Here is a 57,671-nt window from a genome sequence, read left to right on the forward strand (position 1 = left end):
ATGATAGCAAAGTAAGTGATCACCATGCGATAATTCCAACAGAAGGCTATGTGAACTTCTCAGCTTTCACAGATAAAGAACGTAAGATCTATGATTTAGTAGTAAAGCGTTTCCTTGCAGTTTTATTACCTGCATTTGAATATGAACAATTAACACTACATGCAACGATTGGTGATGAAAAATTTGTTGCTCGTGGCAAAACGATTGTTAATGCTGGTTGGAAAGAAGTATATGAAAACCGTTTTGATGAAGAGGAAGCAACAGATGACTTAAAAGAACAAATTCTTCCTCGTATCGAAAAAGGGCATACATTAAAAACAAAATTAATTGCTCAAACATCAGGGCAAACTAAGCCACCTGCACGCTTTAACGAAGCAACTTTACTATCGGCAATGGAAAACCCGACAAAGTACATGGAAACAAGAGACAAACAGCTTGTAGACACGTTAAAATCGACTGGTGGACTAGGCACTGTTGCAACTCGTGCAGATATTATTGATAAATTATTTAATTCATTCCTAATCGAAAAGCGTGGAGGGAAAGAAATCTATATTACATCTAAAGGTCGTCAGCTTTTAGATTTAGTACCTGAAGATTTAAAATCTCCTGCTTTAACAGCTGAATGGGAAAAGAAACTGGAACAAATTGCAAGTGGTAAATTGAAGAAGGAAGTTTTCATTTCAGAAATGAAGAATTATACAAAGGAAATTGTATCTGAAATTAAAGGCAGCGATAAAAAATATAAGCACCATAATATCTCAACTAAGTCTTGTCCAGACTGTGGTAAGCCAATGCTTGAGGTAAACGGTAAAAAAGGCAAAATGCTTGTCTGCCAGGATCGCGAATGTGGTCACCGTAAAAACGTATCCCGTATAACAAATGCACGATGTCCACAATGTAAGAAGAAACTAGAACTTCGTGGTGAAGGTAATGGTCAAATTTTTACATGTAAATGTGGCTATCGTGAAAAGCTTTCTACTTTCCAAGAACGCCGCAAGAAAGAATCGAATGGTAAAGTAGATAAACGTACTGTTCAGAAGTACTTAAAGCAGCAACAGAAGCAGGAAGAGCCTCTTAATAATGCACTTGCTGAAGCATTAAAAGGTTTGAAGTTCGATTAACATAATACATTATTAAATGATAAAGGGTTGTTCTAAACGCTATAAAAGCTTTAGAACAACCCTTTATTAGTAGATAACTTATAGATAGAAAGGTAATAATAAGTGTAGAATTTAGAAAACACAATAAAGTGCCAGGTCTAGTAAGGACTGAGATGCTTGGCACTCTGAGTTTCCTTTTTGCTTACTTTTCCTCTTCAACTCGATTTTTGAAGGCTTCCTGTGTGACGATTAGTTCTTCATCCCCGATTGCATCTTTTGAGTGACGCTCAACAAGTGTATTTTTGGGAAATTCCCCAGGATGATTTTTTCTTTTGTGATTAAAATGTTCACCACGTCCCATTAGATCTCCACACTCCTTTCGTTTCTGTATTTTTTGTCCATTGAACAAAAATTATGTAAATATACGATGCGGAATCATAGAGAAATGAAAATTTAGTGATGTATCGATCTTTTAGCGGATAAAGAATACATATATAATGGAAATAAGAAAGAACGAAATGGGGGGAGTTTGGTGGATGTATTTTCACTAATTGCAGAAGAAAAGATAAAAAGATCCTATGAAGAAGGAGAATTTAATAATCTACCTGGCTTTGGTCAACCTCTTCCTCAAGACGAGCTCTCTTCCGTGCCTCAGGAATTAAGAATGGCCTATAAAATTTTAAAAAATGCGGGATATATTGGAGAGGATAGTCGATTGCAGAATGAAATGATGACCATTGAGAAATTGATAAAAAAATGTGAGGATCCTAAAGAAAAGGACATGCTTGTAAAAAAAATGAATGAAAAAATGCTTAGATTTCATCGAGTGATGGACAAAAGAAAAGACAGGACTCATGCATCTATTTTTAAAAGCTACACTGAAAAAATAAATCGTAAATTTATATAAACTATTAAATTATTGGAAATCAAAAGTAAACAAATATGAAATTAGTCCTAAATAAAAGCAGATAAATGTCGATATAATAGTAAGAGAATGAAAGAAAAAGTGATTCGTATACTCATATAATAGGTGATGAATCAATGATTGATTTTGAATGAGATAGGTGAGCATAATGGATAAAACATCATTGTTTGGGGTTATTCTTGGCTGTATTGCAGTAGGAGTTGGTATGGTTTTTAAAGGTGTACAAATAAGTGTCTTAGTTAACCCTGCTGCTATATTAATCATTTTCGTTGGAACTATTGCAGCTGTAACGATTGCATTTCCAACTAGTGAAATTAAAAGAGTTCCAAAGCTTTTTGGTGTTCTGTTTAAAGAGAAAAAATTAATTGATCCAAATGACATGATTCGATTGTTTTCCGAATGGGCGCAAATAGCACGAAAAGAAGGACTGCTTGCCTTAGAAGCGAAAACAAATGAAATAGAAGATCCATTTTTAAAAAATGGTCTTTCTCTTTCTGTAGATGGGCAGAGTGCAGATTACATAAGAGATGTGTTAACAGAAGAAGTGGAAGCAATGGAGGAGAGACATTTATCAGGTGCTCTTATCTTTACACAAGCAGGAACGTATGCACCGACACTAGGTGTTTTAGGGGCAGTAATTGGGCTCATTGCAGCGTTAGGTCATATGGATGATCCGGAAGGCCTTGGTCATGCAATTAGTGCTGCATTTGTCGCAACGATGATGGGGATATTTACTGGATATGTCCTTTGGCATCCCTTTGCAAACAAATTAAAAAGAAAATCGAAGCAAGAGGCAAAGCTGAAATATATGATGATTGAAGGAATCCTTTCAATTCTTGAGGGAGAGGCTCCCAGGGTGATAGAACAAAAGCTTGCTTCATACTTATCTTCAAGTGAACGTCAAAAGCTATTTGAAGAAAGTGAAGTGTATGTGAATGAGTAGACGAAAAAAAAAACATGATGAAGAGCATATTGATGAATCATGGCTCATTCCTTATGCGGATTTGTTAACGCTTCTTCTAGCGCTTTTTATTGTGTTATATGCGATTAGTTCAGTGGATGCAAAAAAATTTCAGGCCCTTTCTCGAGCATTAAATGAAGAATTTCAAGGTGGAACTAGTATTTTTGACTTTCCAAGTCCAATGAGTGAACGTGAAATGGAAAATTTAGATAAAAAAAGTATAGAGGTTAAAACCTCTGAAAACGCTGAGGAAGATCAAAAAAAACTGGCAGAGGAGTTAAGGAAAAAGCTAGATCAGGAAGAATTGGCAGCCATCCAACAAAAGGTTAATACATATATAATGGAAAAACAATTATCCGACAGGCTTGAAACATCTCTAAGTGGAGAAGGGCTGTTAGTTTCCATAAGAGACAATGTACTATTTCATTCGGGTAGTGCAACCATCCTACCAGAAGATTACAAAATTGTTGGAGAAATTTCAGATCTGTTAGTCATGGATCCCCCTAGAAATATTATTATTAGTGGACATACAGATAATGTCCCGATTCAAAATTCAAATTTCGGATCAAATTGGGAATTAAGTGTGATGCGCTCGATAAATTTCATGAAAATCCTTTTACAAAACAAACAATTAGATCCACAGATGTTTAGTGCCAAGGGGTTTGGAGAATTTCAACCTGTTGCAAGTAATGAAACGGTCGAAGGAAAAGCACGAAATCGACGAGTTGAAATTTTAATTACTCCTAGAAGTAGCAGTCAAAATCAATAAAAAAATGAGGAATTAATTTCCTTTTCATTTATGGAAATAGGTTTTATGAAGAAAAGAAGAATTGTTTCCTAAACAAGGTTGAAAAAGTTTCGACCAAAGGCGACAATTCTTATTGGAATTTAAAATAAGAACATAAAGAAATGATAGGAAAAAAGATATGTATTTTGCTAAACACTGATTTAGCAAATCATTAAAAAGGCTCTTTAATCAGAAAAATATTGTAATAAAGTCCTTTAGAACTAGAATGGATATCGGACTGAAATAAAATCAGTTTGTTAGTGCTTACAATCGAGTGTCGAATAATAGCTAAAAATTTATAACACAAAATTGGTGAAATTGATTATAATGTAGACAATTCTTCAAAAAATGTTCCTTATAAGGAACAAAATTTTCACGTATCTATTGAGCCTGCAAATATGAGGGCTAAGTACGAATCCTATTCGGGGGGAGAAAAGTGGTTAAAACTAAAAATTTATTAGATGGACTTGATGAGGAATGGATCCAATTAATTATTGAAGCCAAAAAAATAGGAATTGAAAAGGAAGAAATACGTCATTTCCTAAATAAAGATTTTGGCAAGTTTTTAGTTACGAACCGCTAAGATGGATACTGTGAATTAGGTAAAGTATTTCTCTAAAAAGAGAAATACTTTATTTTTGTTATTTTGGCTTTGAAAAAAAAGCTATAATTGCGCTTATGAATGAAAATAACTGTCGATAGACGGCTTACTCATTATTTTTTTGATCAATTCTCCACTTATTAAATTCTAAAAACTCACGAAATTGATTTTTAGAAACACCTGAATCCATTGCTTGCTTCACGATATTAATCCATTCAGAATCTAATTCCATTTGATCTGTTTGCTCAATAATCAAACTATCAACAGGGACTTTTAAGACCGTAGCAATTTTTTCGATAAATTGTATAGAAGGATTCGTTTGCAAGTTTCGTTCTAAAGAACTTAAATAAGATTTTGCAACTCCAGCTTGTTCAGCCAATTCGGATAATGACATTTTTTTTTCAAGTCGGAATTTTTTTACACGATCGCCAATCATTTATCGTCACTCTCCTTATTAATATATAATCCGAATACTAATATGTATAAGGAGTTCAATATTAAGAACGATTTGTTCATTGGTTTTCTATTATCATACCATAAACATAAATGAAAAAAACGAATAAATATTTATTTGAATCGTAATTTGCAATCAATTTTTTGATATTTCGTTGAAGCAGCGTTAAGATTAAATGCATAATAAATATATATAACTTTGGTTAGGAAAAATGGAAGGCAGGTATCAGAATGATTGTATTGAAGTCAAAACGGGAAGTTGAAATGATGAAAAAAGCAGGAGAAGTACTTGCTGCTTGTCATAAAGAATTAGCAAAATTGATTAAACCGGGAATAACTACATGGGAAATCAATCAATTTGTAGAAGAATTTCTAAAACAGCATGGAGCAACTCCTGAGCAAAAGGGCTATAAAAACTATCAATATGCTACTTGCGCAAGTATTAATGACGAAATTTGCCATGGATTCCCTCGAAAAGAACCATTAGTGGATGGAGATATTGTAACCATTGATATGGTTGTCAATCTTAATGGAGCACTTGCTGATTCTGCATGGACATTTGAAGTAGGAGAGGTAGAGGATAACGCAAAAAAATTAGTAGAGATCACAAAAAAAGCTCTATATATTGGAATTGAGCAAGCTAAGATTGGAAATAGAATCGGAGATATCGGGCATGCAATACAACAATATGTTGAAGGAGAAGGATTTTCTGTTGTCCGTGATTTTATAGGTCACGGGATTGGTTCAGTCATCCATGAGAAACCAGATATTCCACACTTCGGGTTTCCAGGTAAAGGTCCGCGTATTAAGGAAGGGATGGTATTTACGATTGAGCCAATGGTAAATGCAGGAGTCTATCAAATGAAAATGGATGACAATGGGTGGACTGCTCGTACAATAGATGGGAAAAATTCTGCCCAATTTGAACATACTATTGCGATTACGAAAGAGGGTCCTTGTATTTTAACTGAACAAGTGTGATAAAGGCGTAGATGACTGTTTAATTGATATTTTTTATTTATCAATTAAACAGTCAAAAATCTAGCTAACCTTAATTGATCATTATTTTTCAGAGCATTATTGCTTTCTTAAACTGCCAAGCTCTTCAACAATTGCTTGCATTTCATTTGGGCTAAATGAATTTTTTTTCATGACAAGCTCATAAATATCTTTTAGTTCTTCATACATATTTTCATCAAAATGAGAAGGTTTGATTGCTCCGAGGTTTAGCACTTTTAATTTATCTTTTATTTTTTCAATCATAAATTCAACATTTTCAGTAGATTTTTCTTTTAAATTCATTGAAAGCATCCTTTCTATGTTAAAAAAATGTCCATAATTATCTTCAATCTTTTCATGTCTAATCGGAAAAGTCAACTGTAATAAGCTTAATAAAAAAGGGGGAGTAGGAAATGATTCATGTATTATTTGTTTGTTTAGGAAATATATGTCGTTCTCCAATGGCGGAGGCTATGTTTCGAGATTTAGTAAAGAGGGAAGGCTTAGAAAATGAAATTGCTGTGGACTCGTGTGGTACTGGAGATTGGCATACGGGAAATCGTCCACACCATGGCACTCTTACCATATTAAAGAAATATAAGATTAATGATAAGGGATTGGTAGCAAGACAAATTAAGCTAGATGATTTTGAAAAATTTGATTATATTGTCGCGATGGATTCAAGTAATGTTGTAAACATTCAGAGGTTAAAAGGAAATCAAGATAAAGAGAGAATTGTTAGATTACTGGATTTAGTTGAAGAGGTAACAAATAAAGATGTTCCAGATCCTTATTATAGTGGAAATTTCGAAGAAGTATATGAATTGATTAATCAAGGCTGCCAAGCTTTATTAGCAAAAATTCGTTTGCAAAATCAGCTTTAGTCAATGATGAATAAATACTAATATTTATCATATAGATCAGGTGATGTACACTCTTCACCTGATTAAACTTTCATAACGCTATAAATAAAGTGAACTGTAAAGTTGATGTTTACAGGAAAAATTTCGGTTAAGGATGGCAATAGATATGAGCAGGTCTTTCTTCAATGTAACAAAAAATATTTGGCTAAGAATTCATCGGCATGATATTTTTGGTCTAGCTGCTCAGCTTGCCTATTTTTTTCTCCTTTCATTATTTCCTTTACTTATATTTCTTATCACTCTGCTTCCATATCTCCCTCTTTCAGTTCAGGATATTCTTAACTTCATTGCATTTTATGCTCCTGAGGATACGATGAAGTTTATTGAAACGAATATCAATCAATTATTAAATCGAAATGATAAGCTTCTTTCCTTCGGAATTATTGCCACAATTTGGTCAGCATCAAATGGAATTAATGCCATTATTATTTCATTTAATAAAGCATATGAAGTAAAAGAAACTAGGTCTTTTATTTTAGCTAGAGGAATGTCTATTTTTTTAACATTTGCCATGATTATTGTTTTTGTAGTAGCTTTACTGCTGCCTGTATTTGGAAAAGAATTAGGGATGATGCTTTTTTCTTTTTTTAATTTATCAGACCAATTTTTAGCTATGTGGGGCGCTATTCGTTGGTTCTTTAGTGCCATCATCTTGTTCATTGTATTTATCGGCTTATATTGGTTTGCTCCTAATATTAAAATGAAGTGTATGAGTGCCGTTCCAGGAGCTATTTTTGCAACGGTTGGCTGGATATTAGCATCTTTCGCTTTTGCTAAGTATGTAAATAATTTTGGAAACTATTCTTACACCTATGGAAGCATTGGTGCTGTAATCGTATTAATGATCTGGTTTTATATTACAGGCATAATAATTATGATTGGCGGAGAAATCAACGCCTATTATAGTAAAGAAAAGGATCCAACCTGTTAAAAGTCTTCCTTTAATTTCCCTTTGTAAAAGAAGCTTCATTAACAAATAACTAAATAAGGGAACAATAAAAAAATAAGATGGAGGATTTTATGACAAAAAAAACGAAGAAAGATGGGACAACAAAACAAAAAGGAAAGAGCACTCCAAAGCATAAAACATCCGGTTCAGCAAATGGACAAAATGGATATCACTAAATAAAATAAAATTTAAATGACAAAAAGAGGATCGTGTACATCCTCTTTTTGTTCGTAAAACATTTTTTATGATCTTAACAATCTTAGGCTATTTAAGATAACTAAAATTGTACTTCCTTCATGACCGATTACTCCATATGGGAGATCCACTACTTGTAAAAAGTTAGAGATAATCAGAAGCATAATAACAGTTATTGAGAAAATGACATTTTGTTTTACGATTTTATTCATTCGTTTTGATAATAGTATAGCTTCGGCAATTCGTGGTAAATCATTTTTCATAAGAACAATATCAGCTGTTTCAAGGGCTACGTCAGTTCCTTCTCCCATAGCGATACCGACATTCGCTGTAGCAAGAGCAGGGGCGTCATTTATTCCATCTCCTACCATTGCTACTGTTCCGTATTTCTCTTTTAACTCTTTAAGAACAGAGGCTTTGCTTTCTGGAAGACAGTCAGAAATATGCTCGTGTACATGACTTTCCTTTGCAATCGCTTTTGCTGTTTTTTCACTATCGCCAGTTAGCATTATCGTATATAGTCCTAAATTTTTTAATTGTTCAATCGCAAGCTTTGTTTCTTCCCTTACAATGTCTTTAAGAGCAACAAGAGCGATCAATTCATCGTTCCTTTGAACAAATACAATCGTTTTTCCTGCTTCTGCCAACTCTTTAGCAATTCCATTTTCAAAGCTCTCTGCTTCGTCTGTTCCGACAAAACCTGCTTTACCGATTTTCCACTGTTCTCCATCCAAAGTCGCTTTTACTCCCCATCCAGCGACATCCTCAATAAATTCAGGATGTTGTATTGCTCCATTAAAATATGCCTTAGCATATTGAACAATAGCAAGTGCAAGAGGATGATTAGAATGACTTTCGATTGATGCTGTTTTTAACAATACTTCCTCTTTATCAAGATCCTTTCTAACGATAACATCCGTTACCTCAGGCTTTCCTTTTGTCAAAGTCCCTGTTTTATCAAAGGCAATCGCCTTCACATGATTTAAATTTTCTAAATGAACGCCTCCTTTAAAAAGAATGCCATGTCTCGCTCCATTTGAGATGGCTGAAAGAGTAGCTGGCATAATGGAAGCGACTAATGCACAAGGTGACGCTACAACTAATAAGATCATGGCTCTATAAAAGGTTTCATTCCAGCTCCAGTTAAGGAGAAAATAAGGTAAAAACATCATTAACAACACAACGGATAAAACGATTTTGACATACGTGCCTTCAAAGCGTTCGATAAACAGCTGAGAGGGAGATTTTTCACTTTGGGCAGATTGAACAAGCTGAATGATTTTTTGAAACAGGGTCTCACTCGCAGGTTTTGTAATTTCTACTTTAATCGATCCATTTAAGTTAACAGTACCTGCAAAAACATAATCCTCTTTTTGTTTGGAAACAGGGATGGACTCACCTGTAATAGCGGCTTCATCAATGGTCGTTTGACCTTGTGCAATTTTTCCATCAGAAGGGATCCGTTCTCCTGGTTTAATCAAAATATAATCTCCAATTTCTAAATTAGAAACATGTACAAACTCTTCTTGACCATTTTGAACTCTTAAGGCTTCCTCAGGTTGAAGGTCCATTAAGGAAGAAATTTCTCGGTGACTTTTATTCATTGTGTATGTCTCAAGAGCACCGCTTACAGCAAAAATGAATATTAACATAGCCCCCTCAGTCCAATAGCCAATAATGGCAGAACCTATTGCTGCAAAAATCATTAGCATTTCTACATTTAATTCTTTATTGTGAATCGTTTCTTCAATTCCTTCTTTCGCTTTTGCGTAACCCCCAATAAGGAAAGCAAGAATATAATATACAACCGATGAACTGGAGTTAGATTGGTCTAATAACCATCCTATTAAAATAAAGATCCCACTTAGTCCCGCTGCAATTAACTCTAAATGTGGTTTTAATAGTTGAAAAAAATTTACTTGAATCAATACTTTCTTTTTCAGGTATGCTTTTGCTTCTGTTACCATATTGAACGCCTCCTAGTTTTCTTTTCTACATTTAAATGTTATTGAGAAGAATAATCACAATCATTACCCCTAAAAAACACGAAAGCTGCCACCAAAATTGGTGACAGCAAAACTTTTTAGCATGGAAGGAGGAGCTTTATTAGTCCTACAACAAAGCTAATTAATTTAAGCATAAACTATAAAATTTATATATAGATTCATCCTACCATATAAATTATGTGTCGAAAATAAAATTGCTCTTGTTTTTTAAAGTTTTTATTAAAAGATGGCAATGAAGTGTTATTTTAGCAGTAAATAGTGTAATCTCAATATATAAGTAAAATTGAAGGGGAAGACATCATGGACTTTATTATGAAGGATATTGGTTTTTACACTCATTTTCCTTATGGTAAGCTTGACATTGCAGGGGACGAAGAATATGGTTTTCGACCGTATCAATTAATGGTTTCTTCTATCGCCGTTTGCAGTGGAGGAGTATTAAGGAACGTTCTGGAAAAAATGCGCCTAGAAATTGAGGACATACATATTCATGCAGATGTGAAAAGAATCGAAGAGGAGGCGAACCGCTTAGAAAAAATCCATCTACATTTTCAAATTAAGGGATTACATTTAGAGGAGAAAAAAATAGAAAAAGCCCTTCAATTGGCACAGAAAAATTGTCCAATGGTGCAATCAGTTAAAGGTAGCATCATCATTGAAGAGAGCTTTGAGTTAATTTAGTATGATTTGTACAAGGATAAAGTTGACTAGTTTTGGAAAAATAACGGTATGAAATTTTTCTTATCATATATTGAAAGGAATAATGTGGATGACAAATAAAATTTTTTTGCTGGCGACCTTTATCGGTGTTCCTTTATCCGTAATCGGTTCGCTTTTGCATTGGTCAAGTATTTTAATGTTCGTTATTTATTGTTTAACCATCGTTGCCCTGTCAAGCTTTATGGGAAGAGCAACGGAAAGTCTTGCGATTGTTACTGGCCCGAGAATCGGTGGGCTATTAAATGCAACATTTGGGAATGCAGTTGAACTTATTATTGCCATTTTTGCTTTAAGAGAAGGGCTAATTGGTGTTGTTCTTGCTTCATTAACGGGCTCTGTCCTTGGAAATTTACTTCTTGTTGCCGGGCTCTCCTTTTTTATGGGGGGGTTAAAATATAAGCGTCAGCATTTTAATGTATTTGACGCAAGACATAATTCGGGCTTACTGATGTTCGCTGTTATTGTTGCATTTGTTATTCCAGAAGTTTTTGCTGTTTCCATGAATGAAACGAAAACATTAACCTTAAGTGTTGGAATATCCATTATTTTAATTATTCTTTACTTAGCTGCCCTCTTTTTCAAGCTCGTTACTCATCGAGGAGTTTACCAGCATAAAAATGATGTTGGGTCTCATCATGAAGAAGAACCAGAATGGGGTAGAAATAAGGCGATTGGTATTCTTGCTTTAGCAACACTTGCTGTAGCTTATGTATCGGAGAATTTAGTACATACTTTTCATATCGTAGCAGAATCATTTGGATGGACTGAGTTATTTATTGGGGTCATTATTGTAGCCATTGTTGGAAATGCGGCTGAGCATGCTTCAGCGATTATTATGGCCTTTAAAAATAAAATGGATATTGCCGTAGAAATTGCGGTTGGCTCTACTCTCCAAATTGCGATGTTTGTTGCACCAATCCTTGTTTTAGTTTCTTTATTCTTTCCAACATCAATGCCATTAGTTTTTACATTGCCGGAATTAATTTCAATGGCAACAGCTGTATTATTAATGATTGTCATATCGAATGATGGGGAAACAAATTGGTTTGAAGGAGCAACACTGTTGGCTGCCTATATCATAATGGGAATCGGATTCTATTTACTTTAATCAAAAAAACGACTCAAGCTACATAAGCTGAGTCGTTTTTTATTGTCTATTTCCGCGCATAACGCTCGGTTCGTAAGCCATAATACGCAAGTTAATCAGGTTTCCTAAGTGCCCCATACTATGTCTATCGCGACCATCAAGACGCTTGCACTTTTCTTCATATGATGAAAAATAAAAACGCAGAATACCCATTCTTTAATCTTGTCGCAATTTTCATTTATATAATGATTTTTGCGAAAATGATCGTAATGGGCAATCTGCGCTGATATTAGATACACATAGTAAATTTAAAATAATTTTCGACACGAAGATTTAATCTACTCGCTTTGATGGACTTTATCACCAACCTTTTTTGTACGATTTGTTAAATGCTGATAAGATAACGATTGATGAACTAAATGTATAAAAAGTCTCACCCTCCTTGATAGAATGATAAAGCGAATGGATCATTTCCCCTCCTTCTTTTGATCTACCTTAATTATAAATTAAAAACTGATATTTGTAAATATTCAAATTATTAAAAAATATTTTGACGGTAAATGCTTAAAATCTTATCTAAATATAGATGAAAAATGGATAATATGAGCGAACTCCGAAAAAAATAAAAGAAGAATCGAGTTGGTATACTTGAAAGGAGTTTAACATCATGAAGAAAAAAATATCTCTCATTATCCTTGCAATGTTTGTCATGCTATCTATTTTTTCGCCTGTTTACGCGGAACGAAAGAAGGAAGAGCCAAAGATTCCTTCCGTAACCATTCCTAACTCTGTATTAAATATTACAAAGGAAAATACGTATCCGAATCCTTCTCAGGATATGCCTACTTTACAACCAAGTGAACTGGCGCAAAAGTTAATTGACTCTTCAAAAATTAAAATTGAAAATCCTGACCTTATTCGAATGCTAAATGAAACGACTGTAAATAGCACTCCTTTTGCGATAGGATATCGTGCTTTTATTTATTTAGGACAATGGCCATTAAATTATGAATCCAAAGAGACTTCGGCAAATTGGGAATTTCAAAAAATAAATACAAATTATTATGATAATAGAGGCGGGAAAGCTCCGTATCAAATCCATTATGTTCAAGAAACTCAAAAGGTCGTAAAAGGAGGATTAACGGCAAAAGTGCCAAGTGCAGATGATGTCAAAAAAATGATGCTTTTAAAAGGGATGGAAAAATCAGGATTACCATTAGCTTTCGAAACAATCGTTGGAGGTGGAACGAAAAAGGACCAGTTGTATAATATCCCTACCAAGCGTCTTGGCTATTTGTACGGATACGCTCCTGCTGTAAATGAAAAAGGAAAAGTAACATATGGTGAGGTATACCTTATGCTAAAAGGAAGGAAAAAGATGATTATCATAAAAAATGTTACTTCACAAGGGATTGGGGCATGGATTCCTGTTCAAGACCACATTTCTTTTCGATTTTCCGCAAGTGAAGCGCCTCGGTAAAACGAAAAGCATAAGGTACCTGCTTATCGGCTTATGACATCGAGCCGATGGCGCCTGGAGCTAGACAAAACGAAAAGGGGCCGATTAAGAACGCCACGTTCTGTGACAACATCGGCACTCGTACATCCTGTACGTCGGAAGCGCCTTGAATAGACCTGAAGAAAAATGTTCTAATGGTTCAAAAAGTGTATTTTACTTTTAGAGACATTAGGTTATTTTTCACAAGGCTAGGCACAGTAGCTAGATAGACAATAATAAGAGGAGAGAGAATTTTGGGATTCTGTCTCCTCTTATTTTTACTATTAAATAGAAGCTTTTCTCTCAAGAAAATTGAGTGTGTGATAATAGCTGTTTTTAACAAGGACATTCGGGCCGAGACAACGAACACTAGGACAATGACAGCTTAAAGATTTTGCAAGTTCTGTTTGCGTCCATTTTTGATAAATATCCTCTAATTGATCATACTGAATATTTCCAAATGGTGGAGTGTCTCCAAAATCAGTAACGATTACGTCTCCTGTAAAAATATTAACGTTAAGACGAGAGCGGCCATCGGGGTCATTTCTTACGGTTACATTTTTAGCTGAATATAGTTTTTCTAAAAGCTGTCGATCTTCATTTAGATCACTACAAGCATAAAACGGAAGTGTTCCAAAAAGCATCCATGTCGATTCATCACGGATTTTAAGCAAATGATGGATGGCTGATCGTATTTCTTCTAAGGACAAAACCTCTAGTTGAGAAGCAAAATCTGAAGGGTACATTGGATGAATCTCATGACGCTGACACTTCATTTCATGAACAATTTGGTTATGAATCTTTTCTAAATAGGGTAATGTTCGTTTATTAAGCATTGTTTCTGCTGAAACCATCACACCGGCATCAACAAGAGCTCTGCTATTTTCAACCATTCTTTGAAAAAGAATTCGCCTTTGCTGGGAGGTTGGCTTTCTTTCCATCATCGCAAAGCCGCCTTCTATAAAGTCTTCTTCTGTTCCCCAGTTGTGAGAAATATGAAGAACATCTAAGTAAGGTACAATTGCTTCATATCTGTTTAAATCGAGTGTTAAATTTGAATTGATTTGTGTACGAACGCCTCGATTATGGGCATATTTTAGTAATGGAACGACATAGTTTTCGACAGATTTTTTGGAGAGCATCGGTTCTCCGCCTGTTATGCTAATCGATCTTAGCTGCTTGATCTCATCTAATTTTTTAAGCAATAAATCAATAGGAAGTGCATTTGGATCCTTAGGCTGTAAGGTATAGCCAACTGCACAGTGCTCACATCTCATATTACAAAGGGTGGTTGTTGTAAATTCTATATTTGATAAAGTAGGCTTGCCATGTTGTTCGATATCTAAGTAAGCCTCCCACGGATCAAAGCTCGGTGTTATTTTTTTTTGTTGTTCGGATATCATCTTTTTTCTCCTCGCTTATTTACTGTTGCCATTATTTATCTATTAAATGCTTCTGTCAATGCTTTTTGCTATATTTGTAGGCTTTCGACTTTTTTTATAAATGGAGGCTAGCTCCAGGCACTTTTGCTTCTGTTCTGTAATTTCGCCTTATGTTTGTTGTTGCTAATCGGACTTCTTACCCTCATCTTAGATTATAACGAAAGTTTTACAAATAGACTGAAACTATTTGCGATTTCACAAAATTTTCGGTAGGATGAAGACGTATGTGAAAGGAGAGATCCATATGGGAAATCCAATACAAGAAAAAAATGTACAAGTGTCTTTTTTAAAGCAACGTCTAAATATGTTTCTTGATGTGTTAGATGCAATTGATCCAGAGGACACAGATCTTGAGGATATAGATCGATTAATTGAAATCATTGATGAGCTCGAATCAAAATGTCGAGAATTTAACCATCGTGACTAAAGGAGCCAAAAGGCTCTTTTCTATTGTATATTGAGGTTTCGCCGATAAATAGGGGATTTCGGAGATAAAAACAAATTTTCGCAGATAAATAGCAGGAATTCGCTGATAAATGATATCCAACTCAAAAAGAAGTTCATTATTAGCAGAGCAAACATCATACACGAAGTTTTTTACCAAAGCTGTATGTATCTGAATTAAATTCACAGGAATTCTTTGCTTCATGTAACCGATTGCATCCTTTTTCTTTCCAGTAAAAGATGATGCGAAGTATAATAAATGATAGATAGCAAAGTGAACGAAAGAGAGGGGAAGAAGAAATGAATATCGATACTTTTCGAGAAAGTATGTACCAATTAATTGTAGAAACATCGACTAAGCTTCCTAAGGATGTTCGCCGAGCAATTAAAAAAGCAAAAGAAAAAGAAAACGCAGGTACAAGATCAGCCATGAGCTTAGCAACCATAGCGACAAATATTAAAATGGCCGATGAAAATGTGTCTCCTATATGCCAAGATACAGGTTTACCTACATTTAAGATTAAGGTTCCGGTTGGGGTTAATCAAATCGTCATGAAAAAGGCGATCAAAGAGGCTATCGCTAAAGCAACGAAGGAAGGAAAGCTACGACCGAACTCCGTAGATTCTCTTACAGGAGAAAATAGCGGGGATAATCTAGGAGAAGGTACACCTGTTATCAAGTTTGATCAATGGGAAAAGGATTATGTAGATGTTCGCCTTATATTAAAAGGGGGCGGATGTGAAAATAAAAATATTCAATATAGCTTGCCTTGTGAATTAGATGGCTTAGGCCGAGCTGGAAGAGATCTAGATGGGATTCGTAAGTGTATCTTGCATTCTGTTTATCAGGCGCAAGGACAGGGCTGTAGTGCAGGCTTTATTGGAGTAGGCATAGGTGGAGATCGAACTTCAGGATATGAATTAGCGAAAGCACAGCTTTTTCGTTCTTCAGAGGATGTGAATCCGAATGAAAAACTAAGAATGCTTGAGGATTACATTATCGAAAATGCCAATAAGCTCGGAATCGGTACAATGGGCTTTGGTGGAGAAGCAACCCTTCTTGGCTGTAAAATTGGTGTAATGAATCGAATTCCAGCTAGTTTTTTCGTTTCCGTTGCGTATAATTGCTGGGCTTACCGCCGTTTAGGTGTTTATATTCATCCAACTACTGGAGAAATTAGCGAATGGCTATATCAAGAGGGAGAGCTTGTTGATTTAACGAATACAGATGAAGAAAAACAAGTTGCGGCTGCAAAAGAGGAACAAGCTATTGTTCAATTACAGGCTCCTATTACAGAAGAGAAAATTCGAAAGCTTAAGGTCGGAGATGTTGTGCAGATTAATGGGATAATGTATACAGGTCGAGATGCTATTCATAAGCATTTATCAGAAAATGAAGCACCAGTTGACTTGAATGGACAAATCATCTATCATTGCGGACCAGTTATGCTTAAGGATGAAAAGGGTGAATGGCATGTGAAGGCCGCTGGACCAACCACTAGTATCCGTGAAGAACCTTATCAAGGAGATATTATGAAAAAATTCGGGATTCGAGTGGTAATGGGGAAAGGCGGAATGGGACCTAAAACGCTTGAAGCATTAAAAGAGCATGGTGGTGTGTATTTAAATGCCATTGGTGGTGCAGCACAATACTACGCAGACTGTATTAAGTCGGTTGAAGGCGTTGATTTGATACAGTTTGGAATTCCAGAGGCGATGTGGCATTTAAAGGTAGAGGGCTTTACAGCTGTGGTAACGATGGATTCTCATGGAAAAAGTCTTCATCAGGATGTAGATCAATCTTCCTTAGAAAAATTAGCACAATTTAAAGAGAAGGTATTTTAAACATGGAAGAGTGACTAAATGAAAAAGTCACTCTTTCATTTTTTCTGGAAAAAATTCAATTTACTTTCTAGGCTATAATGCTCATCAGCGTTCTTCCCTGAAATCATAAAATGGCGAGGGACTGGAACGTTAAAGGTATCCATTTCTACAATATATTTTGGCCGACGTTTTGATTCCTTATAGATTTTCCCAATGTATTCTCCAACCAATCCAATTGCAATTAACTGTAATCCTCCTATCAACCAAACGGATGTGATCAGAGAAGTCCATCCAGTTTTTGTTTCTCCTAAGTATTTTAATCCAATAAAATACGCACCAAAAAGTAAACTGATCAAAAAGGAGAGGCATCCGATCATTAAGACAAATCGAATGGGTGTGATGGAAAAAGAAGTTATTCCATCAAAAGCGAATGCGAGCATTTTTTTTAATGGATACTTAGTTTCACCTGCCAGTCGTTCTTTCCGATCATAATATACACTTGTTGATGGGAAACCGATAAGAGGGACAATCCCTCTTAAAAACATATTTACTTCTTCAAAACGTTCAAGCTCCTGAAGAGCTCGTTTACTCATGAGCCGAAAATCAGCATGATTATAGATAATATGAACGCCCATTTTTTTCATTGCTTTATAAAATAGCTGAGCTGAGCTTCGTTTAAAAAAAGTGTCTGATTGACGTTGTTGCCTCACACCGTAAACAATTTCGTATCCTTCTTTAAATTTTTGAATAAATTTTCGTATAACTTGAATATCATCTTGAAGGTCGGCATCAATGGATACAACACAATCAGAAGCATCTTTAACAGTAAATAAGCCTGCTAATAATGCTTTCTGATGTCCTACATTCCGTGAAAGCTTTAATCCTTTGATTTGCTCATTTATTAAACTTTCCTGATAGATAATCGACCAAGTGTTGTCTTTACTTCCATCATCAACAAAAAGAATTTTACTTTTATTTGAGACAATCTGATTTGAAATAAGGCTTCTTAAATACGTATCTATTTGTGAAATGGTATTAGGTAAAATTTCTTCTTCATTAAAACATGGAATGACAATTGAAAGTATAGGTTCGTTCATGGTTGTCCTCCAGTAGCTAAGATATAAAAGCATCCAGATGCACTTTAGAAATTTGAATTCTTACAAAGCATATGTCTACTAGGATCGTGTTTTATATAAATAAATTTTCCATACAGAAGATTTTGACATAAATATTTTTTCCAATTTTAGCTTATTTTCAGCGGCATTTTCAATCGGGATAGCAGAAAAAATATATTTTCCTCCCATCCTTTTAAAAGGGTCCAGATTCAATTCAAGATTTTTTAACCTTTTCTTAGAGTTTTTCTTAAACATATAATGCTTCCCAAGCTCATCTGTAAATACATAACAGCGTCCCCCCCATTCATCAAAATAGGTCCGAATGGTTTTATTTTTGGCTAATTCCTTTTCAATTATTTTTCGAAACTCATATTTATAGCTTAAAGGATAAAAATTGTTGTAAGTATCCAGTGTGTAAAATCCATTATATTGGGCAATAGCTGGATGGATCCCAATACTAATGACTCGGTAATTTTCCTGCGGCTCTCCTATGTACTTTTTAATTTCATTAAATTGTTCTTTTGCATAAAATTGTTTAACAGTGGGCTGATTATGAAAAATGATTTCCTCGTTAAATAGAAAAACGATTGCAACTTGAGCTAAAACAAAATAAAATGCACTTTTTTTCCAACTAATACCTTGAAGATAAATAATCTTTAAAGATAGTGCAAACAAAAGATAAATAATAAGAGGCCGTAAAAAATGGTATCTGGCAAAATTAAATGTATCCAAAAAATGAAAACGTTCTGTTAACGGAAGCCAGCCTTTATAAAACCAAAAAGCATACCAGGCTGATAAAGCTAAGTTTAGCCCAAATAAAAAGATAAACACTTTCTCTTGTTTCCACAGCTTTTTAGAAAAAACAAAGTACAAAGCTATGAACATGGCGGGTAATATAACAAATGTGTGGACTGTCATAACATGGTGATGGCCGAAAATAAAGTTTTTCAATGTTAGACGAAGGCATCTCCAAACAGGTAATCTGGCATGAAAGTATTCATCCCTACTATTAGGCTCATCATCAAAAAGAAGCGAAAAAACGAGCCGATATTCAACGATTAAAAAAATCAATATCATATAAACAATTGAAAGAAAAAAGCGAAGGTTCCATCCTTTTCCCCTGATAAGATCCATTAGCCAGAAAATTCCCATTGCACTTAAAAAAAAGAAAAAACCTAAGACAATACTCGAATAAAATGGCAAAAGGGTTAAGGTTAAATAGTTTGTCCATGAATTCTCACCGTTCCGAATATTAAGAAATGCCCATAAGGCTAAAGGCATTCCAAGCGTACTAAGCATTCCAGAGGGCCAAAAGGGCGTAAGGGCGAACGAAAGGGCAGTTCCAATCCGAATGATAGCCAAATTAGAATGTGGTAAAAAGTGCTTTTTTAAAAGAAGATACATTCCAAGAAATGCAACTATACGTGTAATAAATTGACTAAGTGCATATGCGATCATCGTTGGAAATAAAGCATGAAGCCATACAATTAGGCTAAATTCAGTTCCGAAAGCATTTCGGGGTAATCCGTTAATGATTTGAGGAATAACTGCATCAATAGGACTAATAATTTTTCCGCTTTCTGTCAACACCTTATACCAGGCAAGGTTTGAGTCTAAATTATCGTGAACACGAATGTGAGCATTTTCGCCTAAAATAAAAAGAGGAGATACACATAATACAATGACAAGAAAAGCAAAGATCAAAAGCCTTTGCTCCTTTTTTTTATTTACCAACAACACTCTCTACACCTCAAAAACCTAATTTTTATTAAGGTTTGCAATAACAAACCATCCTATTCTCTTTGATTAAAATGAATGTTTCTTTTGTGTATGACAAACGATAAGAAAAAATGAATGTAAGGAGGGAGAAAAATGAAAAGGAGCTTTATCCAAGGCATGATCGCCATTTTACTTGCTTTAACTTGGTCTATTTCTGTTTATGCTCAAGTTTCAAACGCCCCAATTCATTGGGGGTTTAAAAAAAATTCGAACGAGGTTCCTCCAGAAGCTGGGGAGCCATTAGACAACATGCTTGAAAAATACGGCTCGTATTATATTGGAGATCCAAAGAAGAAGGACATTTATTTAACCTTTGATAACGGGTATGAAAATGGATATACGGCGAAAATATTAGATGTCTTAAAAAAAGAAAAAATACCTGCTACCTTCTTTGTAACAGGACATTATTTAAAAAGTGAACCCGGACTCGTTAAAAGAATGGTGAAAGAAGGACATATTATTGGAAATCACTCCTGGCATCATCCAGATTTAACTCAAGTAAGCAGGGAGCGATTGAAAGAAGAGCTGAAGAAGGTAAAAATGGAAACAGAAAAATTGACAGGACAAAAAACAATGAACTATTTGCGTCCTCCGAGAGGCATTTTTAGTGAGCGCACATTAAAATTAGCAAACGAAGAAGGATATACGACAGTTTTTTGGTCCCTTGCCTTTGTTGATTGGAAAACGGATCAGCAAAAGGGATGGAAATATGCTTATGATAATATGATCAAGCAAATACATCCTGGAGCAATTCTGCTTCTTCATACCGTATCAAAGGATAACGCGGATGCCCTTGAGAAGGCGATTATTGATTTGAAGAAAAAGGGGTACAAATTTAAAAGCTTAGATGAGTTAGAAATGAAAAAAACGATGATTTTCGATCTATATTTATATAGGTGAACACCCGCAGATTCATTCGGGTGTTCACAGAAATAGCTAATGGGCCATTTTTTTCAGCTTCTTTTTTAAAGGCTGAACCTTTCCATAAGTCCCGATTCTCCATATCCATTCCAGCGGACCAAATTGGTATGTAGATAGCCACCTCTTACTTAAAAACATTTGCAGCGAATAAAAAGCAAAACAATAAATTGCCGACTGCCATAAAGTAATTTCAGCAGTATTATCAAATAAAAGAGCGAATAAGATTGTTGTCACAATGGTTTGGCTTAAATAATTAGTTAAAGCCATTCGACCTACGAATCCAACTGGAGACAAGAAAACTTGCCATCTTTCTTTTTCAAGCAATAGTATTAAAGAAGTTACATAAAAGATCGACAATGTTTTCCCGCTTGTCATCACATAAAGATAACTCACTCCTGGACTATAGCTTTCTGGAGTAAAATGGATAAGAAGCATAATCCAGCTTGGGATCGTAAAAAGAAAAGCGATCACCTGAAACATGCGGATGTTTTTTCTTAATTCCTTCACACGCTGAAAAAGATTAATTTTTCCTACATACAAGCCTAGTAAAAATAAACCTAGAATTTCAGGAAGGTAAAAAACATTAGAAGCGATATGGTAGATCAAAAAGAATTGGATTCTTTCAGAAACATGATCCAACCAGCCATCAAAATAATTAAACGCTGGGACATCTGAGCTGACAGTTACTGGTACGAACGATTCTAATATGGTAAATAGCTCAGATAGCACTAGCAGCACAATAGACCAAATCAAAATCGTTTTTGGGCTTCGTCTATAAAAAAGGAGCAGCCAAAATCCTGTAAAGGCATATGTATTTAAAATATCACCATTCCAAAACAAGACGATATGTATCAGTGCAAATAAAAGTAAAACGACTAATCGCCGTGAGAACAATTGGTACATTTTTGATCCTCTTTGCTCCGCACGACTCATAAAAATCCAAAATCCTAATCCAAATAAAAAGGAAAAAATAACATAAAACTTCGTTTGCACAAATAGATCGAAAAATAGCCTCACATAAGCATCGAATCCGTTGTAGCTTCGTTCTTCTAATAATAATTCAATTCCAAGCATAGAGGGAATATTAACAAGAAAGATTCCCAAAATAGCAAAGCCGCGCAGCACATCAATCGATTTAATTCGCTGCTCTTTACTAACAGATAAGCTCATACATACACTCCTTTTGTATATTTAAAAGTAAGAAAATATGAAGGTAGACTAGTGAATAAATCCAGATGATTACCTTTTTCTTAATTTCCATTATATAAGATATTTGGATCATACAGGTAAAATAAATTACATGCTCCTTTTTACAAAATTTCTTCCTTAAATGCTATAATGACGAAAAAAGTGTAGAACGGATGGTAGAAATGAAGACAATTGAAGTGCCAGGACCGTATCATTTTGATCTTGTTCTAGATCGACTTTCATTGGATCCACTTCATGCAGTTGATAAGAAGCTAAGATCGATAAAGGTTCCTTTAATAATAAAAAGTAATCCAATCGTTGCAGAAGTAACGGGGATTGGTACAATAAAGGAGCCGCAGTTTACAATAGCAGGTGTCGAAGAAAAATACGAAGAAATAGCCATGAAAAGAATCAAAGAAATTTTTCATTGGGAAAAATCGCTTGAGGAGATCCATCAGCATTTTCAAAAGACTACATTAAAGCAGTTATTTGATGCGCATTATGGAACACCGATCGTCCTTGATTTCGCTCCTTATCACTGCTTGTTAAAATGCATTGTTCATCAACAACTAAACCTTGCATTTGCTCATACATTAACGAAAAGATTTGTCACGACTTTTGGCTTTGAAAAAGACGGTGTTTGGTTTTACCCATCACCAGAAAAAGTATCATCTTTACAGGTAGAAGAGCTTCGTGAATTGCAATTTAGCACGAGAAAAGCAGAATATGTAATAGGTATTGCTAGTGAAATAGCAGAGGGCAAATTAGATTTAGACAGCTTAAGAGAAAAAACAGATGAAGAGATCATGGAAGAATTAATCAAACTAAGAGGTGTTGGTCCATGGACAGTTCAGAACTTTTTATTGTTTGGACTTGGCCGAGCAAATCTTTTTCCAACAAAAGATATTGGCTTGCAAAATGCATTGAAAAAATATTTCGGGCTAAATGAAAAGCCATCCCAAACGGAAATGGAAAGCATGATCGAGGATTGGAATCCTTATTTAAGCTACGCCTCCCTATATTTGTGGCGAAGCATTGAACCATAATGGAGTGATAACAGCATGAAAAACGGACAAACCGTAAAAATAAACGAAAAACAAACCTTCCCGCTAACAATAAAACGACTTGGCATTAACGGGGAAGGAGTAGGCTATTTTAAAAAGCAGGTTGTTTTTGTCCCTGGAGCCCTTCCAGGGGAGGAGGTTGTCGTTGAAGCGACAAAAATCCACCCAAAATTTACAGAAGCAAAGATTAAAAAAATCCGTAAGAAATCAGCGTATCGTGTTCAGCCTCCTTGCCCGATTTACGAAAAATGCGGAGGCTGTCAGCTTCAGCATTTAACTTACGAACAACAATTGAAGGAAAAAAGAGATATTGTCGTTCAATCTCTTGAAAGACATACAAAGCTAAACATTGAACAATTAGAGATTAGAGAAACGATTGGAATGGAAAACCCATGGAATTATCGCAATAAAAGTCAATTTCAGGTAGGCGTAAAAAATGGAAAGGTGCTTGCCGGCTTATATGGCTTAAATTCGCATCAGTTAATCAATATTGATGAATGTGCAGTTCAACATGCACAAACAAGCTTAGCAACCAAAACGGTAAAGGGAATTCTTCAAGATCTTCAAATTTCAATCTACAATGAACGAACACGAAAAGGAATTGTTAGAACGATTGTTTCAAGAGTCGGTATTCAAACAGGGGAATTACAAATCGTCCTTATTACCGCTAAAAAGGAATTACCGAAAAAAGAACTGCTCATCAACGAAATGAAAAAAAGATTACCTGAGTTAAAATCCATTGTTCAAAATATCAACGGGCAAAAAACATCGCTCATTTTTGGTGATGAAACCGTAACGCTAGAAGGAAAAGACTTTATCCAAGAAACATTAGGTGATCTATCTTTTGAGCTATCAGCGAGAACCTTTTTTCAATTGAATCCAGAACAAACAGTCAAGCTTTACAACGAAGTAAAACAAGCAGCTACATTAACTGGAAAAGAAAAAGTAGTTGATGCCTATTGCGGAGTAGGCACCATCGGTCTATGGGTAGCTGATCAAGCAGCCGAAATTAGAGGAATGGACATCATTCCTGAATCCATTGAAGACGCCAAGAAAAACGCAGCACGACATGGCATCAAGCATGCAAAATACGTCACTGGCAAAGCCGAGCAATGGCTACCAAAATGGACGAAGGAAGGCTTTAAGCCCGATGTTATTATTGTCGATCCTCCAAGAACAGGGCTGGATCAGCAGCTGCTATCAACGATATTGAAGGTAAAGCCGAAGAAGGTTGTTTATGTGTCATGTAATCCATCTACGTTGGCAAAGGATATAGCGGTGCTTTCTTCGAAATATGAGGTAAAGTATATACAGCCTGTTGATATGTTTCCTCAGACGGCGCATGTGGAGTGCTGTGCGTTGATAGAGTTAAAATTGTAACTAACGAATAGAAATCGTACATGTAAAAATAAACTTTTCCACTTCTTATCAATAGTGAGAATAAAAATAGTGTAAAAAACTTGAATCGAGTCGACGTACAGTTAGTACAGCTTCTCGGTTCTTTTTTCTTTTTGGCTCTGTTAAAATTCATTGTTGATATTTTAAAAGAGTTCTATTGTCTGAACCCTTTTCTATAAAATTTTTATTTTAAAATTAAACCACTTATAACCATGAGAGTGTTTAAAGCAATATGCCAAATAACTGAGGGAATAATGCTTCTAGATTTGATAGTAATCCCTCCATAAAACATTCCTCCAATAGAAAAAGCAATACAAATAACCCAAGGAATTCCGAGTGAATAATGTTGTAATCCAAAACCTAAACTTGTTACCACAACCGCCCATTTTTCACCTAATTGTTCTGAGAATCGACTCAAAAGATTACCTCTCCAAATTATTTCTTCGAGTAAAGCGTTTGTAATTGAAAATAAGATAGAGAGTAGCCATATTTCTTCGATAAAAGACCAACCATTTTGAATAATAAAGGGCGCAAAGCTGACAATATTAACTGTTAATGCTATGAAAAGAAAGAATTTAACATTTGTTCGGTGAAATCCCGACCAAATAAACGGGAAATAAATTAATTCATTCCACTGTGGCTTTTTCCAATATGTTATAAATGGAGACTTTGAAAAGAAAGATAACATGAACAATGGGACCAAAATAAAAACTAATGATATTCTGTTGAAAAATATACGTAATTCCTTTGGTTGGAATTGTACTGTCCAATGAGAAGTTACATATAAATAAGCGAAAAATCCAATACCAAATAGAACATTTGTGACAACAAACGATTTCATAGATTTATTAAAAGTAACAAAAAGAAAAATAGAAGTAACTGCCCATATACCAATAAGTAAATAATTGTTTAGTTGTATCGAAATAATAAGTGACGCAAATAAAAATAACGAAACTATGTTTTTAATCATGATAGTATTTATTGTTTTTTTCCACTCCCTTAAAAAATGACCTTTTCTCCATTTCTGGTATAATCATTGGACAAATAAAAGCAACGCCTTCTACTTTTTCCTTTTTCTTTGCAATGACTCCTAGTGATAAGTACCCGCTATAGGATTCACCAACTAGTAAGTATGATTGTTTTGGTATAATCTTATCAATAAAGTTTAGTACAACATTCAACATATCATCAGAACTGTTAATGTCTTTGTCCCCAATGGTTTTACCCATCCCTGGTAGATCAAGATAAATTCTTTGATACCCTTTTAATCTAAAGAAATAAATTATTTTCATATTTTCTCTTAATTCAACTGAATTCTAGTATATTTTAACATAAATATCCAAGTATCTTCAGAAAAACGAAAGCTGGGCAAAAGGCAGAAAGGATAAACAGTTTATAAAAATGTTTGATCAAAAATTTTGTTAATTGAAAAATTATCCAATTATATGTTATAACAGTAATATGATAAAATAAGGACTTCTTGCTAGGAGAGAGAAAAGTATGTTCATAGAAATAAAGTTAGCTGCTGAAGAAGATATACCTATTGTTCACAAACTTATGTTAGAGGCATTTGAAGAATATAGATTCATTGATGTTCCTTCAAGTGCATTAAATGAATCGTTAGAAACTTTACAACTTTCTTTTAAGAACGGTTCGGAGAATGCTTTATTATGCTTGGTAAAGGGGTTACCGATTGGTTCATCAAGATTTACACTTAAAGACGATTCTTTATATTTTTCAAGAGTATCTGTATCTCCTAATGCAAGAGGTAAAGGAGTAGCAAAGGCAATGTTATTGTGGCTCGAAAAATATGCAAATGATCATTGTAAAAATAAAATGGAATGTCGAGTTCGAGCCTCTTTAACTAAAAATATTAGTTTGTATGAGTCTTTAGGTTATTTTGTTTCTAAAGAGGAAGTTGTAAAAAACCCAAATGGTTTTTTAGTAAAAACTGTGGTAATGGAAAAAACTTTAGATGCAAAGAATTTTTCATTTAATTAACAACTTATGCTTACAAAGGTGGGAGCATATATAGCTTCTTATTGAAACTTCAAAATTATTTTCAACCTAAACAATCTTGAGATTTGCTTTATATTTGTAAACTGAACAAAAAAACACCTTTTAGAAATCGATAACCCATAAATGAAGGTTAATCTTTTTCTAAAAGGTTTTTTGTAATTAAATGAGTAATATCCAATTCTGTACTGTTTCTCCTCTATAAATTCCTGTGATTGCCCCTCGAGACTGGTTTATCAGGTTTTCCTTTTGTAAATGTAAAAATATTTGAAACAGTTTTTCCAGTAAAATCATCTGTTGCAACTGCGTACCAGGAATAGGAATTGTTTTCGGTTAGCCCTTTCCATTTTACTTCTGTAATCATTCCGCTCTTCACATTTTCTTTCCCGCCTATTTCTGTATTTGTATAGACGTTTACTTCGAAGGAATCGGTAGATACTCTCTTTTCCATAGGCTGCATATTTAAGTCCATTATGAATTCATCTTTGCCAGGATATACATCCATATTAAAATAATTGTAATCATTCAGATATGGGGAGTACGTATTGACTATGATTCGATTGTTATCCTGATCGATGTGAAGCAGGCGCATGTACCCTTGCCCACCCTCTGGTCCAGCCTGATAATCGGCAAGCAATTGATATACTTTGCGATCAGGTATACCATCAAGATTATCATCAATTTCATCTATAATCGTCTGACTTTCATGATAATGTCCCGAAAGAACAGCAATGACATTTGGATTTTTCAATACAACTTCTTTATATATCATTTCACCGTTCGGGTGTCTTGTACCACTGGCCATCAAGTATTCATGGAAACATAAAATAGCTTTTTTATCAGGATGCTCAGCAAGAACACGATTCATCCACGCAATCCCTTCAGCATCCACTCCCCAGCCCAAATACATCATAAGATAATCGTTCCCATGTGCAGAAATTAAATCATAATGACCACGGTTATTTTTGTAAGTTTCTCCGTAATAAGATTTGCCTGAGAAGCGGTCTGCACCAAAGTATTTATAAAACTGTGTATAGTCACTCGTCTTATGATCTACATCATGGTTTCCAGCTAGTACACCGTATGGAACATTCGCATTTTCTAACGTTTTCATAAATTGATCTGCATTTTTCCACTGATCTTCTATGAACGATTCTTCAACCAAATCGCCTGTATGGAAAACATACTTGATCTTCAATACATCCTTATTTTGCGCGATCCATTTGGTTTGTGCATCATAAATATATGGATAGGACTTCGAGTAGTACTGAGTATCAGACATCCAAACAAATGTGTAAGCATAGTCATTTGCGGATGCTGGAATTTCATCTTGAATAAGTACGTTTATTTTATGATCTTTCATGTACTCCGAAACATTTACGTTACCTTTTAATGTAAAATCTCTTGTTCCAGCAATTTTATGCGTTATGACTTTCCATTTGTTTTCGAAATGACTCCATGCATACATTGTTACTTTTCTTCCTTTTAGCGATTTTCCTTTCCATACCAGCTCAACAACATCTTTCTCATTTACCGAACGATCTAGTATTACATCAAAGCGATGATAAGGGAACTTGTCAAAGGATTTAGTTGTTAAATACTTTCCATCTCGGGCTGAAATCAGAGAAAGTTCTGCATTAGTCAATGGCTGCTCTCCTTCCGGAACAGCTATTTGGGGCGGTTCTACAATAGCTGTGTTTTCATAAGATGTTATGCTATTCGTATTCTTCGGTTTATATTGAAATGCTTGATAAAAAGTAACATCCATGTCATCATTTGTTGGATCTGAAACTTTTACCAGAATTTTCGGAGTTCCATTTATCTTACCTGTTGATGTTACGGACACTGGTTTATTAGGGTTTTCATCGACGACAGTAAATGGAAACTTCTCTTCTTTTGTATTTCCTGCTTTGTCAACAGCTTTGATAAGTAATAAATGATTCCCCGGATTCAGCTGTGATGATGAAGTATAGTATGGAGTTGCAATCTTGCTTCCATCAAGGGTTACTTCAATTGTATCTACCCCTGAAATCGCATCAGTAATGACAGGGTCAATCACGAATTCACCTTTGTATTGTTTATTTTTATTGATGGAAGGGTCAATAGTAGGAGCTGTGTTATCCACAATAACGGGAATTTTCACTTCTTCATTTGAATCTTTAACCGTAATCGTATGCTTCCCATCAGTCACAGTCATTGTATTCCAACTGTATGCTTTTGAAGCCGCATCCTCTTCTGAAATAATAAAGTGAAAATCTTTATATGGATTACTGTCTTTCATGGCGATTATTTTTGTTGGGCTGCTGAATGAAGAATCCTTAATAATTGTGCCATCTCCTAACACTAACCGAACATTTCGCAAAAGGTAATCATCCCGATTTTCCACTGAATCTAAATCAAATGAGGTTGCTTTATTGCCAGAGCGAATTGTAAACATATTATCCCCAATTTTCAAACGGTCAGGTTGGATTGGAACTGTGATTGTTTGCCATTCTAAAATCCATTCGTCAAAAATTTTTAGTACTTCATTCCCCATCGTCACCCCATTTTGAAAAAACATATCTACGCTGCTTACTTCAAATGCGAGATAAGATGTGTTTTCAAATGTTTTATATGTTTTTGTGGCAACCCTCTGATCATCAATCAGCAGTTCGATCATGTCAGCAGACTCATCATTAGAGGTTCCTGTAATGACTGCTTTTCCAGCTAGAATTTGGTTATCTATTACATTTACACGAAGACTTTCCATATTTCGGACGTTTGTAACCTTTACCTTGTATGTGTTGCTTTTTGTTTCATTTTGTCCGTCAGACACGACAAAGAAATATTCAATATAATCTTTCCCAATAATTTCGGGTGAGTAAACCGTATAATGGTAAAACATAGTGTTGTAGTCCTGCTGTAAAATCTCACTTTTGTAGTCGCTTGTATCATTGACCTTATAGAAGACTCTAACTGTTTTTACCGCTTTGTCGTCTTGAGCATCTACAGTTAGTTTAAAATCCTCTGCTTCCTTCACTTCTGTTTGTGTGGTTAGATTTTCAAGGGTAGGCTTTCTAAGATCTTCTTCCATATGCACCGACTGGGTGGGGACTTGATAAGCATCTACCTTTCCAGGAGTTCCATTTTCCACTCCGGCACTAACTTTTGATGAAATCGTTGATCCGTTTTGGGAAATTTGGAATAGGATGCCTTTGTTTCGTTGTGTGTCATCTACACCTTCTTGATCATTATAGTAAGATACGGAAATTTCTTTTTTTGTATTATCGGCCACAACAAGTCCATGCATACCAGTATTCGCCATGCTAGCGTTGTAAACCCGGACAATATTTTGTTTTTCCACTAAACTGGTTCCATAGTTTTTATTAAAGTCTGCAACTGTTTTCTCTACGTTCTTATCGTTGATGATCCAGAAAACTAGCGTATCCTTCGACTTAATAAACAAATCGTCTGGAACGGAAGGCCAAATAACGTCTGTTGTAGACTGAGCTCCATTTCGATACATAAGCTTATAATCTTTAAAATTAATACTTTTATCGGTATTGTTATAGACTTCGATAAACTCGTAGCCATCAACACCCCCAGTATTGGTGCTGTCAGGTACGATTTCAGTTACAAGAAAAATAGGTAACTTTGAAAAATCAACATTCGGATTTGATTTGGTTACTGTATGCTCTGATGTTTTCGTTGTATTTGTCCCGTTAGATGCATCAATGTAATCTAGTGGTAAAACTGAGGTAATCGTAGCTTGAGCGGCGTCCATGCTACCGAGAGTAGTGTCTGCCAAGGTTCGCAGCTTATTTATCGCTGTCCATGACTGAGGATAAATAATTTGAGGTGTTAATGAAAAATCTAGATAATCTTCAACTACTTTACTTTTAAGTTTATCATCTACATCAGCTTTGGGAGACGCTTCTCCCATTTTCGGAAACAATGTCCCGAAGTTCAAGAGCACCAATGAAGTCGTTGCAATACAAGCTAGAAGCTGTTTTCTCCTTATTCTTATCATGCTGTCCTCCTAGTTGAATGTTCATGTTGTTCAAATTAATTTTATTAAATCTGTTTTTAGGAACTAATAATTTATTGTAAAATTTTTCTGAATTTTAAAAGTGGAACTTTCATGAGCAAGGTTCTTGGAGCATGTTAAATATGAATGAGACTCAATTAATACTATTGCTCATTATCAAAAATGTAAGCTTATCCACATACAGAGGAAACCTACAACTTGAAAGTAGAATATTTGAGCTTTTCGGAAAGACCATTTCGAGCTATAGAAGTTATGAAAATTTTTAATGCTGCAGGATGGTGGGAAGAAGTAAAATATTCGACTAAATAAATCCAGAATAAGAAAAAACATATTGGAAAATTAGTATATCCGTTTTAATTTTAGAGAATAGATTGACACTTTCAGAAGAACCGTGTTATAAACACAATAGTAAAACTCAGCACATAAAAGTATAAATTTTTAAAAATACTATTGATAAAAGCGGAAAAACAGGGGGAAAAGTACTATCATGGAACATCGTAATAAAATTATAGATTGTACCATTCGTGATGGAGGTTTAGTTAATAATTGGGATTTTAGCGTCGAATTTGTTCAAGACTTGTATAATGGCCTAAGTGCAGCAGGGGTTGAATACATGGAGATTGGCTATAAAAATTCCGCTAAGCTTCTTAATGCAACTGAGCCAAATCCATGGAGATTTCTTGATGATCATTTCCTGAAAGAAATTATTCCTGAGAAAAAGTTCACAAAGCTGTCAGCTTTAGTTGATATTGGACGTGTAGACCCAAATGACATTCTACCACGCGAGGAAAGTGCTTTAGATATGATTCGAGTGGCGTGCTATATTCGCGAAGTAGATAAAGGTTTAGAGCTAGTCCAAATGTTCCATGATTTGGGTTATGAGACTGCACTGAACATTATGGCATTATCTAGTGTGCCTGAAAATCAGCTTATTGAAGCATTTGAAATGGTGAAGGAAAGTCCTGTAGATGTTGTATATATAGTTGACTCTTTTGGAAGCTTAGATCCTGCGGATATTGAGCATCAAGTGAAAAAGTTCCAAGCAATGCTCCCTAACAAACAGCTTGGGATCCATACACATAACAACATGCAGTTAGCATTTGCCAATACGATAACTGCGTTACGAAATGGGGTTACATTTCTTGATTCGTCTGTTTATGGCATGGGTCGTGCGGCTGGTAACTGTAACACAGAGTTACTCGTTAGCTACATTCAAAAACCGAGCTATGAGATGAAGCCAGTTCTTGGCGTAATTGAAAAGCACATGCTAGAAATGCGTCAAAAGTGGGAGTGGGGCTACATCATTCCTTATATGATTTCTGGTGTCCTTAATGAACATCCACGTGTCGCGATGGCTTACCGTGATAGCGCCGATCGTGACAAATTCGTAGATTTTTATGACAAGGTAACATCACCAGAAGTCACGCTGGCTCCAGCATCAAAATAGTTTAGATTCCAAAGAATACCTCTACGGGATAAATATATAGCTAATATTTATACTAAAACTTAATAATTTTGAACTAAAACAGCCTCTTTCAGAAGAAGGAGGCTGTTTTCTATTCCATCACTATATAAAATATATAGCGGAACAGCAACAATCAATAATAAACTTATACAGGCTGATGGACTATTATTGGACTATATAGATGCTAACCATAACAGTTTCTCGAACCCAAAGGATTTCTTTGAGTCTTTTGCTGATGTAATTTATTCAGGAACTATTAATGAGGAAGGTTATGACCCAAGTGGTCTTTATTGGTTGCCAAAACGTACTAATACTGCAAATCCTTTATTGTTTGCTTTAAGTGAATTTTCTGATTGGCTTCATAAGGAATATGGAGCATATCAAAAGAGCAACAAGCAGTAATTTGAGGTGAAGATGATGCTGATATTGTATTCTATAAAAAAAATTGTTAATATAAAAATACAATTATGAGAGGACTGATGGATGGACAATGAATAACTAATCTATATTTTTATTTGAAATGAATAACTTCAAACTACAAAATATAGGGTTAGTCTATCCATTTTTATAAATCAGTTTACACTTTAATTGTCATGATTCCAATGACAAAAAAGAACTTATTTAATATAAGTGAAAGACTAATCCTTCCAATTACAAATTGGGAGGATTTTTTATTCTCTCATAGATAAGATTGATGTTTTTTTAATCTTTAACTTTAATCCAATAAATAAAGGAGGGAGAGAAATGAGCAATTCAGACACTATTGTTACGCATGTAATACTCCGTATAAGTCGTAATTTCCATCAAACTTATACGGAGAAATTGAGAGTAGATGGATGTGCCGACTTTGTATAAAAAGTAAAAAGTATTGATATACAAAGGAGGAATTATCATGTCAATGATACAAGTTCAAGACTTAACCTTTTCTTATCCAGGTAGCTTTGACAATATTTTTGAAGGTGTGAACTTTCAAATAGATACGGATTGGAAACTTGGATTTATCGGTAGAAATGGACGAGGTAAAACAACATTCTTTAATTTATTATTAGGAAATTATGAGTATAGTGGGAAAATCATTTCTTCGGTAGAATTTAATTATTTCCCTTATCCAGTTTCGGATAAAAACAAGTATACTCATGAAATCATTGAAGAAATTTGCCCTCAAGCAGAGGATTGGGAATTTCTTCGTGAAATATCCTATCTAAATGTTGAAGTCGAGGTCATGTACCGACCATTTAAAACATTATCAAATGGAGAACAAACAAAGGTGTTGCTTGCTGCACTTTTTTTGAATGAGGGTCAATTTCTATTAATTGATGAGCCAACCAATCATCTAGACACTGATGCACGAAAGATGGTCTCTGATTATCTAAGGAAGAAAAAAGGGTTTATTTTAATTTCACATGACAGAATCTTTTTAGATGGATGCGTTGACCATATCTTATCTATAAATAGAGCAAATATTGAAGTTCAAAGTGGTAACTATTCTTCTTGGAAGTTAAATTTTGATAGACAGCAGGAACACGAAGAGGCAACAAATCAGCATCTACAAAAAGACATAGGGAGATTAAAACAGTCTTCAAAGCGTTCAACAGGTTGGTCTAATCAAGTGGAAGCTTCCAAAAATGGGACAACGAATTCGGGTTCTAAGTTGGACAAGGGTTTTGTAGGACATAAAGCGGCAAAGATGATGAAGAGAGCAAAGAACCTTGAATCAAGGCAACAAAAAGCTATTGAGGAAAAGTCAAAACTACTAAAAAATGTGGAAAAAAACGAGTCATTAAAAATAGAACCATTGGAATTTCAGTCAAATGAATTGATTGTTTTGGCTGATGTGTCTGTTAAGTACGATGGCCAAATAGTGAATAAGCCAATTAGCTTTAAAGTTGAACAAGGTGACCGAATTGTACTTGATGGAAAGAATGGAAGCGGAAAAAGTAGTATCCTAAAACTAATTCTAGGAAATCCGATACAACATACAGGCTCAATGAATTTAGGTTCAGGCCTCATCATTTCCTATGTCCAACAAGATACTTCTCATTTAAAGGGACTGTTATCGGACTTTATTGAAGAGCATGAGATTGATGAAACGTTATTTAAATCCATCCTACGTAAGATGGATTTTGACCGAATTCAATTTGAGAAAGATATATCTCATTATTCTGGTGGACAAAAGAAAAAGCTGCTTATAGCCAAAAGTTTATGTGAAAAAGCACATTTATATATTTGGGATGAACCGTTAAATTTTATTGATATTTATTCGCGCATGCAGATTGAAGATCTTATTCAAAGATTTAATCCCACAATGGTTATTGTTGAGCATGATCAGGCATTTCAACAAAAAGTTGCAACAAAAACTATATCTATGTAGTTTAATATGAAGAATTGAAGATACAATCAGTAAATTAGGTTATTAAACTATAGGGTGCCGCTTTAGTTCAACAAGGTTGTTACTAGAAATTTATCCCGTCTGTTTATGAAAAAAACTATTTAATCCGAGTTAGCAGGTATCTAATTCCGTGAAATTAATAATTTTTGTACAAGAAAGAACATTGATATTATAAGGGTCCATTCCGGAAAATAATGAAAAATTACAAAAAGGCAAGGTTTATTACTTTAAACCTTGCCTTTTAGATTTAGTATATGTTTTGGTATTTATACTATAACAACTATCCAGTAATATCATGACCTAATATTAGTTTAGTATATATTTACTATATATTTAATCTCAAGAGGTATTTTTTTGTATTATTTTCTTTTACGAATAAAGAATCTCATTCGTACTGCCAATAAGATTCCTGCTCCATTTGATATGCAGCATTTTCTATTAAAAGAAAATGTTGTCATGTGGGAAGTATCAATTTATGATCAGAGTAGTGGTTATCTGAGAGGAGTTGAGACTGATACCTCGTTCCATGTGGTTGTCAAAATTCACTGAGCATTCCCGTTTATTGTTCACCTCCATCTTTATTATAATTTGGGTCTTTTTTGCACTTTCGTCCCTTACGATGCTCGCGGTAAGTCAATGGGAAGGGTATACCCTTCATCAAATTGATTGTGGAAATGAAGTAAAGATATGTGAAAATCTTTTCCAACTGACAACTAATCAGGTAAATGACCTTAAAGCCTTGGGATTAAAACCATCCTTTTATAGTGGTGTTTTAAGTGGATTATTAGGGTCACAGTTTTTGTCCTTCTTTCTGGTAAGTGTTCTGTTGTTTTTCTATGGACGAAAGGATTGGATTTGTTATTTTGCTTCTATTTTGCTTCTGTGTGCTGGGGTCGATTATAGTGTAGATGAATTTACAATCCCTATGTATCCTGCTCTGGTTCCACTTTTCCATTTCGAACAAATGATTTTTGGATTTACCTTCTTTTTTTTCTTTTTATATCCAGATGAGAAATTTTTTCCTCGCTGGATGATGTATCCCGCCATTTTAATTTTTGCCTTAATTCTGTTTCATTATTTGTTCCCAGGTAGTCTATTAGATTCTTTTTCATGGCCGGTATGGGCAAGAGGATGGCATTATGTAATATTTAATTCTCTCTTGATTTATTCTCAAACTCAACGTTATCGAACCTATTTTTCTGCTGAGCAAAAAAGAAGAACCCTCTGGTTTATGATCAGTATTATTTGTTTTGTTGTGGGGGCTATTTTAGCGGTATTTTTACATCATGCGCTGCTAAAGCTTTTTTACTTGGGTCTTATGTATATAGGCATCATGTTTCTGCCTTTTACCATCGGGCTTTCTCTTATGGAGCAACGAATGAATAACCATTCACAGGTGTTTAATCGTTCCATTGTTTTTTCCTTTTTAAGTATTTTTGTGGTCATTGCTTTTGCCATCATTACTGGAACACTAGGAGTGGTTTTTCAAAGTAATAGCAATGTCATGATTTCCTTAATTACAACAGCTCTGATTGCGATTGTCTTTCACCCAATACGAGAGAAAATTCAGCTGGCGGTGAATAAATTAATCTATGGAGAAAAAGAGGAACCGTACACTGTTCTATCTAGTTTAGTTCAGAGATTAGAAGCGGTTATGTCCAACCAATCTGTTTTACCAGAAATTATGGAATCGGTGGCAAAGGTGCTTAAACTTTCCTATGCAGCTGTCCAGTACGAACGAAATAAAGGTACTCCCATTATTCTAGCCTCATATGGATTAGAGCCCAATGCTATTTCAGAAATCCCGCTGACCATACAAGGGAATTGGATTGCTACATTACGACTAGGGTCTGCTCATCTTGAAAATTCCTTGCCTCCATCGAAACGTTTTTTACTGAATGATTTAGTTCGTCAAGTTGCCATTGCCGTACAAACAGCTTTGACAGCGGATGAGCTGCAGCTTTCAAGGGAACGATTGGTTACAACCAGAGAGGAAGAGAGGAGGCGGCTTCGAAGAGATCTTCATGACGGACTTGGGGCGAGTCTGGCAAGCATGTCACTACAACTGGATGCCGCGATCTATCTCATGGAAAGAGATCTTAATCGATCACAGCAAATTTTAACTCAAATTCAGTCTCACCTTGATCAATCCATTTCTGATATTCGAACACTTGTTTATGCTCTCAGACCGCCTGCATTGGATGAATTTGGTTTAATGTTTGCATTGCAGCAGCTGATTCAACATTTTAGCGGGGCAAAGATGGTCATTACCATAAACGGACCAGAACGGCTTCCTGACCTTCATGCAGCAACAGAAGCTGCAGCTTACCGCATCGTTCAGGAAGCCCTCAATAACGCTGTCCGCCATTCCAAAGGAACTGAATGCAAGGTAGATGTTGTACTAGAAGATCAAAACTTGTTCATTCAGATTATAGATAACGGAACTGGAATCCCTATTACTAAAACGTCCGGAATCGGCTTAAGATCAATGAGAGAACGGGCAGAAGAATTAGGAGGAAAGTGTAATTTTCATGTCCCATTACACGGTGGAATGGCTATTTCTATTATCCTTCCTATAGGAAATAAAACTACATTCGTTAAGGAGCAGGAACATGAGTAAAATCAACATATTAATCGCTGAGGATCATCCTATTTACCGGGACGGCTTATCCAATGTACTGAGTTTTGTTGAGGAGTTTGATGTAATCGGTCAGGCCGAATCAGGAGAAGAAGCATTAGTATTAGTGGAGCAGCTAAAGCCTGACGTAGTTCTAATGGATATAAACTTACCGGGGATTAACGGCATCGAAGCAACCCGGGAAATTAGTCAGAATTACCCGAGTGTGAAGGTTTTAATATTAACCATGTTTGATGATGATAAATCTGTTTTTTCTGCGATGAAAGCTGGGGCACGCGGCTATCTATTAAAAGGAGCAAAACAAAAAGAAATTATGCGAGCGATTTATGCGATTGCTGATGGCGAGGCCATTTTTAGTCCAATGATAGCCAACCGGATGATGTCTTATTTTCAGAGTATTCATGCCAATCCAGCAGACAAAGCGTTCCCAGAATTAACGATTAGGGAAAAAGAGATTCTTGACTATATGGCCAAGGGATTTGAAGTGAATAAAATCGCAAAGCAATTAGGAATTAGTCCTAAGACAGCAAGAAATCATATTTCCAACATCCTCAATAAGCTTCAAGTAACGGATAAAGCAGAAGCCATTCTTTTGGCCAGGGAAGCAGGATTAGGAGAGAAAGAGTATCCTTATCTGGGATGAAAAAGTTCCCGCCCGGTCTGGGATGATTGCTCATGACGGTGGGTTCTATTGCCTGATACCCTATAAATGTAAGTTAGATAACAGCAGAAGCTTAAAATAACGGAGGGGTTTAGTATGGCAATAGAAAAATTTATTCGTACAATGGGCTTTATCGCATTAATAGGAGGAATCATCCGAATTGGCATGACACCATCCTCTTTAATCTGGGGGGGTGACAGTGATCCTGAATTGCTTTGTGCGTTTATAGCTAATATTTTTTACACAGTTGGAACTTTTGGAATCTTTCTTGCACTAATTGATAAAATTGGAAAGTTTGGCTATTTTACTTTCCTTGTCGTTACACTCTCTCATATCCTTGTTACCTGTACCGTGTGGTCAACAATGTTAGGAACATCGCCTTGGGAATGGGGAATCATTAAGTCTCTTGAAATAGGTTCAGGTTTGTTAGGCATGATCTTATTCCCGATCGTCATTCTAAGAGCAAAGGTCTTCCCAGCATGGCCTTCTATCATTCTGCTTATAATGCTTCCAGTTGGTTTTGTTCCATTCATGGGGTCGTGGGTCGCAACCTTATGGGGTGTAGGTTATGCTGCTCTAGGATTTTTTACTTGGAAAGGGAAGACAGCAAGTAAAACCATTGCAAAATCAGATGTAAAATTCAGCAGTTGAGAAATAATAAAAGGCCTGACAGTAAATATGGCTGTCAAAAATAACATTCCAGAACCGCAGGTTTTATGAAGCAATTCAGATGACCTTCGGTTTTTTTATGCTCGAAAAAGAGACAGCAAAGCCAGAAAGTATGACCCAATATAAAAGAGTTTAATCAAATCTTGTAATCACCTTTTTTATTGAAAAATTATCCATTTTAAATGTTATAATATTAAGAAAATAAAACTCAATATTTGATTACTATTCATTTATGTATATGTTCGGATAAAAATAGAAAAAGGAGATGATATTAGTGGAAGTAAGGTTACTCCGCCATTTTTTAGCTACTATTGCGTATCGTGCAAACAAAGTTATCCATGAAGTACCATTAGAGTATCCAGATTTGAGAATTGGTGAAGGGGTAAGGTCGCCTAAAGAAATCCTTAGTCATATTTCTTTTGTTTTAACTTGTGCTCATTCTGTGTTTCACCATTATGACGAACTGAAAGAATTTGAAGTAGGTTCTTGGGAACTCGAGGTAAAGAGGTTCTATGAAATCATTGGTATTTTAGATAATGCTTTGTCCCATGGATTGCCTCAACGTGATAAAATTGCAGAAAAGTTGTTACAGGGTCCTTTGTCGGATGCTATGACCCATGTAGGTCAACTTTCAATGTTAAGAAGAATGGCGAATTCTCCGATTCAAGGAGAGAATTTTTTCAACGCCAACATTATTATCAATATAGATTAATCTTTTAAGGTTTAAAATAAAGATGTACTGAGACCCATTTGCATATCTATAATTTGCTTTTCAGCTATGTTAATCATAATATTCGATAAAGATTTTTGTGGATTGATTAAATTCTTTTTACACTGTGCAATTTCATTATTATGTACGAATGTATTAGCTTACAACAGCAATTTTAGATAAACAAAAGAAGAAACATGTTATGATCGAAGGAGATTATTAAAAGAGACCATCGAGATTCATTACAGAAAGGAATACTTATATGAATTTTAATATGAAAGAAGCAATTGAGGTTCTAGAGCGTACACCACAAACATTGGAGTATTTTTTATCTGGTTTATCTGATGGATGGCTGCAGTGCAATGAAGGAGAAGGAACCTGGAATGTAGCGGAAGTGATTGAGCACCTTATTGAGGGAGAGAAAAATAATTGGATACCGAGGTTAGAATTTATTCTTCAAGAAGGTGAAAGTAAACCATTTCCCCCATTTGATCGCTATTCTCATTTAAATGAAGAGTCTGAAAGATCAATTGAACAAAAGCTGTTTGAATTTAAAACGAATAGAATACAAAATTTAAACAAACTTAAGGATCTTATCGAACCCGAATTGCATCTTGAATTGGCGGGATCTCACCCTGCATTTGGCGTCGTGAAGTTGAGAGAATTGCTTTCTACGTGGGTTGTTCATGATTTAACGCACATTTCTCAAATCGTTCGTGTAATGGCCGAGAGATATAGGACGGACGTTGGACCTTGGAAAGAATATTTAGGTATATTGAAAAAGTGACATGAAAAATAAGGTCAGAACACGCATGCATTATATGGGTTTTGATCTTTTTTTATTGATGCTGTATTATGATCGTGATTAATTCCTACTAAGCAAAGTTTAGGAATTCGTCATTTATTAAGAGATGATTAGTGCGATTTTATTTAAGTATAGTTTCTTTGGAACATTGAAGTTATCAGGGGAGATACTGAGTGTAATCGGATTTTTTGTTGTATATATCTCACCCCCGTTCAAATCACTTATGTCATCTTCAAATTCAACTTTTCTCTCAGTTCCAATTCCAATTTAATATAATGCTCCAATCTCTTTTCTGTTGCTTCTAATATTCCTTCTAATACTTTAATTCTTAACTGCTCTTCTGACATAGCTTCAACTTTAATCCTTTCTTTTGAGCTTCTCAGCGTTTTTTCAAACGTTAGATCGTTAATCATATTTCTTGTATCCTTTCTTTTTGAAAATATGAAAAATGTATTTGAGTATTTCTCCGTTTCATCGATTGTGCTGCTATGAAGAATTTCAATTGGCATAATACTCTCAAATACTTCTTTGTTCGGGTAATTATAAAACAGATATCTCTTATTAGAATTTAAAAAGATTATAATTGACTCTTCATCTAAGGATGTTAAAAAATTATAAATCTCATTAGATTCAGTGAAAGTATCACAGCTAATATCATCAATGATAACAATACTTTTTTTAGGAATTTGACTTAAATGATTAACGCTATTAATGCTTTTTCCAAATTGATTTCCTGAAAAGTTTTCCAGTAGTAGTTTATCTGAGTTCAGTTCATAAATTTCGTAATCTTCAAATAGCTCGCTAATTACTTTCACAGCGCAATAATATTTATGTGTAATAGTAAAATATCTTTCAAAATCAGTTGAAAATGTTATGCAATTTTCGAAATAACCCATTAAGTGATTATTAATACTTGTGGACGTTATTGTCATTACTGTTTGTGGTTTTTTGGCAAAAGCGAAAGGAATTAATTCAGATGGAAAATTCTTTTTTATGACGGTTGCCTTTGGAAATAATGCATCATAGAACATGAGATCATCAGGATGTGGATATATCACCAATCTGGTTTCAGGTACTAAATAATCAACAACTAGTTGATATATTTTTTTGTGTTCTTCGAAAGTCAAATTAGAAAAATGTTGTGTTAATAAGATTGTTGAATTTTCATTAATTTGAATTTTTTGATCGATACCAAATAAAACAAGAACCTTTTCAATAAAACCACTATCTAATTTCCGTTCTGCAATGTCATGTCTAATTAATCTACTGGCTTCTTTTAAGAAAGTGAAATTAATCTTATTTTCTACCAAATAAATTTCAAAATGACTATTTGAGCTTCCTGCAATTATATCTGAAAATTCTTGGAGATTTATCTTATTGTCAATGAGGTATTTTCCAATTCCTTCGTTAGTGTTAATATCGTTACTGTAGAATTCATCGGTATTAAAAACAAAGATTTTATCAAAAAAGAGACCTTCCATTTGCTTAAACTGTAGAAATTTTTCTTTCATAAAATTGGACAATAGAATGTAACAAACCTGTTCTTTATGAAAAAGCTCTTTATAAATGATACAGTACAACAACTGAGAAGTTGTAACTGCATGGTACAAAATCATAACGTTCACTCCGAATCTAATTGTAAATAAGCAAACATTTACTTAATTTGTCGTTTTACAGCTTAGCTTCATCCATTATTTCATTCAATGTTTCGAAAGTTTGATTTTCAGTATCTGCAATTACACCTCTGGAAAAACGTAAATCACCAAAATATTCCCTTATAAATCGAAGATCTTTTATAATCATTCTAAATGGCATATAGGCATCGTAACCAGAGATATTAAATAGATATTCATAATTTGCAAACATCTTCTTATATAACTTAACAAAATCAAAAATACCGTTATGAATTTGTTCAAAAATTTTATAGTTCTCAGCTTCTGGTACATCAAATAATAATTTAAATCCTTCTTCCGTTTTCTTAAAGCCTGAGAATGAAGGATAACAAGCTTGGGTAAATAACTCAAAATATACATTATTATGTTTAGTATTTGAGTGCGTATCGTATAAATTTCGGTTATACATTCTAGAAAAAATATAAACTGCTATTTCTTTTTTCATAATTTGGCTTAGATTACCTGTGTGGTTCGAGTGTCTACAAGCAGCGACTAAGCTGTGAACTTCACAATTCAATTTCCATTTTTGTTCAATCAAATATTTTATCCCTGCTCCTCCAGAGCCAACCCAGCCAACATCAACGACAGCAACTTTTTTACTTCCTTGAATGATATTCATAAAATACTCTTTAACAATTGAATTAGATTCAGATAGTTTTTTTACAACCGTTTCCCAATTTGCTATAAAAAAGAATTGGATTAATTTTACATTTCCATTATGAATCAAATCATCTTCTTTTAGTTCATATTGAGTCAATAAATCTACCAATTCACCTAAATCTAAAGATTCTAATAACCCTTTTATTGTTATTTCCAATACATTTTTTGCTTTTTTTCGTACCATACGATTCAAAAAATCATAACGATTTTTTTCTATTGTATATTTCATATTGGCAATTCGTGACCAGTAAACATATTCATTGTTTATATCAGTGAAAAGAAAATTAAATACTTTTCGAATAATATCCCCATCTCTTGAAAGAAACAAAACTTTATCAATATTATTCTGTTTAGCATAATCATATATCCATTTACAGTAGCCTAATACATACAAACCACCATAAATAAAACCATATTCATAATGAGGCGTATATTGTTTGCTGCCATTATGCAAATGAGTATTTACGATCCCGCTATAAGTGGAACCAATTAGTTCGGATAACCCGTCTGCGCGGTATTGATTTCCTGTCTCATGAACATTATTGTAATATCTAGTTGCTATACCTAGTTCTTGAGCGCTTTTTATATCTGACTCATCATTTTCCCCTACGTGAACCATATTTACATCCTTGCCTAACTTTTGCAGCGCTATTTTGAATAATTGTTTGTCTCGTTTACTACCATTGTTTTCACTTGAAACAAAAACGTCAAAAAAACCATTATAACCTGAGTTCTCCAGCAATTGTACAATCATTGCCCTTGTTAAATACATATCTGAAATAGCAATTATTTTCTTATTTTGCGACTTAAGAATATCAAAAACATCTTTCATAAATGGATTAGCAAAACAAAACTCTAGTTCTGTTTGTAGCTCTAACTGTACTCCATATTGTTTATCAATTCCTGTTTTTAACTCAACAAGTTCATATATATCATATAATGTTACTTCTCTATGCCCTTTTATTACTTCTGCCTGATCACGAGCTTCCTTTTCTGCTTTCATTCGTATTGACATGAAATTCACACAGTCAAGTTTTTCCCCTAATATCATGAATAGATGATGAGGTTGAGCAAACGGCCTTAATAATAAAGTGTCAAAAACATCAAATGAAATGACATCATATTCTAATATATTTCTAGCAAAATCAAGGGCCGTAGAACGGTTTAATACTTTCGACTCCGATCCATCTAAATATGGCAACTTTAGCAATTCTGTTGAATTTAAAGAGTCATGCATTGTTAGAGATATTCCTCCTATCCAGCTAAATCACTATTTATGATATTCACTTTTCCAATTGAGGTGAGGGGAAGGGGAATATAGTAAATGTTAAATTTTAATTAACTTTGCCCAGACATCCTCTTCTTCAAGTGTGTGAAGGGTACGACGGGCTTCAAAACCGGTGTGATCTTTAGCACATAAAGATTCCAATATTTCACTTGAAACATATGTTCTCTATCGATATGATAGTGGTATCAATTTCTTAAAGGGATGAAGACGGATGATATTGAATGAAAGGTACCACTTTTCAAAAGATAAGCTTAAAGAAAATATTAAGTTTTCAATTATTATACCTGCCCATAATGAAGAAAAATATCTTGAAAAATGTCTGGATTCGATTGCAGCAGCATCAAAATTATTTGAAAATCAGGTTGAAGTCATCGTTGTGCTAAATCGTTGTACGGACAGAACAGAGGAAATTGCAAAATCATACAACTGTATAACTTTAAAGAATACAGATAAAAACCTATCTAAGATTAGGAATGCTGGCGTTGAGATAGCACGAGGGGAAATAATCGTTACAATAGACGCTGATAATCTGATGACAGAGAAAATGTTGTCCGATGTTGAAAAGTACTTAACAACAGGGAAGTACATTGGAGGTGGAGTTACTGGGAAATTTGAAAGAATATCTTTAGGAATAATCGTGTCTGTTCTATTACTAATAGTCCCATTACTCTTTAAGTATGGCGCGATATCTGTAGGGATCTTTTGGTGCTACAAAAAAGATTTTAAGTCAATCAAGGGTTTTAATGAAAATATGCTTATGGCCGAAGATGCTGATTTTGCTAAACGTTTAAAAGAGTGGGGAAAGAAAAACAGAAAAAAATACGGTACGATTAAAAACGGAATGATAACTTCATGCAGAAGATTTGATAAATATGGAGACTGGGCTTTACTAAAACGTCCACAAATGATTTTAGCCTATCTTAAAGGCACTGACCAGAAATATGCGAATGAAGCATATTATGAAAATCAACAAAGATAACTATCATAATTTGGAATTTATTAACTTCTTCTTATAGATCAATTTGATTGAGAAATTAATTAAAGTATATCTTGTACACGCTGTTCAATTCACATGTAGAGCCTCCTGAATATCAAAAATGATTGAACATTCTCATACTCGTTTCCAATCGTCGTTCTCCTGATCAGAAAGTAAAGAAACCACTTTTCTAAACAATAAAGCAGCCGGTATAGGCTGCTTTAACTGCTTAATTTACACGTTTACCTTATAATTTAATTCAAGCTCATCGCCCGATACACCTCGAATTCCCCAGTTATGTTTTGGGGTTTCAAAAATGGTAATCTCGACGTCATGAGGTAGAATATCAAATTCAGTATGAATTCTCTCAAATAATAATTGGAGTAATTTTTTCTTTGATTCTACTGAGCGACCTTCAAACATGCTAATTTCAATAATCGTATACTTCTCTGAACGATCAATCTTATAAATGAAATTTTCCTCGTCTAAAGGGAAGAAGCGATGGACCCGTTTATCAACTGGGTATTGTAAAGCATCAACTACACAGGAATGAATGACATCTGAAAGTCTTTCTTTGATTGGGTTTAATATTCCTTTTAAACCATAAACTTTAATTTGGGCCATTTCTCAGCTCACCTTTTCTTCTATACTTAATATTCCTCATGATCATTATAAAAAAATAGGAATTGGAAAACAATCCCTCAAATGGAATGGAACGTTCCAATTAAGAAAATGGTATTAACAATTAAGTCAGCACTTCGCTGCTAAACCAATGGTTATCACATATGTAAATAAGGGTTTGAGTAAGGGTTGTCAATATAATGAGACTATGACAGTATATAAGAATATTAGGAATCGCTTATTTTTTGTAAAATGAAATTTAAAATAATTCCTATGTATAGAATTTAATAACGAATGGAGAAATGAAATAATGTCTGTTTTGCCAAATTGCCCAAAATGTAACTCAGAATACACTTACGAGGATGGAAGTCTTTTAGTTTGCCCAGAATGTGCTCATGAGTGGACTTTAGAATTAGATAAGGAAAATAGTGAAGATAAAAAGGTTATTAAAGATGCAAATGGAAATGTTTTAAACGATGGTGATTCAGTTACAGTCATCAAGGACCTTAAAGTAAAAGGAAGTTCATCAGTTTTAAAAATTGGTACGAAAGTAAAAAGTATACGTTTGGTTGATGGTGATCATGATATTGAGTGTAAAATTGATGGCTTCGGAGCTATGAAATTAAAATCTGAATTTGTTAAAAAGGTATAAATACGGTAATTCATAATTGACAGCTATGAATCGCTTGAAAGTAAGGGCTTACATGAGGTGGGTTGCTTTGATGTGAAAATAATTCACATTGTGTTAAAGGGAAGCATTGGTTTAATCAAAACAGCGGCAGCCTAGGACTTTATTTTCAAGTTCCTAGCTGCCGCGGTGTCTTTTTACTGAAACTTATTCTTCACAAGCAGAGTGTCTTTCTATTCAAAAACCGCATCAATTCAAAGCGTCCAACTACAAAACCTATTTACTAATTTCCCCAGATAATTTATAGTATGATTAATCATATTTCGACAAATCTAGGAGATATATTCTTACTAGGAATGGCCTTAGCTGCTCCTAGTCCCGACTTTTTCCTAATGACTCAAATTCTCTAGTACTAATTTCATACTTCCATAGTTAAGGAGAAAAACATTTGACTAGCTTTAATTATCAATTTTTATATTCCCTTATTATTATTACGTTAGGATACATACTAAAACGATCTAACATTTTAAAAGAGCAGGATGGAGCTACTTTAGCGAGATTGATCTTTAACTTAACACTCCCTTGTTTGATCATTACCAGCTTTAATAATATTAAAATCGAAGTTTCCCTCGTTTTATTGATTATCATTTCTTTTGTATATGGAATTTTTTCCGGCATACTAGGTCTAATTATTTTTAAAAAGGAAAGTAGGAAGATTAAAGGGATGCTGGGTATGATGGTTCCCGGCTTTAATATTGGTCTTTTTGCTTATCCGCTTGTCGAAGGAATTTGGGGAAAAGAAGGACTGAAATACTTTGGTATGTTTGATATGGGGAATGCCCTGATAGTCTTTGGATTAACATATTTGATTGCCAGCTTCTATTCTAATGAACAGGCAACGTTTAATGTAAAAGATGTTATGCTCAAAATGTCAAGATCGATTCCGTTGCTTACCTATATCATCGTATGTATTGTGAGTTTAGCAGGTCTTAAGCTTCCTGCTATTGTTCTTGATATTTCAGAAATCATCTCGAAAGCGAATATGCCGTTATCCTTGTTATTACTAGGAATCTATCTTAACTTTACGTTTGATAAAAGCTACTTGCAAAGGATTGGAAAATACTTAGCGCTTCGATATGTAGTTGGTTTAGGCATTGGGCTGCTATTGTTTTATTTTTTACCATTTGAAAATATGTTTAAATATACTATTTTAATTGGTCTCATTCTGCCTATGTCCGTTGCCACTCTTGCCTATTCTGTTCAGTTTGGTTATGATGAAAAATTTGTCGGGACGGTATCCAACGTAACAATTTTGATCAGTTTTGTTTTATTGTGGGGGATTGGGAACATTTTATTGTGACACTACAATTAATTAATATGAGAGTGTTCTTATTTTAGTGTTATTTGTAAAAAATTCCGCGCAGTACCTATACCCACTAACAATTAAGATAGACAAGGTCTAAATTTCTTTTAGATATCGAACCACCTTAAATGCAAATGTTAAGGTGGTTTTTACCTTTTATCAAATTATTCCTAATAAAATAAGTGAAACCGTAATTCTATCGTCTTAAAAATAAGATGGAATCAGATTGATTGGTAGTTTTGAGATTTCATAATAAGTAGTATCATTACAAGAAATCATACAAATTGATTTAGGGTACCGTTGTTGATTTTTCGGCAACTCCCTAAAGTTAAATTGGTGGTAATAATGAGGGCTTATGTCACTATATAGAATAAAGCTTGCATTTTCTTCTTGTTTCTCGAACATAGAAATACATTCCTTTATCATCTCTTTACCGTATCCCATTTTCTGATAATCCCGATTTATGACGATGGAGCCGAGTCCATGGAGAGGATGTTTTTGATTAAATAGTTGTATCTCTAAAGATAAAACAATCATCGAACCAATAATTTTGTTGTTTTGATCTACATACACATATCGCGTGCCAAAATCTTCTTCCTTTTGATTATCTTTTACATACTGTTCAAATGTTCTTCCTTTTGCCCATTCTATGTATCCCATTTGATAGATATATTCAATTTCATCTGCTGTTGCTTCTCGAAAAAACACAGGATGCCTCCTTTCCTTCGGATTTTATTATAGCATTTTTTATTAGATGAAAGTCCATTGCTGTAAACTAGAAGATTATTTAGCATGAACAGCCCTTTTTAATTAGAGCTGGTATCATCTCAAAAATAAAAGATGAAAGGGAAATAATCTAGATACATGTTAAGTTAAGCATAATTCCACGTTTAACATGCGAAAAATGTAGAAAATTTTCTAGAAATTTTTCTTGGTTTTTTCAGAAGTTTATTTTAAAATGAACACATGATTGTTAACGCTTTCAAAAAAAACGATGGAGGTGAGGAGGTGAAAGTAACATTAAAAGATATTGCAGAAAAGACGAATGTGTCCATTTCTACAGTATCAAGAGTGCTGAATAATCAGCCAACATCTGTAGATCAACTCAAAATTAATGATATATTAACACTTGCACAAGATTTAGGATATAAAAAAACCAGAAACATTCCGCAAAAAGACGAGAAAATTTCTGGAATGAAATTTGGTTGTGTTCTTTATAACATGAAAAGAAAATACTATGATCCTTACTTCTCAGAAATCATCTATGGAATTGAACGGGAGCTTCTTGATCATGGACATATATTAAGCGTTACATATGATACAAACGAACTCCTTCAATCCAATTTTGCTCTAGAGGAAGAAAATTTAGCACTAATATGTGTTGGAACCATGGACGCAGAAATTTTAGATAGATTATCAGGTTTAGCTCCTGTCATTTCTGCGGGAGGTCTCCAAAGTGGTCATATAGATTGTGTAACAGTTGATTTCTTTCAAGCCTCTTATCATGCAGTAACGACATTAATTAAAAAGGGTCATAAGGATATTGCTTTTATTGGTTCCTCTATAGCCGACTCTAACATTCCTTTAGAACAAGAAGGCAGATTCTTAGGGTATCAAGAAGCATTAAAAAAATCCGGTATTTCGCTTGTTCCTGAATGGGTTCAAGACGGGAATTTTGATATAACAGAAGGCTGTACGGCAATGTCTCGCATTCTTCAACATCATAAGAGACCAACAGCTGTCTTTATTGCGAGCGATAGAATGGCATATGGAGCTTATCGAGCCATTCAAGAAGCTGGTCTCACAATTCCAGATGATATCGCGATAATTGCCTTTGATAATCTAGAAATGTCTTCTTTTATGACGCCACCTTTAACAACTGTACATGTTCATAAAGAAGAGATGGGGAGACTTGCTGTTAGAATGCTCCTCCAAAAAATTCAATATCATACTAGTCTTCCATTAATGACATTTGTTCCTACAGAATTAATTGTCCGCAATAGCTATGGATCATTATAGAGTGATGCTGCTATCAGTTATGGCTTTATTCGTACTAATGGGGAGTTGAATAAATCGGGTTTTACGTGCAGTTATCAATCTATTTTTCTAGTTAATTAGCTAGTTGAAGTAGTAGCCTTCTGCATGTTAAAGCCCGATATCAATCTTTTTTAACATTCCAAAAACGCATTATCCGTAATAAACGATCTGAAAATTTATATAATCCTTATATGACAACTCTTTTTTAATTTACTTTATTAAAGCTTGGTCGACGAAATATGCTTTATATTTAAATGAACAACCAACAAGAAACATTACGATAATTGTTGCTATCACATTTAATATAATGAGCGAATTAAATAAGCCAAAAAACGAGCTTACCACGCCTACCCCAATAATTGGAATGATAAATCCTGAGTAGGAGGCGGAATAATAGGTTGATATGACTCCTGCTCGATCAATAGGTTCTGGTGTGCTGCCAGCCAATTGGAGACTTGCTTGAAATGCCCATCCACCACCGATTGCTTGAATGAATATTCCCGTCCATAGTAATCCAAGATTTATTGTTTCCCCGGAAATGATCATAAACCATGAACCCATTAACAGAAAAAGGATCCCAATTCGTACCCGAGTAACAGGGCTGTAAGGCCATGAAGTTCGTTGGGCTAATCCTCCTCCACCGAGAAGAAGCAATATTAACAACCCTGAAATGGAAAGATTAGAGGTATGTAAAATATTTTTAGTAAAAGAAGGAATTAATGATAAAACAATGCCATTAAGGGAGAAAACAATAAATCCAGACAAGGCGATAAAAGACCAGAAAACTGAACGCATATTCATTGGTACACTGATTTTGAGTTTCATCGAAATCGTATTTTTGTTTTGGCTTTGAATGTCAGATATCGACCACAGAGCAATTACAGCACTTAATAACAAAATTGTAAGCAGTATATATGGCAATCGAATCGGCTGGAAATGAGCGTACTGAATGAGTAAACCGCTTATCGCTGGTCCTAGTCCAAATCCAATCATTATAGCCATACTGGATAAAGTTAATGCTTTGATAACTTTTTCTTTCGGACTTTGTTTTAACAAGAAGGCTGTAGCGTTACCCATAAAAGCACCGAATGCGATCCCTTCAAATATTCTAGCTAGGTAAAGTAGCCATGGTTGATTGCTTACAATGAAGACGATAGCTGACAAAATAGAAATAGCAATACTCGTCAGTAATACATTTTTTAGTCCTCGTACGTTTCCTATTGGTCCCGCAATTAATAATGTTGGCAAAAGAAATGCAGCATAAACGGCAAATAATAATGTGATCTCCAAATCGCTCATATTAAATTGTTCTTGATATAAGGGGAATAAGGGCGAAGAAAACGTAGTTCCAACAGCCATTATAAGAATGACCCACAGCATTCTTTTCATTTGGACAACCTCCTGTATGTTAATTTTTTCAAATGAAACAAAGGTAGTGTTCTAGATTTATAACGCTTTTAACCCATGGTAGAGTGGCTAGATGGATTCAAAGTACTATTCTTTATAATCATGCCTCCTTTCTACGACTATACAAATTGAATCATCATTTGAAGAACTTTTATAATGTATAATGAAAACAAAAGAGTAGCTAGAGAAGAACTTATCAGGGGATTGATACTCCTACCTTTTCAATTCTTCCTGGCAATTTTTTATACATAATGGAGGTTTTAATGAAGGAGATTGATTTGACACGTAATAAGCAGTTAGGAGAATTTTTAAAAATAAGACGATCTCGGCTCCATCCTGAAAAGGTTGGATTGCCTTATGGCAGCAGAAGACGTACTGCAGGTCTGAGGCGTGAAGAAGTAGCGCAATTAGTAGGGGTTAGTGTGGATTGGTACACCTGGTTGGAACAAGGCAGAGACATAAATGTATCATCACAGGTTTTAGAGGAATTAGGAAGGGTGCTGCAATTGACTGCCAGTGAGAGAAGGCATTTGTTTCTTCTGGCCAGACAGAGTATACCACTTGACTGCATTGAGGATCAGAATCAGGTAAGTTCAGCGTTACAGCAATTTCTTGACTTTCAGGATCCCAATCCTGCTTATGTGACAAATCTGAGATGGGATATTGTTGCCTGGAATCGGGGCGCATGCAAGGTTTTTGGAGATTATAACAAGATGTCGGAGTTGGAACGGAATTCTGTTTGGCGCACTTTCACTTCATTTTATATGAAGGGGATGCTGGACAATTGGGAAGAACACGGCAAAAGACGGCTAGCACAGTTTCGTGCATCTTACGGAAGGTATATTGATGATCCATGGTGGTCGGAAATGATCGATAAACTATTGAAGGAGAGCAAGGAATTTAGGGAATGGTGGCCTAGGCATGATGTTTTAGATACACCGGAAGGAAGAAAGCTTCTCTACCATCCTAAAATAGGAGAATTGATTCTTGGTCACCTTTCTTTCCAGGTCAGTGACTCACCGGATTTATTGGTCACTATTCATATGCCAGAAACGCAGGAAACGTTGGAGAAGCTAAAGAAATTGCTGGATTGAATATTTTTTTACAGAAAGTTGAAAAAAGTGAAACCAAATCCAATTATTTCGTAGATAAAAGTAGGATGCCCTTGGAACTATTTTTGAAATCAAGAGGTATTTTTCAGGATTATAATTTTGAGCAACTATCTATTGATGTAATCAACATAACAGATTCAAAAGAAGTTTTATAAAAAAGAATTTTATAAAAATCTAAGAAAGGGGAGATACACACGAATGAAAAACCATATTGAAAGTGGTAATGCAACGTCTGTTGATATTGTCATTAAGTCAGGGGAAAAAAGCAGGAAATTATGTAATATGGTCTGAGATAAATGGACTTAGTACACGATCGTTCTTGCAGGTGTTGGAAATTTAAAGCTTTAATATTATAGATTTTCTCTAATTGTAAGTGACTTTTCATTAAGGAAGGTTGCTTTTTTTCATTTTTCCCCTCTGTGTTCCATCGCCTTTCTCCTTTCACACCTCATTTTGGACTTAGGGAGTATAGCGACTTCATTTCAAAACGTTAATTATTTTATATCTTTTAGAAATAAATTAAAAGTAGAATAAAGTAGTTATATCTAATTTTTAGGAATTCACAGAAGATTCTGTGAACAATATTGTTTAACAAAATTTAATAAGCTATAATTCTATGAAATTATAGCTAAATATATCCAAATATAATTAGTTGTATTTATCTATAACTAAATAATTTTTTCTGAAGGAGCGTGTTGTAATGAAAAAAATGGATATTGATGCTTTTGTAAAAAGTTTTCTTTTAGTAATTCTTTTATTTGGTGTAGTAGGCTGCAGCAAAGAACCCGTGCAGCAACAGGAAGAACCCAAGACTTTATTTGCTTATGTTGGAGCAAATCTCAAAAATCCAATTACTGATCTGGCTGAATCCTATGAAGAAAAAACCGGGGTTAAAGTGGAGCTTACCTTTAACAATTCAGGAGCTTTATTAAATCAAGTGGAGACAATGAAAAAAGGGGATATCTATATGCCTGGCGGAATGCCTTTTGTAGAACAAGCGAAGCAAAAAGGGCATATTGTTCAAGTAATTAGTCCAATTGCTTATCATACTCCGGTAATCATTACACCTAAAGATAATTCCGGACAAGTGTCTTCAGTTGAAGATCTTTCAAAACAAGGGGTTAAGCTAGTTATTCCTGATAAAGATGCCACAGCCATTGGAAGAACCGCCTATAAGATCTTCGAAAAAACAGGTAAAACATCTGATATTGAAAAGAACATTATTGCAAATTTAGAATCACCTCATAAAGTTTTGTCTGCCATTACAATGGGGCAAGGTAATGCAGGGATCGTTGAGTACAGTAATACATTTAATATCCAAGACAAAATTGAGGTTATTGAAATTGCTCCTGAACTAAATGAGGTAGAAGCTATTCCAATCGCTTCCCTAGCCTACTCCACTGATAAAAAGCAGGCTCTAGACTTTTTGAAATATGTTGAGGAAAAAGGTCCTGAGGTCTTTGAAAAATATGGGTTTAAGACGAAAAAACCTTAATAACCCTATAAAAAGTAGCTTGTTGTTTATTCTTTTTGGATTTGTATTTTTCCTAATCATCTTATTTCTTCTGTTATTAATTGTCGGGTTGCTATCTTATAGTGATTTAAAAACCGTGGCAAATGTTCTTCTACACCCAGAGTTTCATTTTTCACTTTTGTTTACGCTTTGGACTTCTTTGTTAGCTACATTTTTTGCGACCATTGCAGCATTGCCATGTGGTTATATTCTTTCACGGTATAAACTTCCTGGCAGAGCATTCTTTGATACATTACTGGATATTCCAATTGCTCTTCCCCCACTAGTAAGTGGGATTGCTTTATTGATTTTCTTTGGTCCTTTTATGGGGAAACATCTAGAACAAGCTGGAATTAATATTGTCTTTTCCCCATTAGGCGTTATTGTAGCTCAATGGTTTATTGCAACCCCATATGCGATTAAAATTTTTCAGCAAGGTTTTGCATCGATTGATCAACGGATGGAGAACATAGCCCGAACTTTAGGTTTTTCTCCTACAATGGTCTTTTTTAAAGTGACCTTGCCCTTAACAAAAAACGCAATTTTAAGTGGGATAATGATGGCTTGGACCCGAGCGTTGGGGGAGTTTGGGGCTACTGCTATGCTTGCGGGGATAACTAGGATGAAGACCGAAACACTTTCAGTAGCCGTTTTTCTTAATATGTCCATCGGAGATATAAAATTTGCTATTTCTACAGCAATTGTGATGATATTCATCACCTTGATTCTATTAATTAGTATAAAATTTGTCTTGCGAAATGAGGCACGTACATGAAGAAGCCTTTCTTTCAAGTAACAGGACTGAATGTTCAAGCGGGTGGATTTAAGCTAAAGGATATATCTTTTTCCTTGAATAAAGATGACTATTTAATTGTTTTAGGGCCGACCGGATGTGGAAAAACAATGCTGCTTGAAACAATGGCAGGATTACGAAAATTTAATACAGGCCAGATATTTTTAGGGGAAAGGGATATTACTCTCTTGCCTCCAGAGGCAAGGGGTTTGGGTTTTGCCTATCAGGATAGTTTGCTTTATCCTTTCCTGAATGTGAAAGATAACATTTTATTCGGAGCAAGAGCCAGAAAAATGCATAAGGAAACAAACATCTTGAAAAGAATGATCAGACTGACGGAAGCGATGGGTATTTCTCATCTGCTGCAGCGTTTTCCTAAGTCTTTAAGCGGGGGAGAAAAGCAGAGAGTCTCGTTGGTTAGGGCTATTTTGATTAGTCCGCCTGTTCTTCTTTTAGACGAGCCGTTATCCGCTTTAGACCCACAAACACGCGATTCCATGCGGACGCTGCTACAAGAGATACATCATTCAGAAGGGTTATGCATGATTCATGTGACGCATGATTTTAATGAGGCGCTACAGATGGGGACTAAGTTAATCGTAATGAATCAGGGGGAAATACTACAGCAAGGAAAGCCTTACGACGTATTTCATCAACCCGATTCACTTTTTGTAGCAAATTTTCTTCAGTGTGAAAATATCATACAAGGCAAGATTAACATGGTAGGAGGCTTACCCTGGTTTAAGGACATGGAGAAAGAATTGCTCATAGGGCCAATACCTGATAAACTGCTAACGGATCATATACAAAATGAAGTATGCCTCTTGCTTCAATCAGGTCAACTTAAAGTGACTGCCGATGCACTTTCTATTGACAAACCAAATGCCTGGAGCGCTTATGTAGATAAGGAAATGATCAATCGTACACATGTTGATTTGATCTGTAAGGGGAGTGGAACTTGGCATGTTGCTTTATCAAGGAATGAATGGCAAAAACTTTCTGTTAGAGTCGGATCAAGGGTGACCTTATCGGTAGAAATGGATCATGTACACCTTATACAAAATTGAGAAGTTTATTAGAAAATTAGATTACTACATTCAAAAATGTCTAGACCTCTGCGTTGTAGTGCATCGCAATGAGAGTTAGGCATTTTTTTCATGTAGTTTACATAGCTTTAATACTCGTGATTTATACTTTTATTGAGGTGATTAAATGAGATTAATTGATACATTAATCCTATTAATAATAACGGGAATATGCATATTTATGTTGTTCAGCAAAAAGAAGAAAACGAGAGTATTAATATTTTTGGGAGAGCTTACGGGAATATCTTCTATCCCATTTTTCATTTTTAGGACTACTACTTGGCAAATGGTACCGATCTATGTCTACTCTGTTGGATTAACATTGATTCTTTTAACTAGATGGAAATGGTGGAAAACAATCTCTATTATTGGGTTTCTTTCAATTACTATAACTTTACTTTTATACGTAAGTTTTCCAATACCTAAATTACCTGAACCAACTGGAAAATACAACATTGGAAGAATTTCTTATCATATGGTAGACGAAGGTAGGGAGGAAGATCTTACGAGTAAGAATGATGATTACAGAGAATTAATGGTCGATATATGGTACCCTTCTGATGAAAAAAGCAATGATATATCGACATACATTCCATATTCAGAAACAAAATCAAAGCTTTATCCAGAGGTCGTTTATCATAAACAATAAGTGACTTGTGGAGCTTTCATCGTAAAAGGTGGATTCTACCGAGAATGGGGGAGTACATAAATTGAGAATTTCCTTAGGCAATCGGATAACCCTTTATTAAAAAAGTCTATCATTATATGGATTTGGTTCTGGTAGAATCTATTATCATTGTGCATATAAAAGAGATTTAATAAGAAAACACTTTTTCTAATAAAATGGTAAAATGTTAATTAAAGGATTTAATTGAAGGAGAGAAATACATGTTAAGACTTTTCATTACGAGGCATGGGGAAACTGTGTGGAATACACAAAAAAAGCTACAGGGATGGAAAGACTCGGATCTAACCGAAAAAGGGATAAAAAACGCTTTATCACTTGGAAACAGGCTGAAAGATATTGAATTTCAGTCTATTTATTCAAGTCCAAGTAAACGAACATTAATGACTGCTAAATTAATACTAGGTGATAGAAAGCAGCCAATATTAAAAGATGATAATCTTAGGGAAATGAATCTAGGTGATTGGGAAGGATTAACACACGACTTTCTTCAAAAAAATGACCCTGAAGATTATCATGCATTTTGGAATACACCACATCTATACATTCCAAAATCAGGAGAGGGTTTTTATCAACTTCTAGAAAGAGTAAAAGATATTTTTAGGCGAATTGTATCAGAAAATGATAATGGCAATATTCTAGTTGTGACACATACAATTTCTATTAAAGCATTATTGTCATATTGTAAAAAACTACCTTTAGAAAACCTTTGGTCTCCTCCTTTTATCCATGATACAAGTCTAACTATTATAGAAATTAAAGATGGAAATATCGAAATCATTTTAGAGGGTGATGCAGCACACCGAAATGATGAAAAGAAAGATCGTTATTCCATACAATAAAAAACAGCTGTTATAAATCAGGTGAAACAATTGAAGGTGAAAATAGAAAAGAGATTGTCATATTTATATACAGGAGAATCATTTTCAGTAATTAGCTTTATGATTCTTAGTTTCATTTTGAATAAGGTATTTACTCATTTGCATTTGTATTCTCTTTATTCTTTTTGGATTTCATTTTTTCTTTTAGAGCTTCTCTTAGTACAAGGAACTATGTATTGGTATGCAAAATGGAAACGATTAAAAATAGAAAATACAGCCATAACCCCTACACATATTGTCCATCGATTAAAGAGGATAAAAAAATGGAATATTGGACTAATGCTAATCACCCCTTTACTTTTTGTTATCGATTTTTACAAATGGTATCCTTCACTTCCTGTTAAAGGCTTGTCCATAGCAGGATTTATTTATATTTTTTCCATACTTGAATATATCAATTATTTTCATATTCAACTGTCTTACGATAATCTTTCTGATATAAAGTATTTAATAAAGCCAAAAAGACTAAAAAAAGCGTGTTTAAGTAAAGATTTTCAAAGATTAGGATAGTGCAAATGAGGTTTGAAAGGAATACATTGAATGATCCCTATCTTAATTGGAGCTGAGGATATTAGACCAATATGCAGGTGACGAGTTTTTAGAATATCGTCTAAGGAAATTGATAGAGCGAGGGGTATTTGAGTTCGAAGGAAATTTGGAAGCCATGCGCTTTTATAGCATACGATTGAAATAAAAATTACTTGGGGGAAATGACATGAACTTTAATTGTGCCTGTAATGAAACAAATGAATTGATAATTGAAGGAGATGTTGGAGCAGATCCAATTTGGTGCAGCAAATGCGGCTGTAATCTTGAAATTGAAGCCCTATCGGTTTCAAAAATGCTAGAAATGGAATTATCATCTTGGGCAATGACATATGGAGAGTGGATCGATTGGGATAAGGATGTATTGCTTCCAAATGGGATTGTGCTTGAGAAGGAATTTAACGCAAGAGGGCTTATTTTAACAGAAAAAGTAAAGCAAGAAATAGGAGATCAATATAAAATAAAATTCTCTCCATCATCAAGTACGAGATTATATGCGAAAAAAGAGCTTTGATTCTGTAGCATAATCTCGACTCTCCGCTAATCCGCCCATATTTTCAGTGACAAAATTAATCTATTGAAATCCCATTCCTAATTATGTGATAATGATTGGCAGATTGAACTTTTTTTAACTGATTCAAAATT

The 57,671-nt window shown here is 34.6% G+C and carries 54 protein-coding genes and 1 pseudogene (1 of these 55 only partly in view); 39 read left to right on the forward strand and 16 right to left on the reverse strand.

What is annotated here, in order from left to right; translation table 11 throughout:
* Window positions 1–1,121, forward strand: the 3' portion of a protein-coding gene (locus tag FDO66_RS01290) for a DNA topoisomerase III (protein ID WP_141430588.1). Its footprint begins 1,072 nt before the window's first position; the window shows 1,121 of its 2,193 coding nt (coding positions 1,073–2,193); the start codon falls outside the window, past its left edge; it ends in the stop codon at window positions 1,119–1,121.
* A 181-nt stretch (window positions 1,122–1,302) separates the two neighbouring features.
* On the opposite strand, the gene FDO66_RS20660 is transcribed toward FDO66_RS01290, so the two are convergent.
* Window positions 1,303–1,461, reverse strand: a complete 159-nt coding sequence (locus tag FDO66_RS20660) for a hypothetical protein (protein ID WP_181444398.1) — start codon at window positions 1,459–1,461, stop codon at window positions 1,303–1,305.
* Between the two features lie 171 nt (window positions 1,462–1,632).
* Here FDO66_RS20660 and FDO66_RS01295 point away from each other — a divergent pair, with 171 nt between their 5' ends.
* The 4 genes from FDO66_RS01295 to FDO66_RS01310 all read left to right on the forward strand — a co-directional run bounded on the left by FDO66_RS01295 (window position 1,633) and on the right by FDO66_RS01310 (window position 4,356).
* The gene (locus tag FDO66_RS01295; RefSeq protein WP_141430589.1) at window positions 1,633–2,007 is read left to right on the forward strand and encodes a DnaJ family domain-containing protein; all 375 of its coding nucleotides are present in this window, start codon (window positions 1,633–1,635) and stop codon (window positions 2,005–2,007) included.
* A gap of 166 nt (window positions 2,008–2,173) precedes the next feature.
* Window positions 2,174–2,968, forward strand: coding sequence for a flagellar motor stator protein MotA (gene motA / locus FDO66_RS01300; protein WP_141430590.1), 795 nt, complete (start codon window positions 2,174–2,176; stop codon window positions 2,966–2,968).
* Window positions 2,961–3,755, forward strand: coding sequence for a flagellar motor protein MotB (motB, locus tag FDO66_RS01305; RefSeq protein ID WP_141430591.1), 795 nt, complete (start codon window positions 2,961–2,963; stop codon window positions 3,753–3,755). The genes motA and motB overlap by 8 nt, the downstream gene beginning before the upstream one ends.
* A 454-nt stretch (window positions 3,756–4,209) precedes the next feature.
* Window positions 4,210–4,356, forward strand: a complete 147-nt coding sequence (locus tag FDO66_RS01310; protein WP_141430592.1) for an anti-repressor SinI family protein — start codon at window positions 4,210–4,212, stop codon at window positions 4,354–4,356.
* A 124-nt stretch (window positions 4,357–4,480) separates the two neighbouring features.
* On the opposite strand, the gene FDO66_RS01315 is transcribed toward FDO66_RS01310, so the two are convergent.
* The gene (locus FDO66_RS01315) at window positions 4,481–4,810 is read right to left on the reverse strand and encodes a helix-turn-helix domain-containing protein (RefSeq protein WP_141430593.1); all 330 of its coding nucleotides are present in this window, start codon (window positions 4,808–4,810) and stop codon (window positions 4,481–4,483) included.
* Between the two features lie 248 nt (window positions 4,811–5,058).
* Here FDO66_RS01315 and map point away from each other — a divergent pair, with 248 nt between their 5' ends.
* The gene (gene map, locus FDO66_RS01320; RefSeq protein WP_141430594.1) at window positions 5,059–5,808 is read left to right on the forward strand and encodes a type I methionyl aminopeptidase; all 750 of its coding nucleotides are present in this window, start codon (window positions 5,059–5,061) and stop codon (window positions 5,806–5,808) included.
* 96 nt (window positions 5,809–5,904) lie between these two features.
* Here the strand turns inward: map and FDO66_RS01325 are convergent, their stop codons facing one another.
* Window positions 5,905–6,129, reverse strand: coding sequence for a DUF1128 domain-containing protein (locus FDO66_RS01325; RefSeq protein WP_141430595.1), 225 nt, complete (start codon window positions 6,127–6,129; stop codon window positions 5,905–5,907).
* Window positions 6,130–6,239: 110 nt separating this feature from the next.
* Here FDO66_RS01325 and FDO66_RS01330 point away from each other — a divergent pair, with 110 nt between their 5' ends.
* Complete coding sequence (locus FDO66_RS01330) at window positions 6,240–6,710, forward strand: low molecular weight protein-tyrosine-phosphatase (RefSeq protein WP_141430596.1); 471 nt, start codon at window positions 6,240–6,242, stop codon at window positions 6,708–6,710.
* Window positions 6,711–6,843: 133 nt separating this feature from the next.
* Window positions 6,844–7,680, forward strand: coding sequence for a YihY/virulence factor BrkB family protein (locus FDO66_RS01335; protein WP_258535525.1), 837 nt, complete (start codon window positions 6,844–6,846; stop codon window positions 7,678–7,680).
* Window positions 7,681–7,940: 260 nt separating this feature from the next.
* On the opposite strand, the gene FDO66_RS01340 is transcribed toward FDO66_RS01335, so the two are convergent.
* Window positions 7,941–9,860, reverse strand: a complete 1,920-nt coding sequence (locus FDO66_RS01340) for a heavy metal translocating P-type ATPase (protein WP_141430598.1) — start codon at window positions 9,858–9,860, stop codon at window positions 7,941–7,943.
* 339 nt (window positions 9,861–10,199) lie between these two features.
* Between FDO66_RS01340 and FDO66_RS01345 the strand changes: the two genes are divergently transcribed.
* The 3 genes from FDO66_RS01345 to FDO66_RS01355 all read left to right on the forward strand — a co-directional run bounded on the left by FDO66_RS01345 (window position 10,200) and on the right by FDO66_RS01355 (window position 13,186).
* A complete protein-coding gene (locus FDO66_RS01345; protein WP_141430599.1) occupies window positions 10,200–10,580 on the forward strand; it encodes an OsmC family protein in 381 nt (126 codons plus the stop codon).
* A gap of 88 nt (window positions 10,581–10,668) precedes the next feature.
* Window positions 10,669–11,727 (forward strand): calcium/proton exchanger, encoded by a 1,059-nt coding sequence (gene cax / locus FDO66_RS01350; RefSeq protein ID WP_141430600.1) that lies wholly within the window; start codon window positions 10,669–10,671, stop codon window positions 11,725–11,727.
* 646 nt (window positions 11,728–12,373) lie between these two features.
* The gene (locus FDO66_RS01355) at window positions 12,374–13,186 is read left to right on the forward strand and encodes a YfkD famly protein (RefSeq protein WP_141430601.1); all 813 of its coding nucleotides are present in this window, start codon (window positions 12,374–12,376) and stop codon (window positions 13,184–13,186) included.
* 302 nt (window positions 13,187–13,488) lie between these two features.
* Here FDO66_RS01355 and yfkAB read toward each other — a convergent pair whose 3' ends face one another.
* Window positions 13,489–14,607 carry a radical SAM/CxCxxxxC motif protein YfkAB gene (gene yfkAB, locus FDO66_RS01360; RefSeq protein WP_141430602.1) on the reverse strand — a complete coding sequence of 373 codons (1,119 nt, stop codon included), beginning with the start codon at window positions 14,605–14,607 and terminating at the stop codon, window positions 13,489–13,491.
* Between the two features lie 283 nt (window positions 14,608–14,890).
* Here yfkAB and FDO66_RS01365 point away from each other — a divergent pair, with 283 nt between their 5' ends.
* Window positions 14,891–15,073: an SE1561 family protein gene (locus FDO66_RS01365; protein WP_141430603.1), complete on the forward strand. Its 183-nt coding sequence runs from the start codon at window positions 14,891–14,893 to the stop codon at window positions 15,071–15,073.
* Window positions 15,074–15,390: 317 nt separating this feature from the next.
* The gene (locus FDO66_RS01370; RefSeq protein ID WP_141430604.1) at window positions 15,391–16,935 is read left to right on the forward strand and encodes a fumarate hydratase; all 1,545 of its coding nucleotides are present in this window, start codon (window positions 15,391–15,393) and stop codon (window positions 16,933–16,935) included.
* A gap of 35 nt (window positions 16,936–16,970) precedes the next feature.
* On the opposite strand, the gene FDO66_RS01375 is transcribed toward FDO66_RS01370, so the two are convergent.
* On the reverse strand, window positions 16,971–18,011 hold the full coding sequence (locus FDO66_RS01375; protein WP_141430605.1) for a glycosyltransferase family 2 protein: 1,041 nt from the start codon (window positions 18,009–18,011) through the stop codon (window positions 16,971–16,973).
* Between the two features lie 78 nt (window positions 18,012–18,089).
* Window positions 18,090–19,769 carry a DUF6044 family protein gene (locus FDO66_RS01380; RefSeq protein ID WP_395939738.1) on the reverse strand — a complete coding sequence of 560 codons (1,680 nt, stop codon included), beginning with the start codon at window positions 19,767–19,769 and terminating at the stop codon, window positions 18,090–18,092.
* 156 nt (window positions 19,770–19,925) lie between these two features.
* On the opposite strand from FDO66_RS01380, the gene pdaA reads away from it, so the two are divergent.
* Window positions 19,926–20,708, forward strand: a complete 783-nt coding sequence (pdaA, locus tag FDO66_RS01385; protein WP_258535529.1) for a delta-lactam-biosynthetic de-N-acetylase — start codon at window positions 19,926–19,928, stop codon at window positions 20,706–20,708.
* Window positions 20,709–20,744: 36 nt separating this feature from the next.
* Here the strand turns inward: pdaA and FDO66_RS01390 are convergent, their stop codons facing one another.
* Window positions 20,745–21,899 carry a DUF418 domain-containing protein gene (locus tag FDO66_RS01390; RefSeq protein WP_141430607.1) on the reverse strand — a complete coding sequence of 385 codons (1,155 nt, stop codon included), beginning with the start codon at window positions 21,897–21,899 and terminating at the stop codon, window positions 20,745–20,747.
* Between the two features lie 200 nt (window positions 21,900–22,099).
* On the opposite strand from FDO66_RS01390, the gene FDO66_RS01395 reads away from it, so the two are divergent.
* Both FDO66_RS01395 and rlmD read left to right on the forward strand, forming a co-directional pair.
* On the forward strand, window positions 22,100–22,963 hold the full coding sequence (locus tag FDO66_RS01395) for a DNA-3-methyladenine glycosylase family protein (RefSeq protein ID WP_141430608.1): 864 nt from the start codon (window positions 22,100–22,102) through the stop codon (window positions 22,961–22,963).
* A gap of 15 nt (window positions 22,964–22,978) precedes the next feature.
* Window positions 22,979–24,361 (forward strand): 23S rRNA (uracil(1939)-C(5))-methyltransferase RlmD, encoded by a 1,383-nt coding sequence (rlmD, locus tag FDO66_RS01400; RefSeq protein ID WP_141430609.1) that lies wholly within the window; start codon window positions 22,979–22,981, stop codon window positions 24,359–24,361.
* A gap of 202 nt (window positions 24,362–24,563) precedes the next feature.
* On the opposite strand, the gene FDO66_RS01405 is transcribed toward rlmD, so the two are convergent.
* Together FDO66_RS01405 and FDO66_RS01410 are read right to left on the reverse strand one after the other, a co-directional pair.
* Entirely contained in the window at window positions 24,564–25,349 is a 786-nt protein-coding gene (locus FDO66_RS01405; RefSeq protein WP_258535526.1) for a CPBP family intramembrane glutamic endopeptidase, read from the reverse strand.
* Window positions 25,342–25,671, reverse strand: a complete 330-nt coding sequence (locus FDO66_RS01410) for an alpha/beta fold hydrolase (protein ID WP_141430611.1) — start codon at window positions 25,669–25,671, stop codon at window positions 25,342–25,344. The genes FDO66_RS01405 and FDO66_RS01410 overlap by 8 nt, the downstream gene beginning before the upstream one ends.
* 208 nt (window positions 25,672–25,879) lie before the next feature.
* Here FDO66_RS01410 and FDO66_RS01415 point away from each other — a divergent pair, with 208 nt between their 5' ends.
* Window positions 25,880–26,380 (forward strand): GNAT family N-acetyltransferase, encoded by a 501-nt coding sequence (locus FDO66_RS01415; protein ID WP_141430612.1) that lies wholly within the window; start codon window positions 25,880–25,882, stop codon window positions 26,378–26,380.
* A 214-nt stretch (window positions 26,381–26,594) separates the two neighbouring features.
* Here the strand turns inward: FDO66_RS01415 and FDO66_RS01420 are convergent, their stop codons facing one another.
* A complete protein-coding gene (locus tag FDO66_RS01420; RefSeq protein ID WP_141430613.1) occupies window positions 26,595–30,404 on the reverse strand; it encodes a lamin tail domain-containing metallophosphoesterase family protein in 3,810 nt (1,269 codons plus the stop codon).
* A 505-nt stretch (window positions 30,405–30,909) separates the two neighbouring features.
* On the opposite strand from FDO66_RS01420, the gene FDO66_RS01425 reads away from it, so the two are divergent.
* From FDO66_RS01425 to FDO66_RS01460, 9 genes are all read left to right on the forward strand, one after another.
* A complete protein-coding gene (locus FDO66_RS01425; RefSeq protein WP_141430614.1) occupies window positions 30,910–31,869 on the forward strand; it encodes an aldolase catalytic domain-containing protein in 960 nt (319 codons plus the stop codon).
* 186 nt (window positions 31,870–32,055) lie between these two features.
* Window positions 32,056–32,289: a hypothetical protein gene (locus FDO66_RS01430; RefSeq protein ID WP_141430615.1), complete on the forward strand. Its 234-nt coding sequence runs from the start codon at window positions 32,056–32,058 to the stop codon at window positions 32,287–32,289.
* A 490-nt stretch (window positions 32,290–32,779) separates the two neighbouring features.
* Window positions 32,780–34,258 (forward strand): Lsa family ABC-F type ribosomal protection protein, encoded by a 1,479-nt coding sequence (locus FDO66_RS01435; protein ID WP_141430616.1) that lies wholly within the window; start codon window positions 32,780–32,782, stop codon window positions 34,256–34,258.
* A gap of 372 nt (window positions 34,259–34,630) precedes the next feature.
* On the forward strand, window positions 34,631–34,825 hold the full coding sequence (locus tag FDO66_RS20665; RefSeq protein ID WP_181444399.1) for a hypothetical protein: 195 nt from the start codon (window positions 34,631–34,633) through the stop codon (window positions 34,823–34,825).
* Window positions 34,803–36,896, forward strand: coding sequence for a sensor histidine kinase (locus FDO66_RS01440; RefSeq protein WP_181444400.1), 2,094 nt, complete (start codon window positions 34,803–34,805; stop codon window positions 36,894–36,896). The genes FDO66_RS20665 and FDO66_RS01440 overlap by 23 nt, the downstream gene beginning before the upstream one ends.
* Window positions 36,889–37,557 (forward strand): response regulator transcription factor, encoded by a 669-nt coding sequence (locus tag FDO66_RS01445; protein WP_141430618.1) that lies wholly within the window; start codon window positions 36,889–36,891, stop codon window positions 37,555–37,557. The genes FDO66_RS01440 and FDO66_RS01445 overlap by 8 nt, the downstream gene beginning before the upstream one ends.
* A gap of 114 nt (window positions 37,558–37,671) precedes the next feature.
* The gene (locus tag FDO66_RS01450; RefSeq protein WP_141430619.1) at window positions 37,672–38,226 is read left to right on the forward strand and encodes a hypothetical protein; all 555 of its coding nucleotides are present in this window, start codon (window positions 37,672–37,674) and stop codon (window positions 38,224–38,226) included.
* A 292-nt stretch (window positions 38,227–38,518) separates the two neighbouring features.
* Window positions 38,519–38,956: a hypothetical protein gene (locus tag FDO66_RS01455; protein ID WP_141430620.1), complete on the forward strand. Its 438-nt coding sequence runs from the start codon at window positions 38,519–38,521 to the stop codon at window positions 38,954–38,956.
* Between the two features lie 259 nt (window positions 38,957–39,215).
* Window positions 39,216–39,740 carry a DinB family protein gene (locus tag FDO66_RS01460; RefSeq protein WP_141430621.1) on the forward strand — a complete coding sequence of 175 codons (525 nt, stop codon included), beginning with the start codon at window positions 39,216–39,218 and terminating at the stop codon, window positions 39,738–39,740.
* A 239-nt stretch (window positions 39,741–39,979) separates the two neighbouring features.
* Here the strand turns inward: FDO66_RS01460 and FDO66_RS01465 are convergent, their stop codons facing one another.
* Complete coding sequence (locus FDO66_RS01465) at window positions 39,980–41,269, reverse strand: hypothetical protein (protein WP_181444401.1); 1,290 nt, start codon at window positions 41,267–41,269, stop codon at window positions 39,980–39,982.
* 160 nt (window positions 41,270–41,429) lie between these two features.
* Window positions 41,430–43,328 carry an HAD family hydrolase gene (locus tag FDO66_RS01470; protein ID WP_141430623.1) on the reverse strand — a complete coding sequence of 633 codons (1,899 nt, stop codon included), beginning with the start codon at window positions 43,326–43,328 and terminating at the stop codon, window positions 41,430–41,432.
* Between the two features lie 262 nt (window positions 43,329–43,590).
* Here FDO66_RS01470 and FDO66_RS01475 point away from each other — a divergent pair, with 262 nt between their 5' ends.
* The gene (locus FDO66_RS01475) at window positions 43,591–44,358 is read left to right on the forward strand and encodes a glycosyltransferase (protein WP_141430624.1); all 768 of its coding nucleotides are present in this window, start codon (window positions 43,591–43,593) and stop codon (window positions 44,356–44,358) included.
* A 231-nt stretch (window positions 44,359–44,589) separates the two neighbouring features.
* On the opposite strand, the gene FDO66_RS01480 is transcribed toward FDO66_RS01475, so the two are convergent.
* The gene (locus FDO66_RS01480; RefSeq protein ID WP_141430625.1) at window positions 44,590–44,979 is read right to left on the reverse strand and encodes a tautomerase family protein; all 390 of its coding nucleotides are present in this window, start codon (window positions 44,977–44,979) and stop codon (window positions 44,590–44,592) included.
* A gap of 307 nt (window positions 44,980–45,286) precedes the next feature.
* Here FDO66_RS01480 and FDO66_RS01485 point away from each other — a divergent pair, with 307 nt between their 5' ends.
* Together FDO66_RS01485 and FDO66_RS01490 are read left to right on the forward strand one after the other, a co-directional pair.
* On the forward strand, window positions 45,287–45,628 hold the full coding sequence (locus FDO66_RS01485; RefSeq protein WP_141430626.1) for a zinc ribbon domain-containing protein YjdM: 342 nt from the start codon (window positions 45,287–45,289) through the stop codon (window positions 45,626–45,628).
* A gap of 424 nt (window positions 45,629–46,052) precedes the next feature.
* Window positions 46,053–46,964 (forward strand): AEC family transporter, encoded by a 912-nt coding sequence (locus FDO66_RS01490; protein WP_141430627.1) that lies wholly within the window; start codon window positions 46,053–46,055, stop codon window positions 46,962–46,964.
* Window positions 46,965–47,171: 207 nt separating this feature from the next.
* Here FDO66_RS01490 and FDO66_RS01495 read toward each other — a convergent pair whose 3' ends face one another.
* The gene (locus FDO66_RS01495) at window positions 47,172–47,675 is read right to left on the reverse strand and encodes a GNAT family N-acetyltransferase (protein ID WP_141430628.1); all 504 of its coding nucleotides are present in this window, start codon (window positions 47,673–47,675) and stop codon (window positions 47,172–47,174) included.
* Window positions 47,676–47,975: 300 nt separating this feature from the next.
* Between FDO66_RS01495 and FDO66_RS01500 the strand changes: the two genes are divergently transcribed.
* Entirely contained in the window at window positions 47,976–48,986 is a 1,011-nt protein-coding gene (locus tag FDO66_RS01500) for a LacI family DNA-binding transcriptional regulator (RefSeq protein ID WP_181444402.1), read from the forward strand.
* Between the two features lie 228 nt (window positions 48,987–49,214).
* On the opposite strand, the gene FDO66_RS01505 is transcribed toward FDO66_RS01500, so the two are convergent.
* Window positions 49,215–50,393: an MFS transporter gene (locus FDO66_RS01505; protein ID WP_141430630.1), complete on the reverse strand. Its 1,179-nt coding sequence runs from the start codon at window positions 50,391–50,393 to the stop codon at window positions 49,215–49,217.
* A 281-nt stretch (window positions 50,394–50,674) separates the two neighbouring features.
* On the opposite strand from FDO66_RS01505, the gene FDO66_RS01510 reads away from it, so the two are divergent.
* The 9 genes and pseudogenes from FDO66_RS01510 to FDO66_RS01550 all read left to right on the forward strand — a co-directional run bounded on the left by FDO66_RS01510 (window position 50,675) and on the right by FDO66_RS01550 (window position 57,540).
* Window positions 50,675–51,505 (forward strand): helix-turn-helix transcriptional regulator, encoded by an 831-nt coding sequence (locus FDO66_RS01510; protein ID WP_141430631.1) that lies wholly within the window; start codon window positions 50,675–50,677, stop codon window positions 51,503–51,505.
* Window positions 51,506–52,223: 718 nt separating this feature from the next.
* On the forward strand, window positions 52,224–53,018 hold the full coding sequence (gene modA / locus FDO66_RS01515) for a molybdate ABC transporter substrate-binding protein (protein WP_141430632.1): 795 nt from the start codon (window positions 52,224–52,226) through the stop codon (window positions 53,016–53,018).
* The gene (locus tag FDO66_RS01520; protein WP_141430633.1) at window positions 52,993–53,811 is read left to right on the forward strand and encodes an ABC transporter permease; all 819 of its coding nucleotides are present in this window, start codon (window positions 52,993–52,995) and stop codon (window positions 53,809–53,811) included. Before modA ends, FDO66_RS01520 begins: the two co-directional genes overlap by 26 nt.
* Window positions 53,808–54,896 carry an ABC transporter ATP-binding protein gene (locus FDO66_RS01525; protein WP_141430634.1) on the forward strand — a complete coding sequence of 363 codons (1,089 nt, stop codon included), beginning with the start codon at window positions 53,808–53,810 and terminating at the stop codon, window positions 54,894–54,896. The genes FDO66_RS01520 and FDO66_RS01525 overlap by 4 nt, the downstream gene beginning before the upstream one ends.
* Before the next feature lie 145 nt (window positions 54,897–55,041).
* The gene (locus tag FDO66_RS01530; RefSeq protein WP_141430635.1) at window positions 55,042–55,563 is read left to right on the forward strand and encodes a hypothetical protein; all 522 of its coding nucleotides are present in this window, start codon (window positions 55,042–55,044) and stop codon (window positions 55,561–55,563) included.
* 239 nt (window positions 55,564–55,802) lie between these two features.
* On the forward strand, window positions 55,803–56,441 hold the full coding sequence (locus FDO66_RS01535) for a histidine phosphatase family protein (protein ID WP_141430636.1): 639 nt from the start codon (window positions 55,803–55,805) through the stop codon (window positions 56,439–56,441).
* A 30-nt stretch (window positions 56,442–56,471) separates the two neighbouring features.
* On the forward strand, window positions 56,472–56,990 hold the full coding sequence (locus tag FDO66_RS01540; protein ID WP_141430637.1) for a general stress protein: 519 nt from the start codon (window positions 56,472–56,474) through the stop codon (window positions 56,988–56,990).
* A 61-nt stretch (window positions 56,991–57,051) separates the two neighbouring features.
* Window positions 57,052–57,174, forward strand: a pseudogene (locus FDO66_RS01545) (DUF3658 domain-containing protein); the annotation flags it as partial.
* Between the two features lie 21 nt (window positions 57,175–57,195).
* Window positions 57,196–57,540 (forward strand): hypothetical protein, encoded by a 345-nt coding sequence (locus FDO66_RS01550; RefSeq protein ID WP_141430638.1) that lies wholly within the window; start codon window positions 57,196–57,198, stop codon window positions 57,538–57,540.
* Window positions 57,541–57,671: the final 131 nt, after the last annotated feature.

It is taken from the genome of Bacillus sp. 03113 (assembly GCF_006546985.1).
Lineage (GTDB): Bacteria > Bacillota > Bacilli > Bacillales > Cytobacillaceae > VATK01.

Bases quoted from the DNA above. Each gene is read 5' to 3' on its own strand.
- FDO66_RS20660 (WP_181444398.1), bottom strand. From the start codon at position 1,461: ATGGGACGTGGTGAACATTTTAATCACAAAAGAAAAAATCATCCTGGG.
- motA (WP_141430590.1), top strand. From the start codon at position 2,174: ATGGATAAAACATCATTGTTTGGGGTTATTCTTGGCTGTATTGCAGTA.
- motB (WP_141430591.1), top strand. From the start codon at position 2,961: ATGAGTAGACGAAAAAAAAAACATGATGAAGAGCATATTGATGAATCA.
- FDO66_RS01315 (WP_141430593.1), bottom strand. From the start codon at position 4,810: ATGATTGGCGATCGTGTAAAAAAATTCCGACTTGAAAAAAAAATGTCA.
- map (WP_141430594.1), top strand. From the start codon at position 5,059: ATGATTGTATTGAAGTCAAAACGGGAAGTTGAAATGATGAAAAAAGCA.
- FDO66_RS01325 (WP_141430595.1), bottom strand. From the start codon at position 6,129: ATGAATTTAAAAGAAAAATCTACTGAAAATGTTGAATTTATGATTGAA.
- FDO66_RS01330 (WP_141430596.1), top strand. From the start codon at position 6,240: ATGATTCATGTATTATTTGTTTGTTTAGGAAATATATGTCGTTCTCCA.
- FDO66_RS01335 (WP_258535525.1), top strand. From the start codon at position 6,844: ATGGCAATAGATATGAGCAGGTCTTTCTTCAATGTAACAAAAAATATT.
- FDO66_RS01340 (WP_141430598.1), bottom strand. From the start codon at position 9,860: ATGGTAACAGAAGCAAAAGCATACCTGAAAAAGAAAGTATTGATTCAA.
- FDO66_RS01345 (WP_141430599.1), top strand. From the start codon at position 10,200: ATGGACTTTATTATGAAGGATATTGGTTTTTACACTCATTTTCCTTAT.
- cax (WP_141430600.1), top strand. From the start codon at position 10,669: ATGACAAATAAAATTTTTTTGCTGGCGACCTTTATCGGTGTTCCTTTA.
- FDO66_RS01355 (WP_141430601.1), top strand. From the start codon at position 12,374: ATGAAGAAAAAAATATCTCTCATTATCCTTGCAATGTTTGTCATGCTA.
- yfkAB (WP_141430602.1), bottom strand. From the start codon at position 14,607: ATGATATCCGAACAACAAAAAAAAATAACACCGAGCTTTGATCCGTGG.
- FDO66_RS01365 (WP_141430603.1), top strand. From the start codon at position 14,891: ATGGGAAATCCAATACAAGAAAAAAATGTACAAGTGTCTTTTTTAAAG.
- FDO66_RS01370 (WP_141430604.1), top strand. From the start codon at position 15,391: ATGAATATCGATACTTTTCGAGAAAGTATGTACCAATTAATTGTAGAA.
- FDO66_RS01375 (WP_141430605.1), bottom strand. From the start codon at position 18,011: ATGAACGAACCTATACTTTCAATTGTCATTCCATGTTTTAATGAAGAA.
- pdaA (WP_258535529.1), top strand. From the start codon at position 19,926: ATGATCGCCATTTTACTTGCTTTAACTTGGTCTATTTCTGTTTATGCT.
- FDO66_RS01390 (WP_141430607.1), bottom strand. From the start codon at position 21,899: ATGAGCTTATCTGTTAGTAAAGAGCAGCGAATTAAATCGATTGATGTG.
- FDO66_RS01395 (WP_141430608.1), top strand. From the start codon at position 22,100: ATGAAGACAATTGAAGTGCCAGGACCGTATCATTTTGATCTTGTTCTA.
- rlmD (WP_141430609.1), top strand. From the start codon at position 22,979: ATGAAAAACGGACAAACCGTAAAAATAAACGAAAAACAAACCTTCCCG.
- FDO66_RS01405 (WP_258535526.1), bottom strand. From the start codon at position 25,349: ATGATTAAAAACATAGTTTCGTTATTTTTATTTGCGTCACTTATTATT.
- FDO66_RS01410 (WP_141430611.1), bottom strand. From the start codon at position 25,671: ATGAAAATAATTTATTTCTTTAGATTAAAAGGGTATCAAAGAATTTAT.
- FDO66_RS01415 (WP_141430612.1), top strand. From the start codon at position 25,880: ATGTTCATAGAAATAAAGTTAGCTGCTGAAGAAGATATACCTATTGTT.
- FDO66_RS01420 (WP_141430613.1), bottom strand. From the start codon at position 30,404: ATGATAAGAATAAGGAGAAAACAGCTTCTAGCTTGTATTGCAACGACT.
- FDO66_RS01425 (WP_141430614.1), top strand. From the start codon at position 30,910: ATGGAACATCGTAATAAAATTATAGATTGTACCATTCGTGATGGAGGT.
- FDO66_RS01435 (WP_141430616.1), top strand. From the start codon at position 32,780: ATGTCAATGATACAAGTTCAAGACTTAACCTTTTCTTATCCAGGTAGC.
- FDO66_RS01440 (WP_181444400.1), top strand. From the start codon at position 34,803: ATGTGGTTGTCAAAATTCACTGAGCATTCCCGTTTATTGTTCACCTCC.
- FDO66_RS01445 (WP_141430618.1), top strand. From the start codon at position 36,889: ATGAGTAAAATCAACATATTAATCGCTGAGGATCATCCTATTTACCGG.
- FDO66_RS01450 (WP_141430619.1), top strand. From the start codon at position 37,672: ATGGCAATAGAAAAATTTATTCGTACAATGGGCTTTATCGCATTAATA.
- FDO66_RS01460 (WP_141430621.1), top strand. From the start codon at position 39,216: ATGAATTTTAATATGAAAGAAGCAATTGAGGTTCTAGAGCGTACACCA.
- FDO66_RS01465 (WP_181444401.1), bottom strand. From the start codon at position 41,269: ATGAAAGAAAAATTTCTACAGTTTAAGCAAATGGAAGGTCTCTTTTTT.
- FDO66_RS01470 (WP_141430623.1), bottom strand. From the start codon at position 43,328: ATGCATGACTCTTTAAATTCAACAGAATTGCTAAAGTTGCCATATTTA.
- FDO66_RS01475 (WP_141430624.1), top strand. From the start codon at position 43,591: ATGATATTGAATGAAAGGTACCACTTTTCAAAAGATAAGCTTAAAGAA.
- FDO66_RS01480 (WP_141430625.1), bottom strand. From the start codon at position 44,979: ATGGCCCAAATTAAAGTTTATGGTTTAAAAGGAATATTAAACCCAATC.
- FDO66_RS01485 (WP_141430626.1), top strand. From the start codon at position 45,287: ATGTCTGTTTTGCCAAATTGCCCAAAATGTAACTCAGAATACACTTAC.
- FDO66_RS01505 (WP_141430630.1), bottom strand. From the start codon at position 50,393: ATGAAAAGAATGCTGTGGGTCATTCTTATAATGGCTGTTGGAACTACG.
- FDO66_RS01510 (WP_141430631.1), top strand. From the start codon at position 50,675: ATGAAGGAGATTGATTTGACACGTAATAAGCAGTTAGGAGAATTTTTA.
- modA (WP_141430632.1), top strand. From the start codon at position 52,224: ATGAAAAAAATGGATATTGATGCTTTTGTAAAAAGTTTTCTTTTAGTA.
- FDO66_RS01520 (WP_141430633.1), top strand. From the start codon at position 52,993: ATGGGTTTAAGACGAAAAAACCTTAATAACCCTATAAAAAGTAGCTTG.
- FDO66_RS01525 (WP_141430634.1), top strand. From the start codon at position 53,808: ATGAAGAAGCCTTTCTTTCAAGTAACAGGACTGAATGTTCAAGCGGGT.
- FDO66_RS01530 (WP_141430635.1), top strand. From the start codon at position 55,042: ATGAGATTAATTGATACATTAATCCTATTAATAATAACGGGAATATGC.
- FDO66_RS01535 (WP_141430636.1), top strand. From the start codon at position 55,803: ATGTTAAGACTTTTCATTACGAGGCATGGGGAAACTGTGTGGAATACA.
- FDO66_RS01550 (WP_141430638.1), top strand. From the start codon at position 57,196: ATGAACTTTAATTGTGCCTGTAATGAAACAAATGAATTGATAATTGAA.